The sequence below is a fragment of the Streptomyces sp. NPDC050121 genome, assembly GCF_044460385.1.
In the GTDB taxonomy this organism is placed as follows: Bacteria; Actinomycetota; Actinomycetes; order Streptomycetales; family Streptomycetaceae; genus Streptomyces; species Streptomyces soliscabiei.
In genome coordinates this window covers 1-55,816 of record NZ_JBITJV010000044.1, presented here as the reverse complement: position 1 = coordinate 55,816, position 55,816 = coordinate 1, and the positions used below count along the sequence as shown (strand labels likewise).

Here is a 55,816-nt window from a genome sequence, read left to right as displayed (position 1 = left end):
GGATGACGCCGACGGCCTCGAAGTAGACCTCGCGCACGTCTTCCGGCAGCAGGCCGGGGGCGAGGGTGACGAGCAGGCTGTAGCCGTAGGCGGCACTCGTTCCCAGGGTGATCAGGCTGTTCATGTCGGCGGCGCGGTGGCGCAGGGTCAGCCAGCCCGTCACGTGGATCGGCCATCCGGTGTAGAACATCACCGGCGTGATCAGCGCCAGCTGCAGCCAGTGGTTCAGCATCCAGCCGGGCACCCAGTCCGCGCCGAACAGCTCGTGTGCCATCACGGCGAACAGCACCGGGGCGGTCAGCACGGCGCCCGTCAGCACCCGGCGGGTGAGGTCCTTGATCTCCGCCTGCCGCTCGGCGGCATCCGCCGCCTCCGCCTCTGCCGCCGTCCGCTCCTCACCCGCCGACGGGGGTCCGCCGGCCGCGGCAGGTGGGGTGACCGCGCCGTCGCCGTCGGGGGTGGGCGGCGCGGAGTCTTCCGCCGGTTCGACCAGCAGCGTGCCGTGGATCATGTTCATGCCGCAGGCGAAGCCGAAGGAGCCCGGCCGGTCCGGGTTGAGCCGCACGGTGGTGCGGGTGTGGGCGGGCAGCCCGGCACCGACCTTGAGATCGGGGAAGACGACGCGGGAGGTGCACTCGCCGGCCTCCTGCCGGTCGAAGACCAGCTCCACCGGCGTGCCCTGGCGAACCTTGATCAGGTCGGGGCTGTAGCCGCCCCGCACCGTGACCTCCACCCGCTGCACCCCGCCCTCGACCCGGGCGGTGCCGGCCCTGCGCGGTCCGAAGAAGTACCAGCCCAGCGCGCCGACCAGCAGGGCCGAGGCCAGGACCACAACGACATCGACGGCACCCATGGGCTTCTCGCCTCCCTTGGCGGGTCGCTCTCCAGCCTGCGCCCGTCTACCCCTGCCGGGTAGGGGCTGAACGGCCCCACTGGTCCTGGACCGTCCGGCCCCAGACCGCCCCACCAGGCAGAGGGACGATGGAGTGGAAGAAGGCAAAAAGTCCCCGGGAGCCCATCCAGCGCCCGGTCACCCACAATCCGAAGCAGGTGAGTGGCGATGATGTTCTGGTACGGCCACGGCATGAACGGGTGGGGCTGGTTCGGGATGTCGGTCGGCATGGTCGCGTTCTGGGCGCTGATCATCACAGCCCTCGTGCTGGTCTTCCGCGCCGCCAACCAGCCCCACGAACACACCCACACCCCCGCCGCACCCACACCGCAGCAGATCCTCGATGAGCGGTTCGCCCGCGGGGAGATCGACGAAGAGGAGTACCGGCGCCGCCTGAGCACGCTGCACGGCGGCCCTTTCACCAAAACCTGAAAGTCGGCCGACCTGGCTGCGGCATCTATGCCCTCCGCTGAAGGAGGCCCGTGATGAACGACAAGCGCAACTACGGCATGTACGCCCTCGCCGCCGCGATCGTCGTCGTCGGTGCCCTGATCGTCGGCGCGTCGCTGCAAAGCATGGTCTGGCTCGCCCTCGTGGCCGCCTGCCCGCTGATGATGTTCTTCATGATGCGCGGCATGCACGGCCAGGACATGCACGGCGGCCACGATCAGCACCGCGACGACCGGGACGAGGATCCGCTGCGCAAGCACGACCACCACGCCGGACCCGGTCGGCCCTGACCGGCCCGGTCCGGGCGGGGGGGGTGAGTGCCATGGCGGCCGTGATCGTCTCGCTGGCCGGGGCGCTGATCCTGGTGGGCATCGTCTACGACATCGCCTACGCGGCACGGACACCGGCGTTCTTGCCGCAGCTGCGCCACCGGACACCCCCGCACGGCCATGCCCCCGGCGACGTCCGCGGACCAAAACAGCCCGCCACACGGAGGTGAGCGCGATGACGGCGCTGACCTGGACCCTGATCGCCGTCGGCCTCGTGACCGTCTCGGTCTGCGCCGCGCAGGTGCACCGCCGACGCGTTTCCTCCCCGGGTGTCGCCCTGGCTCTGCCGATCGCCGGTGTGCTCGCCCTGCCTGCGCTCCTGGTCGACGACGCGCCAGCCACGGCCTGGGGCCTGTGGGGCACCACCACCGTCGCCGCCGCGACCACTCCGCTCAGCCAATCGGAACAAGTGCCTCCATATCCGAGCTGGAGAGCGTCGGCGCCCCCTGCCACCGCTGTCGTGCCCGCCACCTGCTGTCCCTGCGGATTCCAGCTGCGCTCCGAGCGACGGGCATGACGGCCGGTAGCCGGCGGCGGTCAACCGTCTGCCGGCTCGCGCCGCGAACCGACCCGGCCGGCACCGCCGGTCGCTGCGTGCGGGCCGCGTGTCATCAAGGCACGGCTCAGCGGGCGAGCACCGTTCGGTGCCCGCCCGCCCGTGGACCTGAGGGCCGGTGGGTCAGACCGTGGCGGGCTGCGGCTCGGGGGAGGGAGCCTTCAGGCGGCCGCTGCGGTGCAGGCCGTACAGGGCGGCCGCGCAGGCGAGGCCGAGCACGGTCAGGGAGATCCACGGCAGTGCGGGCATTCCGGCGGCGCGGGCCGCGTCGAGTGCGGCGCCGGTGAGGAGGTTGCCGAGGGTGATGCCGATGCCGCAGATGGTGTTGTAGAGCCCGTAGTGGGTGGCGACGAGCCGGTCGCCGGAGAGGCGGACGATGGTGTCCATCTCGAACGGGTAGGCGATCATCGTGCCGATGGCCAGCAGCAGTGCGGCGAGCGTCGGGGGCACCGCGGCGAGCAGCCACCGCCCGAGTCCGGCGTCCGCAACCGGCACCGCGGTGGCGAGCAGCAGGGGCACGAACGCCAGACCCATCAGTACCAGGCCCCGCACGAGTGCCTGGCCGGGCTCGTAGCGGGCCTTGCACCAGGCGGTCACCCGTGTCTGGCCGAGGATGGCGCTAAGTCCGGAGACCGCGAAGAGCACCGCCACCGCGGCCGTGCCGAACTCACCGTCGCCGCCGAGCCGTCGCACTTCCAGGGGCAGCGCCAGATAGACCTGGAAGGTCAGGACGTACGAACCGATCATGGCTGCGGAGAAGAGCAGGAACGGCCGGTTGGCCAGGATGCCCCGCCACTGGGCGAACACACTCTCACGGTCGCCGCCGCGTTCCTCCCCCGCGTCCTTGCGCCGGGCCGGTAGGGCCCGGATCTGCACAACGGACAGCAGTGCGAAGATTCCGGCCGCCACCAGGCAGGTGACACGGAAGTCCACCCCGGTCAGCACCATCCCCACCAGCGGGCCGAGCAGGATCCCGGCCTGGTAGAAGACGTTGAACAGCGCGAACGCCTCCACCCGGCGCTCCCCCGCGTCCGCGGCGAGATAGGCGCGTACGGCCGGGTTGAACAGTGCGCCGGCCAGTCCGGTGGCCGCCGAGGCCGCAAGCAGGGCCGGCAGCGAGTCCACCAGGCCGAGCGTGGCGAAACCGACGGTGCGCAGGACGCACCCGGCCACGATCATCGGCTTGTAGCCGAGCCGGTCGGCGAGCGTGCCGCCGATCAGGAACATGCCCTGCTGGCTGAAGTTGCGCACGCCCAGGACGAGCCCGACGATCCAGCCGGCCAGTCCCAGGGTGCCGGAGAGGTGGGCGGCCAGATAGGGCATCAGCATGTAGAAGCCGAGGTTGATGGTGAACTGATTCACCATCAACAACTGGACGCTGCCCTCGTACGAGCGCACCTGCGTGTACAGCCCCTTCACCGGTCCTCCTCCCCCGCGTCGGACTCGGTGCTCGTGATGTCCCCGGGGTCCCCGAGTCCCTCGGCGACCTCCTGCGACGGGTCCTGGAGCGTGAGGGGATCGACCACGGTGGTGCACCGTGTCCAGCGGGAGACCTCCTTCTCGTCCAGGCGGCCGATCGCTTCCGGCTCCGCAGCCGGAGGAGAGTCCAGCAGGCCGTGGGCGGCGCAGTAGTCGTCGTCGTACACCGTCCCCAGGTAGCGCTGCGGGCCGTCGGGGAAGATCGCCACGATGCGGGCGTCGGCGGGCATCGTCCGGGCCAGCCAGCCGGCCACCAGGGCGACCGCCCCCACGCTCCATCCTCCGGTGGCATAGTGCGAGGAGGCGAGCTGACGGCAGGTCCACACCGCCTCGTGCGGGGCCACCCAGTGCACCTCGGAGAAGTTCTCGTAGGCGACGTTGCGGGGGTAGATGCTGGAGCCGAGTCCGCGCATCAGGCGGGGCCGGGCGGGCTGGCCGAAGATCGTCGAACCCGTGGTGTCCACGCCGACGACCGTCAGGTCCGGGTACAGCTGGCGCAGCACCCGGGAGACGCCGGCGGAGTGGCCGCCGGTGCCGACGCTGCACACCAGGACGTCGATGTGGCCCATTTCGGAGGCGAGTTCGAGGGCCAGTGGGGTGTAGGCGGCGACGTTGTCGGGGTTGTTGTACTGGTCCGGGCACCAGGACTCCGGGTGCCGCTCCAGCAGCCGCTGCACGCGCTCACGGCGGGCCTGCTGCCAGCCGCCCGCCGGGTGGGGCTCGGAGACGACGTTGACCTGGGCTCCGTACGCGGTCAGCAGCCGGGTCATGGACAGCTCCAGCCCCGGGTCGGTGACCAGGGTGACCGGATGGCCGTACACCATGCCGGCCAGCGCCAGTCCCAGGCCCAGGGTGCCGCTGGTGGACTCGATGATCCGTCCGCCGGGCCGCAGGTCGCCGCGGGCCCGGGCCCGCTCGACCATGTGGAGCCCCGGACGGTCCTTGATGCCGCCGGGGTTGAAGCCCTCGAGTTTGGCCCAGAAGCCGCGTCCGGCCGGGGCCAGCGGCTCCGAGACCCGCAGCAGGGGCGTGTTCCCCACCAGTTGCGTCAGCGCGGACTGGCCAGAGGGGGAGGCGGTCTTCTGCACAGACGTCAGTGACTGCATGTTTTCGCTCTCGCTCGATGAATACACAGGGCGGGATTCATCACGCGCGCACCACGGCGACCGGCACGGATCGCAGATCCGTGCTCGGTACCGTCCGGCGCGCGGCAGCCTGCGATGCGGCTGCGGGCGAGAGATCTAGATGCGCAACCGGGCCGTACGGGTGAGTTGCGTCCGGCCGTTGCCTGGTCGGCGCCGTCTGCGCGTCCCACGAAGAGCCAAGGGGTGTCCGAGGGCCACGGCCCCCGCGACAAGTGACGTCGGGACGTCCGCGCCCGGCGATGGCTGCTCCGGCGCCTCGGCCGCCGTACGGACGACCGCTTCATGCACGCACTGCTCAGCACCGTGCTGCGGATGTGGAGTTCGCGGCCCGTGCTGGTGTGCCGCGCCCGGCGTCGCCTCCGATGCCGCGACGGCGGCGGGCTCGTTTACGTGCGGCTCCTCGTCCGTTCCGTGCCCGTGTACGACGGCGCACAGGACGATCGCCACCAGCAGGACGCCCCGGATCAGGGAGCCGAGCCGGCGCGGCCATGGTGGGCCGGCCGAGGTACGCCGTGCGTACAACGGCATCCGTAAATATGACGGCACAGGTCCTCCGTGCGGCTGTCACCTTCCCGGCCGTGCCGGGAGGGCAGCATGCATGCATGGGTGGGGGCAGGACGGCGTGAAGTGAATGCGACCTGGATCCCCATGGTGTGGACAGAATCCGGATCTCGCCGCGCGGGTCAGGCGAACCGGTGAAAACCGGAAGGCCGGATGGAGGAATCCTGGCTCTCTAGACCTGCTGCACCACGGATGTTCTCAGGGCCGCGAATGACGAGCCACCAGAGAAACCGAATCCGGGCTTGCCTCGCTCTGCACGTGCATGGCCTGGGGTGGCGGATTCGCGAACGGATGCTGCAAAGCAGGGTGATACCAAGGTCGAACCGTGCGGCGGCTGATCAGATGCACACTGCTGGCCCGGATGTGACGGCCCGTGACCGTCGTGGCGGTCATCCGCTGCCGCCATCCGGTGCGGGGACTGCTCCTCCGCGCCTTTGAGTGCCTCCGCGTCCGGCAGCGCCCCCGGGGAAGTCGCGCTGGTCATCAGGTGACCCTTGACACTCTCGGCGTGCACGCAGTGCGTGATCACGACGCCGAAGAGCAGCACGGCCAAGGCCAGCACGCGCAGCAACGACCCTGACACCATGCCGGTCCAGGGTGTGCGCCGGGGCGACCAAGCCGTAACCATGCCGTGATCCTAACGGCTCCTCAGCGGTGATCGACCAACTCCCAAGAAACACCGAGTCAACGAGCCAGCAAATGGCCTGATTGCTGTGGTGATCGTGCCCGCACACCTCATGGCCATCTGCCTGCCGCTCCTGCGAACAGGCGTGCAACGACCTCATCCAGGCCCTCGGCTGACCAGCGCGGCCACTCCCCACAAGGCACGGCCGCCGGTACGGCGATCCGGCGGCCCTCACGCACCTCGACGGCCGACGCACCGCCGGCCCACCAGGTGGCGAGCGTCGGCTCAGTGCACGTGCGGTCCGCCGGTCAACTGCGGCTTGCCGCGCGGTACGAGCCCCACGGCCACCGCGGCACTGACAGCGGCCGCCACTGCGCACACGGTGAACGCGTCGTTGAAGCCGCCCACCGCGCCGCGCTCGAAGCCGGATGCCGCAACGGTGGAGACGACCGCCACGCCGATCGAACCGCCCACCTCGTGAAAGGTGTTGACGACTCCGGAGGCCAGCCCCGCCTCTCGGTGCTCGACCATGGCGAGCGCGGTGGTCGTAGCGGTGACGAAGACCGCGCCGACACCCAGGGAGGCGATCACGAAGCCCGGCAGAAGACTCCCGTACACGCTGCCGGTACCCGACAGCCGAGTGAGGGGCACCGTTCCGACAGCCGCGATCACCATGCCGGCGACGGCCGTGGCGCGGCTGCCGATCCGGCCGACGAGGCGGGACCCCAGGTGCGCGCCGATGCCGGTGGCGACAGCCACGGGCAGGAAGATCAGGCCGGTCTTCAGCGGACTGAAGCCTCGCAGGTGCTGGAGGTAGACGGACCCGAGGAAGAAGAAGGCGATCAGCAGGGCCGTGGCCATCAGCATCAGGAACGCCCCGGCGAGGACGGGCCGCCGGGTGAACATCCGCAGGTCCATCAGCGGGGCCTGGCCGGCCCGTTCGGCGACCGCGAACAGGACGTAGGCCACCACTGCGCCGGCCAGCGGCACCAGCGTGGCGGGATCCGCCCACCCCGAATCCCCCGCCTCCACCAGCCCGTAGATCAGCGCGCCCGTGCCCCCGGTGACCAGCAGCGCGCCGGGCAGGTCGAGTCGGGCGGGCTGCGGCGCCCGGGCCGCCACAAAGGCGGGGAGGGCGGCCAGGACCAGGAGGCCGACGGGCACATTGACGTAGAAGACCCACTGCCAGCCCGGCCCTTCGGTGAGCGCCCCGCCGACCAGGACACCGGCCGCGGCACCGGACCCGCCGATCGCCGCCCACACACCGAGGGCCTTGTTGCGCTCCGCGCCGTGGAAGGTCGTGGTGACGATCGACAGCGCGGACGGGGACAGCAGGGCGGCGCCGACGCCCTGGGCGATGCGTCCGCCGAGCAGGACCGGGGCGTTTTCAGCCAGTCCGGTGACCATGGATGCGGCAGTGAAGAGGGCGAGTCCGGCGAGCAGGGTGCGGCGCGCGCCGAGGGCGTCGGCGAGGCGGCCTCCGAGCAGCATCAGACCGCCGAAGCAGAGGGTGTACGCGGTGACGACCCAGGTCAGCGTCTCACGGTCGAGGTCCAGGTCGGCGGCCATGTCGGGCAGGGCGACGTTCACCACGGTGACGTCCAGGATCAGCATGAACTGGGCCAGGCAGATCAGCGCCAGGGCGGCCCAGCGGCGCGGGTCGGGAGGCGACGGGGCGGTGTGGTCCGGTGCGTGCGGAGTACCGGCAGTGGAATGGGTCATGGCAGGTCCTTGAGGCGAGGTGGCGCGCGGGCGCGCGCCGGGATGAGTGCGAGAAGCACTTGAACTGTACTGTTCAGTTTATATGAACTCAACTGTTCAGTTCAGGCGAGTGTTAGAGTCCTGGCCATGAGCAGGGAAAGTGCCAAGCACCCCCCAGCCGGCCCCCGTGCGGAGCTCAAGCGGCAGGCCATCGTGCGGGCCGCCCGCGAGCTGTTCCTGCGGGAGGGCTTCGGCGTCGGCATGGACGCCATCGCCGCCGGGGCCGGGGTGTCGAAGGTGACCGTCTACAACCACTTCGGCAGCAAGGAAGCCCTCTTCACCGCGGTCATCACGGGCGCCCTCGACGAACCCCTCACGGGAAATGCGTCGGCCGCGCTCGAACGGCTGGCGGAGGCCGAGGACCTCCGCACGGCCCTCATCGACGCCGGGCGCAGCTGGGTGCACTCAGTGCGCACCAATCGCGAGGTGGCGGCGCTGCGCAACCTCGTGGCCGCCGAGGCGCAGCGCTTTCCCGAGCTGGGCCGGGCCTGGCGGCAGCACGGACCCGAGGGGCACCATCCCGCGGTCGCGAAGGCACTGCGCATCCTGGCGGACCAGGGCCGACTGGTGATCCCCGACCTGGAGGCGGCCATCATCCAGCTCTACGCGCTCCTGGTCTTCCCCCATATGGTCTTCGGCTCCTACGGCACACACATCGACGACGACCTCACCGACCGTCTCATCACCAGCGGCGTCGACATGTTCCTGAGCCACTACAGCCCACGGCCCACGTAACGGATACGCGACCTTCCCTCACGCAGACTGCTTCGCCCCTACCGGGAGCAGCGCACCTTCCACTGCCCGAGAGCGACCACGACTCCGCGGCCGAGCATGTCAAGAAGGCGCCGCACAGCTCCGGAGACGGTGATCACGATGTCGGCCGCCTGCCACCGGTGGCTTTGTAGGTGGCAGCGGACACCGTTTGTTGACGACTTTCGGCAGCACTTGTCGATCAACTGGCCGCCAAATGTCGATGAGAGTTGACACCGCTGGATCAGGTCAGATCGGCCCAGGGGGCTGGCGGGGCTGAGGCGAAGAAGCGAAGGAGACCCAGGAGTCGACTGGCTGGAGGAGCGGTCCAGTGGCGTTCGCCGGGCTGCGGGAGGGGATCCATCACGCGGGCGAGGGCCCAGGTGAGGTGGAACCAGAGCACGCGGGCTTCCCAGGACTGGGTGTCCGCTGGGGATCCTTCTTCAGCCTCCTGCCGGTATCCATCGAGCATGGCCGGGACGCTGGCCAAGGGAATCTTGGCGAACTCGGTGGCCGGGTCTGCCCACTGAGCATCTCCCCAGTCCACGATGCCAGTGAGATCTGCCGCCTTCGAGGAGACGAGCAGGTTCTGTGGAGCGATGTCCCCGTGCACCAGAACCCGGTGCGAGTCAGGGGGGAGATGGGCCGAGAGCCGGTCGAACCAGTCGGTAAGCCAGTGAGCAGCCTCGGAGTCGATCCAGCCGTCGGCCAGAAGACGGCCCACCATCGCCCGCGGATCTTCGGCGTCGTCGTCCGCAGGAACGGCGGAGAGGTTCATTGCCGTGGTCAGAGACAGCCGGTGGAGCTTGGCCACCTCCCGTCCCGCCTGATGAAAGACACGTTCCGTCTCGGCGGCGGGCAGTTCGAGCTGCGCGAGATCGACTCCCGGCGCTCGGACGAGAACCATGTAGGGCACGTCCACCGAGGAGCATGTGTCATCGAACGTGACGACATCCGGAGTGCGCACGCCAGCGCGTCGTGCGGCGGGGATGACTGCGGCTTCCTTGACCAGGTCGGGGAGAAATCGCTTGGTTCGCGGAATACGCAGTACCAGGTCGTCCCCGAGAAAGAAGGCGCGATTGGCAGCCCCTGAGAGGATGGGCCGTACCTGTGCGGCGGTGGTCCCGTGCCGGGCGGCGATGGCGGCCAGTGTCGCGTGACTTGTCTCGTAGTCCTCCATGATCAAGCATGTTGACATGGTCTGCCTCGCGCGTTCTTGCCCATTTCGGTTGTTCTGGAGGGCAAGCCTGCCGCAGTCTCCGGCCGCTGGAACGGCTCAGCGTGCAGGGTATCCACCAGCGTCTTGGGCGGCGGCTCGGGCCTGGGTGAGGACGAGGCGGTAGGATTCGGTGCCGGTCTGGATCAGTTGCCGCCGAAGGTGAGCCGGTCGACGATGGCCGCGCAGAGCCGGGGATCGGTAAAGGTCTTGGTCCAGCCGCTGAAACTCTCGTTCGAGGCGATGGCGACGCTGTTCTTCTCCTCGCGTTCGGTCAGCACCTGGAACAGCAGCTCGGCGCCCCTGCGGTCGAGTTCCATGTAGCTCAGCTCATCGATGCACAAAAGATCGACTCGGCCGTAGCGGGCGATGGTCTTGGTCAGCACCTTCTCGTCCGCGGCCTCGACCAGTTCGTTGACGAGTTTGGTGGCGAGCGTGTAGCGGACCCGGTAGCCGGCCATCGCGGCTTCGGCGCCCAGCGCGATCAGCAGGTGCGACTTGCCGGTGCCGGAGTCGCCGATCAGGCAGAGCGGCAGGCCCTTCTTGACCCACTCCCAGGTCGCCAGGGTGTGGATGACCGCCGGATCGACGTTCGGGTTCGCCTCGACATCGAAGGCCCGCAGTGATTTCTCGCGAGGGAAGGCGGCGGCCTTGATCCGTCGTTCCGAACGGCGGCGGGCCCGGTCGTCGCACTCGGCCATCAGCAGCTCGGCGAGGAAGCCGCGATACGACATCTGGTCACGGGCGGCGGTCTCGGCCGGCTCGGGGAACTGAGCTCGGATGGTGGACAGCCGCAGCATGCGGCATGCCTGGTCGACGGCAGCGTCGGCGGCCTGTTCGGTCAGTCCGCGGTGGCGTTGAACGTCGTCATGGCGTTTCTCCCTCGGCGGGGGATCGGTCCGGCCGCTGCCGCGGTCGCAGCAGTTGGTCGTAGGCCGCGACCGACGGCAGCGGCTGGGTGTCGGGCGGCAGGTGGGCCAGCCGCCGTTCGGTCAGGAACGTCACACTCGCCCGGTCCGGCTCCGGATCTGCCGTGGTGGCCGGTGCTTCGTCGGCCTCGGCGGCCTTGCGGGCCTCCAGCACGACCGCGTCCGCTCAGACGCTCCGGGGCTCCCAGCTTTGCCAGGGGAGCTTCGAGGCGAAGGGCCGTGCCATACGCGCCAGATCCTGCGGGATGACTTCTGAAGGTCCCGCCAAGGAACTCGCCAACGGAAACGGCCCCTGACCTGCCCAGAAAGACAAGTCAGGGGCCGCTGGTGCCTCAGGCGCCCAGGTAGACCGGGGCCTTCTGGGCCTTGCCGTAGACGTAGCCGCTGAGGGTGCCGTCGGCGCCCAGGACGATCAGGGTGACGTCGTCCTGCTGGACGGACGGGCGGCCCTTGGCGTATTCGACGGAGAACGTGCCGTGGCTGGTGGTCAGCTGCGCCCCGTAGACACCCGCGCGCTTGACGAGCTTCACCATGGCGCCGTTGGCAAGCTTGTAGCGGCCGAGACGCGGGTTCGCGGCGGTCTTGGCCCCGGTCCAGGTGACGGTCGTGCCGTCGGGGTTCAGCACGAGCGTGCGGCTGCCGAACAGGGCCGCGCCGGCGCGACCGTGCGCGTCGATGAACCGCACCAGCTTGCCGCTCTGGTAGACGCGGGCCTGGTAGTGGCTGGCGGAGATCTTGAAAATCTGCGCGACCGTACGGGAGTCGAGACGCAGGGTGCGCACGAGTTTGCCGCTCTGCGTGCAGTCGGCGGACAGCACCGGGAAGGCGGTGGACTTCCAGGGGGTGGACCCGCCCTCGCTGCGCTGCCCGAAGACGGGCTTGGCGCTGAGCACTCCGGTGATCCGCAGACCACGGGCCGAGTCGACGGTCCTGCTCTGGTCGACGGTCGAGACGACGTGACCCTTCTCGTCAAGGAGCTTGGCGGACGCGCCACTGTCGGCGCTGTTGACGAGCTTGACCTTCCAGCCACCGAAGGCGGAGGGGATGGTCTTGGTGGCAAGGCAGGCGCTGCTCGTGGAGGACGCGGCCGTAGTGGCGGCGCCGGCGGCAGTGGCCGTGACGACAGAAGCGGTGGCCGTACCCACGAGGGCGACGACGGCGAGGGCGGTACGGAGTGCGGTGGGCATGACGGCTCCTGGCGATTTGGCTTCTGCCGCGCCGGCCTCTCTGACCAGCGAGAACAACGTTATTGGGGCACGCGTTCCGGAATCGTCGGCCCCATGTCACAGGCATGTGACAGACCGTCATTCCCGCCCGGGTGGCCGCTCATTGCTCTGGCAGCAATGGGCCTGGTCCCTGATTCGGCCGGCGCTCTCGCCGTCGTAGCTGACTGTCGTCGGCTGAGGTTCGTGCCACTGCCGTACCAGATGCAGGGGTCGGCAACGGGCAACAGAGGTGTCTCGCGGTCGAGTTCTCGGCAGCCTGACCGGGCGTCGAAGCCCCAGGTCAACGCTCGCTCTCCAGCTGGCTCCGCTGCGTCGAGGCCGGCAGACCGAGATGACCGACTCTCGGTGATCCTGTTCATTCAGCTCAAACTGAGGGTCCGCCCGGTAAGGGAAGCGGTCTCGGAGCAGGCAGGGCAACTCATGGGCAATGCGCGTAAGTTCCTCATAGCGTCCACCGCCGTAGCAGCGCTGCTCGCAGTCTCGGGGTGTTCCGAGGACAAGCCGGCCGCCCAGGCTTCCCCGTCTGAGCTCGCGTAGCGCACAACATCGGCTTTCCGCCGGGTCGCCGGCCCCGAGGAGGGAGCCGGGGCGCGGAAGCGGCGTCTCCGAGGGGTTTTCGCCTCGGAGGCGCCGCTTCCGTATTCGGGGAGGGAGAGCCACGGCAGCTCGGGGTCAGCCGACGGGGGAGACGACCGACCCCGGCTGCCGTGGCTCGTTCGGGGGCGCCGTCAGGTGCGGCTCTTGGCGCGGTAGAGGTGCATGGTCAGCGGGGCGAAGATCACCGTGATGATTGCGCAGGCCAGCAGGACCCAGCCGATGTCGGCGCCGCTCGCATCGCCGTGGACCAGTCCGCGTACGGCGGTGGCCGCGTTGCTGACCGGGTTGACCTTGACGATCGCCTCCATCCAGCCGGGCATCGTCTCGGGCTCCACGAAGATGTTGCTCGTGAAGACCAGGGGGAACATCACCAGCATGCTGGAGCCGGACACCGTCTCGGGCGCCTTGGCGACCACGCCCAGGGCGGCGAAGATCCAGCTGACGCTCACCGCGAATACCAGCAGCAGGAGCATCGCGGCCAGCACGCCGCCCACTCCGCCGTCGGGGCGGAAGCCCAGCGCCAGGCCGACACCCATCGTGGTGGTCATCGCCAGCACATAGCGGACGATGTCGCCGAGAAGGCTGCCCACGATGGTGGCCGGCTGCCAGAAAGGCAGGGTCCGGAAGCGGTCGTAGATGCCCCGGGTGATGTCCATGTTGAGCGCGGTACCTGTGTAGACCGTCGGCATCACGACGGTCTGCACGAGGACGCCCGGCAGGAAGTACTGGAGGTATTCCTTGGTCGAGCCGGCGAACGCGCCGCCGAAGAGATAGGTGAAGGTCAGCAGGAAGATGATGGGCATCAGCGTGACGTCGAACAGCACGGCCACGCCGTAGTGCTTCATCTTCCGCATCGTCCGCCAGGCCGAGACCCGTACGGCGGTCAGCGGGTTGGGGCGGGAGGGGCGGATCTGACTGGTGAGGGCCTTGCGCAGGGCGTCGGTGGGCACACCGGGGGTGGCCGTCGTCTCGGATGTGACGGTCATGCCGCGTCCTCCTGGTCGGTGTTGTCGGCTTCCGCGGGGCGGCCGGTCAGGGCGAGGAAGACCTCGTCGAGGCTGGGCCGGCCGAAGGCGAAGTCCGAGACGGCGATCTCGGAGCGGGCCAGCTCGGCCAGGGCTCGGGCCACCCTCTCGTGGTCGTCGGTCCGTACGGACAGCGAGAACGGGTCGGACTCCTGGAAGACCGGCGAGGCGAGGGCCCGGGTGAGCAACTGGGAGGCGTCGGGGCGCTGTTCGGCGTTGACGAGCCGTACGTGCAGGGCTCCGGTGCCGACCGACGACTTCAGCTCGCCGGTGGTGCCCTCGGCGATGACCCGGCCGTGGTCGATGACGGCGATCCGGTCGGCCAGTTGGTCGGCCTCGTCCAGATACTGCGTGGTGAGCAGGATCGTGGTGCCCAGGGCCACCATGGCCCGCACGCTGTCCCACACCTGGTTGCGGCTGCGCGGGTCGAGTCCGGTGGTCGGCTCGTCCAGGAAGAGCAGGTCGGGGGTGAGGACGAGGCTGGCGGCGATGTCGAGCCGGCGGCGCATGCCTCCGGAGAAGGTCTTGGACTGCCGTCCGGCGGCATCCGTGAGGTCGAAGGCCGCGAGCAGTTCCTCGGCCCGGTCCGCCGCCTGTGCGCGGGAGAAGCCCAGCAGCCTGGCGAGCAGGGTCAGGTTCTCGGTGGCGGTGAGGTCCTCGTCGATCGAGGCGAACTGGCCGGTGAGACTCACCCGGCTGCGCACCGCCTCGGCCTCCTTGACCACGTCGTGCCCGAGCACCCGGGCGGTTCCGCCGTCGGGGGTCAGCAGGGTGGACAGCATCCGGATCGTCGTCGTCTTGCCCGCGCCGTTGGGTCCCAGCACGCCGTACACGACGCCCTGGGGGATGGCCAGGTCGACGCCGTTGACGGCACGGGTCTCACCGAAGACTTTGACGAGGCCCGACGTCTCGATGGCAAGCGTGGATTGCGAACTCAATCTGTGACTCCTTGGTCCTGATGCGCCACGAGGGGCTGTGCGCCATGGCGGACGCACCGGGAGAGCCCCCGAGGACGGGAGGGCGGAAACGAACGGCACCCCGGTTCAGTAATCAAATTTGATTACCCATCCAAGCTAGGGCACGGACGGCCCACTATGCAAGTTTGATTAGTGAGGTGTGCGAAGGCCCGTCAGTGCACCAACGGCTCGATGAGGGACCGCCAGGCTCCCGGCATCCCGAAGGTGCCCTCGTGCTCGCCCGCCATCTCGTACTCCCCGGATGTCACCCGTTCCAGGAGGTCACGAGTCCATTCCACGCTGAGGTCGGCATACCGTGCCCGCATCGTCCACAGCTCGCGAAGATGCGGTGGCAGCGCCTCGGCGTCGACCGCGGACGACTCGCGCAGCACCGCGCGCTGGGTCTCCAGGACGGCAAGCCGCGTGGAGAGCACGGAGACGGCACGGTCACGGGTGAGCGCGGGCAGCAGTGCGAGGCCGGCGCTGAGCATGTCGGCACGGTGCTCGGGCCGTTCCAGCGCGTCGACGAGCAGCCGGAAGAACTCCTTGTCCCCCTCCGGGGTCAGGCTGTAGTCCACCCGCCCCGGCCAGTCCGCGATCTCGCTGGCTTCCAGGAGGCCGGCCTTCGCCAGCTGCCGCAGGGCGTGGTAGATCGAACCGGGTTTGACGTTGGCCCAGTCGTCGATCCCCCAGGACAGCAGCTCGGCGCGGACCCGGTAGCCGTGCGTCCTGCCGAAGCCGCGTACCACCCCGAGGACCAATAACCTCGTCGCCGACATCGTCACCCCGTTCCGTCTGGTGCGGCGTTCCGCCTGCCTGCCGCCCGCCTGCGCGTCAGCATAGTGAGCGGCCCGGGGCGCGGCGAAGGGCTCCCGGACGGGGCTGATCCGACGCAGGGGACACCCCGGCCCCGGGGGTGCGGAGCACGCCCGCACCCCCGGGCTCCCGCCGGTGGAGCGGCACACCGGCGGCTGAACGTCCGGACAGGTCAGGCGCTTGCTTCCAGCTCCACCTTCGGAACGTCCGGCAGCTTGCCCAACTGGACCAGCAGGGGACGCATGTTGATGACGTCCCAGTGCTCCACGACCTTGGCGTCGGCGAAGCGCAGCTCCTCCACCAGGTGCCAGCTGACGCGCTGTCCGGTCGGTTTCACGCCCATGAACTCGTTCTGGTGGGTGGCGGTCACGGTGATGCGCAGGATGACCCGGTCCTCCTCGGCCATGATGCTCTTCACTTCGAGCTGGAGATCGGGGAACGCCTTCAGCCCGGCCTCCATGAGTTTGATCATGTCGGCGGAACTCACCTCGGTGTCCTCGGAGTAGTGCACGATGTCCGGCGACCAGTGCTTGATGATCCCGCTCAGGTCCCACCGGTTCCAGGCGGCGACCATCTCCAGACACAACGCCTTGCGCTCGGCCAATGACATGGCGATTCCTCACAGTCTCGCGGACGATGTCACGCCAGACTGCCCCCGACCCGCACGAGAACGGCTGGTGTATCGCTCCAGTCCTCCTGGAGCGGGGCGGGCGGGTGCGGATCCATCGGCGCTCACCGGGTCCTCTAGCCCGGCACGCCAGCCTTGGCGTCCTGCGATCGCCTCTCCGGAAGACTTCCGGGGGGGTACCGCTTCGCTTGCCGAGGAGGGACCTTGAACATTCTGTTGACCGGTGCCACGGGCAGGGTCGGCCGCCATGTCACGGAGGGCCTGGTGGCCTCGGGGCATCATGTGCGGGCGCTCACCCGGACACCCGGGACCGCCGCGCTGCCGGCCGGCGTCGAGGTCGTCCAGGGCGACCTGGAGCAGCCGAAGACCCTGCCCGCCGCGCTGGAGGGCGTCGACCGGATGTACCTCTTCCCGGTGCCCGAGACCGCCCACGAGGTCGCGGCGCTGGCCCGCAAGGCGGGGGTCCGGCACATCGTCGTCCTGTCGTCCAGCTCGGTGCTCGAGGACGAGAGCAATCCCAGCCACCAGCACCACCGGACGGTCGAGCGGGCCGTCGAGGACAGCGGGGCGGACTGGACCTTCGTACGCCCCGACGAGTTCGCCGGCAACGTCCTGTGGAAGTGGGGGGAATCCATCCGGACGCAGAACGTGGTGCGCGCCCCGTACGCCAGGGCCGCCCGCGCGATCGTCCACGAAGCCGACATCGCCGCAGTGGTGGCGGCCGCGCTGCTGGAGGACGGGCACGCGGGTGCGCAGTACCTGGTGACGGGGCCCCAGGCACTGACGCAGATCGAGCAGGTCCGGGCGGTGGGGGAGGCGATCGGCCGGGAGATCCGCTTCGAGGAGCTGAGCCGTGAGGCCGGGCGCGAGGCGATGAGCGGCTTCATGCCGCCGCCGGTCGTCGAGATGCTGCTCGACTACCTCGCCGAGTCGGCCGTCACCCCCGGCCCGGTGACCGATGTGGTGCGGAAGGTCACGGGCCGGGAGGCACGCACCTTCGCGAGCTGGGCGGCGGACCACGCCGACAGTTTCAGCAGTTCCAGCAGTTCCAGCAGTTCCAGCAGTTCCAGCTGAGGGAGGGGATTCCACCATGTACGGACCCGGGATGGCCGAGATCTACGAGCTGCTCCACGAGTCGCGCGGCAAGGACTACCGGGCGGAGGCCGCCACCGTCGCGGGGCTCGTCCGGGCCCGCAATCCGCAGGCGGCCTCGTTGCTGGACGTCGCCTGCGGCACCGGCGCGCATCTGCGTCACTTCGCCGAACTCTTCGACAAGGTCGAAGGGCTGGAGCTGTCCGACGCCATGCTGACGATGGCCCGCACCGCGGCGCCCGCCGCCGTTCTGCACCGCGGCGACATGCGCGACCTCTCCCTGGGGCGCTCCTACGACGCGATCACCTGCATGTTCGGCTCGATCGCCTATCTGAAGGACACCGCCGAACTCACCTCCACGCTGCGGTCGTTCGCCGAGCATCTGGCGCCGGGCGGTGTCGTCGCGGTCGACCCCTGGTGGTTCCTGGAGACATCCCTCGAACGCCATGTGAGCGGGGACACGGTGACCGTGGGGCGGCGGACGATGACCCGTGTCTCGTACACGGAGCGCGAGGGGCGCACCTCGCACATGGTCGTGCACTACGTGGTGGCCGAACCGGACAGCGGCATACAGCACTTCGCGGAGACGCACGCCCTGACCCTCTTCACCCGGGCCGAGTACGAGGAGGCGTTCACGCGCGCCGGTCTGCGCGTGACCTTCGTCGAGGGGATCCAGTCGGGCCGTGGCCTGTTCCTCGCGGGCCGGGCCGAGGGCGGCCGGCACTGAGCGAACCCGGGTACGCAGAAGGTGCGGTGGTCGCTTCAAGCGGTCACCGCACCTTCGTCGTCGTCAGTCGGGCAGTCGTACGGACAGCGCGTGCCGGAAGACGTTCTTGGGGTCCCAGCGGGCCTTGACCTGCTGCAGGCGCGGGTAGTTCCCCTTGTAGTAGAGGGTGTGCCAGGGCACTCCCGAGGTGTTCCACTGGGGGTCGGTCAGATCGATGTCGGGGTAGTTGATGAAGGTGCCCTCGGTGCGGTCGCCGGGCACCGGGACGCCGCCGGTGGTGGCGAAGACGTCGCGGTAGATCTCCCGGATCCAGGCGAGGTTGGCGTCGTCCTGCGTGGGATCCATCCAGGTCGCGGACATCCACACCTTGATGATGGAGTCGCGCTGGGCGGTGGCGGTGGCCGTCTCCGGCACGGAGTTGACCTTCGCGCCGTAGGAGTAGAGCGAGACCTCGCCCCACACCTGGGAGTCGGCGCTCAGGTAGCGGTAGAGGGTGGCGGACTGGGCGGCGGTCCACGGCTTGCGCAGATACGCGCCCTTCGACTTGGTCCGGTCGAAGCCGCCGGTGTCGAACTTGTTGGCCAGGGTGGCGCGCAGCCACGGCTGCGTGCTCCGCTGGACGGTGGGCTGCACACCCGTGCCCTCGTTGATCGCGGCCACGAAGTCGTTCAACAGTCCTTCGGCGCCGTCGAGTCCGCCGTCGATCTGGATGTCCAACAGGATCTGTCCGGCCGCCCGGCTGTTGAGGTAGAAGACGCTGTGCAGACTGGCGTACGGGGTGTCGGCGGCGCTGTTGTGCTGGTGCCAGACCCCGTGGTTGTCGATGATCCGGGTGAACGCCTTCTCGGTGAGGGCGGACCATTCCCAGGTCACGATGTGCCGCAGGGTGGACTTGGGGGCCTTGGGCAGCAGTGCGGACGGATCGCTGCCGGTGGCGCCGGGCGTGCGGAACCAGTACCGGGTGACGATCCCGAAATTGCCTCCCCCTCCCCCGGTGTGGGCCCACCACAGCTCACGGTTGGGGTCGTTCGCGGCACTGGTGGCCACGACCTTGCGGGCCCGGCCCGAGGCGTCGACGACGACGACCTCGACCGCGTACAGGTGGTCGGCCACCACTCCGTCACGGCGGGAGAGCGGGCCGTAGCCACCGCCGAGGACATGGCCGCCGACGCCCACCTGGGGGCAGACGCCGGCCGGGATGGTCACACCCCAGTCGAGGTACAGGGTGCGGTACGTCTCCCCGAGCGTGGCGCCGGGCTCCACGGCGAACGCCCGCTTGGCGGAGTCGTAGCAGACCTGTCTCATCTCGGACATGTCGATGACGGCCTGGACGGCGGGGTCGTCGACGAAGCCCTCGAAGCAGTGGCCGCCGCTGCGCACGGCGATCCGCCGGCCCGCGTCCAGGGCCCGGTTCACCGCGTCGACGACCTGGTCCGCGGTGTGCACGACGTACACGGTGTCGGGCTTGCCGCGGAACCGCCCGTTGAAGCCCCTGCTGACCAGGTCCTGGTAGCGCCGGTCGGTCCGGTCCACCTGGACGAGTCCGGTCGGGGCGCCGCACGCACCGCCTGCCGCCGCTTCCGGGACGGCCGCCTCGGCGGTCTGGACCCCCGGGAGGGCTGTGGTCACCACAGTGGCCCCGCCGACCGCTGCCGCGCTGCCGAGGAATCCGCGGCGCGTGAATTCGTTCAACACAAACACCTTCCCTTTTCCTGCCATGAATTTTCTCTGAACATTCGACCGGAGCCGGACGTCACGGGCCGTCGGCGGTTACGGCTTGACGGGCTCCAGGATCACCACGGGAATATCCCTGCTGGTTTTCTTCTGGTAACTCTTGTACTGCGGGAAAATCCCCGTCATGAGCTTCCAGAGCTCCGGCTTCTCCTCGGCGTTCGCCGTGCGCGCACGCACGTCGAGATGTTCCTCGCCGATCTGGACATGCGCCTCGGGCGAGGCGACCAGATTGAGATACCAGAGCGGATGCTCCGGCTTTCCGGCGTTCGAGCCGACCACGATGACGTTCTCGCCGTCACGGCCGTAGATCACCGCGGTGCGGCGCAGCTTGCCCGATTTGCGGCCGCGGGTGGTGAGGAGCAGGGTGTCGAGCCCGTACCACTTCTGCCCGTCCTTGCCGCCGCTGCGGTCGTAGCGGCGGATGTGCGCCGCGACCCAGCCCGTCGGGTTGTCGATGGGCGTCTCGTCCTGCTGTTCCAGTTGTTCCGGCTGCTCCGGACCCTGCTCCGAACCCTGCTCCGGCAGGCGCTCCTCCGGCATGACCCCTCCCCGAACTGATCAAATTTGTCTAGATGCACCCTAGTCACGCCGGGCCCGGCGGCGCAATCAAATTTGAATACCGGGTACGTCGGTCGGGGGGGGTCAGCTGGGGCGTCAGTAGGGACGTCCCCCGCCGAAGGCGGTGGCGGGCATGGCGACCGGGGTCCGGCCCACGGCGAAGCGGGGCTCGAAGTCGGTGTCCGCGTTCAGCACCGCCTGGTGCAGTCGCTGCACCTGAGGCCCCGGCTCCAGGCCGAGCCCCGCGACCAGCGCACCGCGCAGCCGGTGGAAGACCTGCAGCGCCTGGGCCCTGCGCCCGCTGAGATGAAGAGCCCACATGTACTGGCCGTGCAGGCCCTCGTGCAGCGGGTTCTCCACCGTGAGGGCCGCCAGCTCGGCCAGCACCTCGCGGTACAGGCCGAGCCGCAGCTCCACGTCGACCAGGTACTCGAAGGCGGCGAGCCGGGACTCCTCCAGTTGCCGGCGCCTGCTCTCCAGCACCCGCCCGGCCGGTACGTCGACCAGCGCGGGGCCCCGCCACAGCAGGAGCGCCTCGTTGAGATCCCGCACCCCGGCCGCGTCGTCGCCGCGCACCAGGGCCTCACGGCCGGAGGTCACCAGGCGCCGGTAGCGGTGGAGGTCGAGCGCTCCCGCCTCGGCGGTCAGCAGATAACCGCCCGCCCGGGTCACCAGGATGTCGCGGGCCACCTCGTCCGTGGTCAGCCCGGTGATCGCGGAGAACATCTTGCGCAGATTCAGGATGTACGTCTGCAGCGTGGTCAGACCGCTGACGGGTGGATCGTCGTCCCACAGATCCCGCACCAGCGAAGGCACGGGCACCACGTGTCCCGTGTGGACGAGCAGCATCGCCAGTACGTTGCGCAGTTTCGGGGCGCTCGGGGCGGTCGTCTCCCCGTTCACCCGCACGTACAACGGCCCCAGCACTCCGAACTCCATCGAGCTTCCCCCTGCTTTCCCGGCGTCGAGGAACCCGCCGTCACGGACGGCGGTGCTCCTTCTCCGGCCACGGCTCACCGAGCTGGCGGTAGGTGCCCTGGTAGTCGGGCCAGTCGCGGTGGTGGTGGATCTTTCCGTCGACGAAGTGGAAGAGATGGATCTGCTCACCGGAGAAGAGCCGCCCGGTGGGCGCCATGCCGACCATCTCGCCGACGTGCCGCCCGTAGAGCACCAGCCGGGCACGCACCCAGTCGCCGTTCTCCTCGATGCCCACCTCTTCCAGGCGGGCCTCCTCCGAGAACGTCTTCTTGACCCATGCGACATTGATCGCGAAAAGCTCAGGGCCGCGCAGCGAGGTGAATTCCAGAGTTCCCGGATTCATGTATTCCGGATGGATGTAGTCGGCCACATCGTCCGTTTTCCCGGTGTTGTACGCCTCCACCAGGCGCCGAACGCTCGCTATCTGCTCGCTCACGTTTTCTCCTCCTGAATCGGTGCGGTACGTGACGGAATCAATTCTTAGGAGACGACACCGTCGGGAACAAGGGCCGACAGGCGTCCCACGGAGTTCTTTGCTTTTTATCCAGCCACAGTCCAGTGGCGCTCCAAGACCCCTCCATCCGTGCCCGAGACAGGGCGGGAAAGGTGGTGAATCCACCGAGAGAGCGGGAGGGTCAGTGGACACGTCCACGTACAAATCCGAGGTGGCGGCCGCCTTCAACAGCGCCGCGGCCTCCTACGACCGGCTCGGCGTGGAGTTCTTCACTCCGATGGGCCGGCGGCTGGTGGAACGGGCGGCCCCCGGGGAGGGCGAGCGGGTCCTCGACGTCGGCTGCGGCCGGGGGGCCTGTGTCTTCCCGGCGGCCGAACGCGTGGGGCCGAACGGCAGCGTGGTGGGCATCGACGTCGCCGAGGCGATGATCGAGGAGGCCGCGAAGGAAGCGGCGCTGCGGAACACCACCACGGTGGATCTGCGGGTGATGGACGGGGAGCACCCCGATTTCGAACCGCGCTCCTTCGATGTGGTCCTGGGCAGCTACAGCGTCATCTTCCTGCCCGACGCGCCCGCGGCCCTCGCCCGTTACGCGCCGCTGCTCTCGCCCGGCGGGCGGCTCGCCTTCACCAGCCCGGTGTTCAGCGACGACACCTTCCCCTTCCTGCCCCCGGTGTTCACCGAGCTCATCCCGCGCGAGCTGCTGCTCGACCTGCCGCCGCAGTGGCAGCCCGAGCGTCTCCAGCAGCGCTTCAACAGCTGGCTCGCGGACCCGGCCGACCTCACCCGCACCCTGGAGAAGGCCGGCTTCCAGGAGGTGTCGGTCGTCGACGAGCCCGTCCACCTGGTGGCCGAGTCGGGTCTGGCATGGGTGGACTGGTCCCACACGCAGGGCATGCGCCTGCTGTGGAACCACCTCTCGGACGACAAGCGCCGGCAGCTGCGGGAGCGGCTGATCACCTCGCTCGACGCGATGCGTGACGGGGACGGGCCGCTCACGATCGACACGCCCGTGCGCTACGTCACGGCGACCGTCCGCGCCTAGCCCGACCGGATTCGTACAGCGACCGGTTCCGTACGGCGACCGTGCGGAACCGGCACCCTGCCCCGGCCCGTACCGCGTCACTCCGCACCCGAACGACGCCGCGCCCCCGTGAACAAAGCGGGGGCGCGGCGTCGGTCGGGTGCGGTCAGGCGGTTGTGGTGCGGGGGTGCGGGTGGTCGTGGGCCGCGGCTGTGCGGGCGATCGGGTGGCCCGCCTCCTCCATTCGGGCCACTGCGGCGTCCAGCGCGGCCCGGTCCGCCTCCGGTGGGCCCGGCCGGGCCGGGAGCAGTGACACCACCGCGCTGGTCCCCCGCCGGACGGCCGGGTGACGGCGGGCCACCTGGGACAGGCCCTGCCCCGGTCCGACCTCCAGCAGCAGATGGTCGCCGGTCGCCAACAGCCCTTCCAGCGCGGGCCAGAAGAGCACGGGCGCCACCGGCTGCAGTGCCCAGAAGGAGGGATCGTCGATGGCGGACTCCGTCAACGGTCCGGGGGTGTAGGCGGAGTGGACCGGCAGGGACGGTGTGCTCTTGTCCACCGCGGCGAAGCGTTCGGCCGCGCCCCGGCAGGCGGGTTCGAGCACCGGACTGTGGAAGGCACTGAGCGACGGCACCCGACGGCAGACGAACCCCGCCTCCCGCAGCGTACGGTCGACCTTGTCCAGCGGGCCGTCGGGGCCGGCCAGCACGGTCTGGCGCGGGGCGTTGACCGCGCCGACCACGACGTCTCCGCTCAGATACGGCGTCACCTCCGCCGTGGACGCGGCGACCGCGAGCATGCCGCCCGGCGGGGCCTCGGCCAGCCGTCGTACCCGGTCGAGCACCAGGCCGGTCGCGTCCCGAAGGCCGAACACCCCGGCCAGTGCCACCGAGGCCAGCTCCCCGATGCTGTGTCCCAGCAGGGCCGCCGGGCGCACCCCCCAGCTCAGCACCAGCCGGCCCAGCGCGTGGTCCACGGCGAAGAGCAGCGGCTGCGAGCGGGTGACGTGGTCCATGTCCGTGGCGGGCCGTTCGGCCAGCCAGTCCTCGCGCAGCGGACCGCCCTCGGGGCCCGCCGCGTCGAAGAACTCGTCCATCGCCGCGGTGAACACCGGCTCGTGTCCGTAGAGTCCCGCCGCCATCCGCTGGTGCTGGGAGCCCTGACCCGGCAGCAGCAGGGCGACGGGCAGAGGCTGTGCGGCGGTCATCCGACGTCTCCCGTAGGTGTCGTGCCCGCCCAGTCGGGCCGTTCCAGCATTTCGACGACCGCGCAGGAGTAGGTGAACCCCGCGCCCACGCTCATCCACACGACCAGGTCCCCGGCGCCCAGGGTCCCCGAGCCGACCAGGTGGTCGAACCCGGCGATCTGGTCACCGGCGCCGAGGTGCCCGATACTGCGGCTCCACTCCCAGGTCGTGCGCTCCTCCGCGATCCCGAAGCGGGCGAGATGCCCTGCCCGCAGCCGCTTGCGGCCCAGGTGCGGAAGGACGAAACGGTCGACGTCGGCGAGCGTGACCCCGGCCGCGGCGAGGGCCTGCTCGACGGCGGCGTCCTGCGCGGCTCCGCTCGCCGCGATCACCTGGGTGACCCGGCGGGTGGCCAGGAAGTCCTTCTTGCAGGCGTCCAGGTCGACGACCGGCCGGTGACTGAACGGGGCACTGCCGAAGGGGTCGTCACCGCGGTGCATCCCCTCCAACTCCGGTGCGGAGACGGTGGCCAGGCCCCGGATCCGGGCGAAGCCCTCCCGCGAGGACAGCACGAGGGCGGTGCCCCCGTCCCCGTAGAAGGTTCCCGAGTCGCTGCGCCAGCGGTCGAAGCCGGGCGGGCGGAAGGCGTCACCGGTCGTCACCAGCACCCGCCGGTCCGCCTCGCCGGCCGTCGGGCCGGCCCGCAGATGATCGACCGCGAGGCCGAGCGCGGCCATACCGCCGTTGGAGACCTGCCCGACCTCGATCGCGGGGCACTGGTTGCCGACGGCGGTGCGCTGGATGTACGAGGCGGGCGCCCACAGGTCGTGCCCCTGATAGAAGAAGCTGGCGTGCAGGATCAGCGACACGTCGTCGAAGCCGGCGCGCCCGAGGGCGGTCCGGGCGGCGCGGGCCGCCATCTCCGGCGCCGGCTCGTCCTGCGCCACGGCCACCGACACCATGCCGGTCGTCATGGCCAGAGCCTCGTCGCACTCCCCGGCCGCGACGGCGTCCGCGACCGGTGTGCGGGGCGGCAGCCAGGCCGCGCACCCCGCGATCCGGATGTCCGGCGCCGGGGCCTGAACGACGGGAGCGCCCCTCGCGCCGAGGCCCGCCTCGGTCATCCGGCGGCCTCCACCGCGGGCGTGCGCTCGGCGAGTGCGGCGTTGACGACGTCGACGAACGCCGCCGGGGTCAGCGCCTCGCCGAGCGTCTCCTCGGGCAGCTCGACCCCGAAGCCGCGCTCCACCCTGCTGATCGCCTCCATGAGGGCCAGCGAGTCGTAGCCGAGCAGGGAGAACTCCTGCTCCGCGGCGGCGCTCGACAGGTCGACGGTCTCCTCCTCGCCTGCGCACTCACGCATGATCCGGAACAGGTCTTCCATGGTGAAAGCGGACATGACGTCTCCAAGGGGCGGCCCCGTGGGCCGCGGTGGGGCCGGCCGCGTGCGGCGCGGCCGGGCGGAGCGGACGGGTTGGGTGGATCGGACGGGTTGGGTGGATCGGACGGGTTGGGTGGATCGGACGGGTTGGGTGGATCGGAGCGGTGGTGGGCGGCTGGGCCTCAGGCCGCCGACGGGCGGCGTACGACCATGGCGCTGTTGAATCCCCCGCGTCCCCGGGCCAGTACGAGCGCGGCGTCCCCGCCGACGGGTCGGGGGGACCCGGTCACGAGGTCGATGTCGTAGCCGGTCGCCGGTCGGTCGACGTGGACCGTCGGCGGGACGACGCCGTCCCGCAGGGCGAACAGGGCCGTGACGAGGTCGAGCGGTGCGGCGCCCGAGTAGAGGCGTCCCGTCATGGTCTTGGGGACGGTGACCGGCACGCCTTCGGGCCCGAAGACCGCGGTCAGGGCCTGCGCCTCGACGCGGTCGGCTTCCGGTTCACCGGCGCCGTCGGCGAGGACGAAGGCGATGTCCCCGGGACGCAGGCCGGCGTCGGCCAGCGCGCCGCGCACGGCCCGCTCCAGGTTGGAGAGCCGGCCCGAGCCGGGGCGCGGGTCGAAGGTGGCGGCGTACCCGCTGATCTCCCCGTAGCTGCGGGCCCCGCGTTCCCGGGCCCGCTCCGCGTCCTCCAGGGTCACCATCGCCCCGCCCTCGCCCGGCACATGGCCGTCGGCGGCGGCGTCGAAGGGCAGGTAGGCGCGGGTCGGGTCCTCGTTCTCGCTGAGGATCCCGGCGGAGATCTGCGCGGCGAGCCCGTACGGACACAGCGAGGCGTCCATGCCGCCCGTCAGCATGAGCGGGGTGCCCTTGCGGATCCGGCGCCGGGCCTGCGCGATCGCGTCGAGGCCGCCCGCCTGGTCGGTGACCACGACTCCGGTGGGTCCGCGCAGATCGTGCCGGATGGAGACCTGGCCCGAGTTGACCGCGTAGAACCAGGCGAAGGACATGTACGCGCTGACGTGCTTCGGGTCCTTGCCCCACAGGTGGCCCAGTTCGCGCTGGCCGAACTCGAACCCGCCGGAGGCGCTGGCGGTGACCACCCCGCGCTCGGCCGCGGGCAGGCTGTCGGCGGTCAGTCCGGAGTCGGCGAGCGCCCAGTCGGAGCCCGCCAGGGCGAACTGCGTGGTGCGGTCGGTCTGGGGGACGAGCCGGCTGGGGATGTGCTCACGCACCGAGAACCCGGTGACCTCGCCGGCCAGCCGGGAGGGATACGAGGAGGCGTCGAAGCGGCTGATGCGGCCGATGCCGCTCTCGCCGCGCAGGGTCGCCGACCAGTACTGCTCCGCTCCGATCCCGTTGGGCGCGAGCACGCCGACTCCGGTGACGACGGCCGTGGTGGTCATGGGCGCCTCCCTTCCGTGGCGGTGAGCACCATCGCGCTCTGAAAGCCACCGAAGCCGCTGCCCACCGTCAGTACGGTGTCGGTGCGCTGGTCACGCGCGGTCAACGGCACGTAGTCGAGGTCGAGTTGGGGGTCCGGCTCGTACAGTCCCGCCGTGGGGGGCACCACGCCGTGCCGGATCACCAGGGCGGAGGCCGCGGCCTCGATGGAGCCGACGGCGCCGAGCGAGTGGCCGATGACCGCCTTGATGGAGCTGACCGGAACCCGGTGGGCGTGCTCGCCCAGGCTGTGCTTGATCGCGGCCGTCTCGTGGATGTCGTTCTGCCGGGTGGCCGTGCCGTGCGCGTTGACGTAGCCGACGGACTCGCGCTCGATCCGGGCGTCGTCGAGCGCGCCGGTGATGGCGGCGGCCATCTCCAGTCCGTCGGGGCGCAGTCCGGTCATGTGGTGGGCGTTGGCGCGCGCGGCGAAGCCGGCGATCTCGGCGTAGACGTCCGCCCCGCGCCGCAGGGCGGACTCCCGCTCCTCGAGGACGAGGACGGCGGCGCCCTCGCCCAGTACGAAGCCGCTGCGGGTCCTGTCGAAGGGCCGCGAGGCGTGCTCCGGGGTGTCGTTGCGCGGCGAGGTCGCCTTGATGGCGTCGAAGCAGGCCACGGTGATCGGCGCGATGGGAGCGTCGCTGCCCCCGGCGATCATGATGTCGGCGCTGCCCTCCCTGATGAGTTCGACGGCGTGCCCCAGGGAGTCGAGGCCGGAGGTGCAGCCCGCCGAGATGAGCGCGACGGGACCCTCCGCGCCGGCCTCCCAGGCCACTTCCGCCGCCATCGAGCTCGGCACGAAGTAGTCGTAGAGGTACGGGCTGCCCGCAGCGTGGTCGACGAGCCACTGCTGCCCTGCGTCGCTGCGCGCGACGTACTCCTCCTCCAGCTTCTGGGTGCATCCCACGGCGGAGCCGAGGCTGACGCCGGTGCGGTGCGCGTTGCCGTCGTCGATGTCGATGCCGCTGTCGGCCAGCGCCTCGCGGGCGGCGACCAGGGCGAACTGGGTGGCGCGGTCCAGTCGCGTGGTGTCGCGGGCCGACAGTCCGAAGCGGGCTCCGTCGAAGTCGCACTCGGCGGCCATCCGGGAGCGGAACGGCGCCGGGTCGAAGGCCGTGATGGTCCTGGTGGCGGAGACGCCGGAGACGATGCGTTCCCAGAACGCCTTCGTGCCGATGCCGCCCGGGGCGATCACGCCCAGTCCGGTGACGACCACCCGACGGGCCGTCATATCTCCTCCGTCGCATCGGCCGTCTCGTCGAGCGCCGGGCCCTGGAGCGCCGAGTCGCCTTCGCGGTGCAGCCGGGCCCGGTACAGTTCCGGCCGGCTCTCGCTCAGGGCGCGCAGCGCACCGGCGTGGGGTTTGAAGTCGGCGTGCGAGACGGCCGCGCGGAACGAGGCGACGTCCTGCCACTCGGCGACGTTGACGTACTGGCCGGGCCGCTCGGTGTGCTGGGAGAGCGTGTGCCGGACGAAGCCCGGCTGCCGTGCCATGAACTCGGACGTCCGCGCGAACTCCTTCTCGAACACCTCGGGTTCGACGTGCACGGTGAAGGTGTTCACGAAGGTCACGGCACCGGTCTCCTTGGCATCTGGCTCGTGATCCGTCATCAATGGCCTCCTCGTTGCCCGGTGTTGTCCGGTCTCTTTTTGACCCGTTCGTGTGACCCGGCGTCGCTTGACATCGTGCGGTCGTTCGTGTCGTTCCACGCTGCGTGTCTGGTCTCGCAGGCGGGTGGAAGGCCACTGGAGCCCGGGCCGGGCCAGGGGTCGAGCGCATTTCGAGCGGCCGCTGACACCCTCGCAGTCGTCCGACACCCCATCGCAGGGACCGCTGAGGAGCCTTCATGTCGCCAGCAGCAGAACGCGTCGCCATCGTCACCGGTGCCACCAGCGGGATCGGTCTCGCCGTGGCCCGCAGCCTGGCCGAAGGCGGTGCGCGGGTCTTCATCTGCGCCCGCGACGGCGACCGTGTCGCCCTCACCGTCAAGGAGTTGCGCGAGGCCGGTCACGACGTCGACGGCGCCGTCTGCGACGTACGCGACACCGATCAGGTGCGCGCCTTCGTCCAGGAGGCCAGGGACCGGTTCGGTCCCGTCGACGCGCTGGTGAACAACGCCGGCCGCAGCGGCGGCGGCCATACCGCGCAGATCCCCGACGAGCTGTGGCTCGACGTGATCGAGACCAACCTCAACAGCGTCTTCCGGATGACCCGTGAGGTGCTGACGACCGGCGGCATGCTGGAGCGCGGTGCCGGACGGATCGTCAACATCGCCTCGACGGGCGGCAAGCAGGGCGTGGCGCTGGGAGCGCCGTACTCGGCGTCCAAGCACGGTGTCGTCGGCTTCACCAAGGCCCTGGGCCTGGAGCTGGCGAAGACGGGCATCACCGTCAACGCCGTCTGCCCGGGCTACGTCGAGACACCGATGGCCGAGCGGGTGCGCCAGGGCTACGCCGGCGCCTGGGACATCACCGAGGACGAGGTGCTGGAGAGGTTCGAGGCGAAGATCCCCCTCGGCCGCTACTCCACGCCTGACGAGGTCGCCGGGCTCGTCGGCTACCTCCTCTCCTCGACGGCCGCGTCGATCACCGCCCAGGCGATGAACGTCTGCGGCGGACTCGGCAACTACTGACAGCGGGCCCGGCCGTGCGCGGCCGCGGGCAGACAGAGGGGATCAGCATGGCGCACGAGGTGCACACGACCGAACACACGATCACGGTGGCCGCCGCCCCGGAGACCGTCTTCGGCCTGGTGGAGCGGGCGGAGGACTGGCCGCACGTCTTTCCGCCGAGCCTGCACGTGGAGTATCTGGAGCGGTCGGGCGACGAGGAACGGCTGCGCATCTGGGCCACCGCCAACGGCGAGGTCAAGTCCTGGACCTCGCGGCGCACCCTGGACCGCGAGGGGCTGCGGATCCGGTTCCGCCAGGAGGTCTCCCAGGATCCGGTCGCCGCGATGGGCGGGGAGTGGATCGTCGAGGCGCTGCCCGACGGCGGCAGCCGGGTACGGCTGCTGCACGATTTCCGGGCCGTCGACGACCTGGAGCGCAACGTCAGCTGGATCCTGGAGGCGATCGAGCGCAACAGCGGGGCCGAGCTGGCCGCGCTGGAGTCCGCCGCACTGCGCATCGGCACCGACGACGCGCCCTGCACCTTCGAGGACGAGGTGCGCATCGACGCCCCGGCCCAGGAGGTACGGGACTTCCTGCGTGACGCGGGGCTGTGGCAGGAGCGGCTGCCGCACGTCGCCCGGGTGCTGTTGAAGGAGGACACGCCCGACGTCCAGCACCTGGAGATGGAAACCCGCACTCCCGACGGTTCGACGCACACCACGGCCTCGGTGCGGATCTGCCTGCCGGACGGGCGGATCACGTACAAGCAGTTGCAGACACCGGCCCTGATGTCCGTGCACACCGGGGAGTGGACGGTACGGGAGACCCCGTCCGGCTGTGTGGCCGTCTCCCGGCACACGGTGGTCGTCAACGCCGCGGCCATCACCAAGGTCCTCGGCTCCTCCGCGACCGCTGCCGACGCCCGCGCCTTCCTGCGGGACGCGCTCGGCGGCAACAGCACGATCACCATGCGGCACGCCAAGGAGTACGCGGAGCGGCGGGCCCGTACCGAGCCGGTGCCGCCCGCCGAGTACGCCTCCATACAGCAGTTCTACGCACGGCAGATGCGGCTCCTCGACGAGGGCGACGGGGATGCCTGGGCGAACACCTTCACCGAGGACGGGGCCTTCGACCAGAGCTCGTTCACCGAGCCGGTGCGCGGCCGGGCGGCGATCGCCGCGGCCGTGCGTGAGCGGCCGGCGGCGCCTGTCGGCACGTTGCGCCGGCACTGGCTGGGCCTGCCGGCGGCCTGGCGGTTCCCGGACGGTTCGGTGCGCACGGGCTACGACGCCCTGGTCGTCTCGACAGCGAAGGGCGCCGCACCCGTGATCCGGCTGAGCACGTCGTGCCAGGACGTCCTCGTCGCCGATGGAGACAGCTGGCTGGTGAGCCACCGATACGTCGGCCACGACGGGCAGTGAAGCCCGCCGCCCCGGACAGTGCCGGCTCCAGGGGGCCCGCCGGCCTCCTGGCGCCGGCGCCACCACTCGCGAAAAGGGAGATCGATGAAGGTCCTGTTCACCACGTTCGCCGCGAAGTCCCATATGCATGCCCAGGTTCCGCTCGCCTGGGCTCTCCAGACCGCCGGCCACGAGGTCCGTATCGCCAGCCAGCCGGATCTGGCGGAGGACATCACCCGTACCGGACTGACCGCCGTCTGCGTCGGTGAGCCGCTGCTCCTGGAGGAGCAGATGCAGCGGGTCAACGAGGGCCTGGGCGACGACGCCGAGATCATGGAGAGCCAGGCGGAAGCCGGGATGGACATGACCGAGACCCGCCCCGAGATGCTGACCTGGGACCACGTCCTCGGGGTGTTCACCTCGATGACGGCGATGGCCTTCCAGAACTCCTGCCCGGAGCGCATGATCGACGACCTGGTCGCGTTCAGCCGCGAGTGGCAGCCCGACCTGGTCATCTGGGACACGCTGTCCTTCGCGGGCCCGGTGGCCGCGCAGGTCACCGGCGCCGCCCACGCCCGGCTGCTGTTCGGGCTCGATCTGCTGGGGCGGATGCGCGAGACCTTCCTCGACCTCCAGGCGGAGCGGCTGCCGGAGCAGCGGGACGATCCGCTGCGCGAGTGGCTGACCTGGACGCTGGGCCGCTACGGCGCGGAGTTCGAGGAGGAGGTCGCGGTCGGTCAGTGGACCATCGACCCGGTGCCTCCGTCGATGCGGTTCCCGGTGAAGCAGCCGTTCGTCCCGCTGCGCTACATCCCCTACAACGGGCAGGCCGTCATTCCGGAGTGGCTGCACGAGCCGCCGAAGAAGCGCCGTGTCTGTCTGACGCTGGGTGTGGCCCACCGTGAGGTGCTGGACGGCGACCGTGCCTCGATCGGCGAACTGGTCGAGGCGCTGGCGGAGCTCGACGTCGAGGTGGTCGCCACGCTCAACGCCAAGCAGCTCGCCGGTCTTGAGCTGCCGGACAATGTCAGGGCCGTCGACTTCGTGCCGCTCAACGCGCTTCTGCCGACCTGCTCCGCGGTCATCCACCACGGCGGCTCCGGCACCTTCCAGACCGCGCTGGCGCACGGGGTCCCGCAGCTGATCGTGCCCGACATGGTCTGGGACACCATCCACAAGGCGAAGCAGCTGGAGAAGTTCGGCGCGGGACTGTACCTGCACGACGTCGACCACTACACCGCCCAGGACCTGCGCGAGCACGTGCTGCGTCTGCTTCAGGAGCCGTCGTTCGCGGAGAACTGCGCGCGGATCCGCCGGGAGATGGTGGGGACGCCGAGCCCCAACGACATCGTTCCGCTGCTGGAGAAGCTCGCCGCGGAACACCGCGGGGCCCGCGATTCCCGCAGCGCCGTCCGAGGGGAGCGGTAGATGGCCTCCGCCGTGACGTTCCGCGAACTCGCCGTCAGTGGCGCGTACGCCTTCACCCCGCCCGTCTTCGAGGACGACCGCGGTCTGTTCACCTCGCCCTACCAGGAGCCGGCGTTCGTGGAGGCCCTGGGGCATCCGCTCTTCCCCGTCGCACAGAGCAACCACAGCAAGTCGCGGCGCGGCACCGTCCGGGGCATCCACTACACCGTGACCCCGCCGGGCGTGGCCAAGTACGTGTACTGCGCCCGGGGCCGCGCCATCGACATCGTGGTGGACATCCGGGTCGGCTCGCCCACCTTCGGCCGCTGGGACTCCTCCGTGCTGGACCCGGAAGGCTTCAGCGCCATGTACTTCCCGGTCGGTGTCGGGCACGCCTTCATCGCCCTGGAGGACGACACGGTGATGTCGTACATGCTCTCCGGGAGTTACGAGGCACAGCACGAGCTGTCCCTCTCCCCGCTCGACCCCGCGCTCGGCCTGCCGATCCCCCAGGACGTGGAGCCCCTGCTGTCCGCGCGGGACACGGCCGCGCCGCTGCTCGCGCAGGTGCAGGCGGAGGGCGGCCTGCCGGAGTACGACAAGTGCCGTCGGATCGAGGCCGCACTGTGGCGGCCCTGAGCGGTGGGCGGCCGGCGGCCGCGGGGTCCCGGATCGCGGTGCTCGGGGCCACCGGCTGTGTCGGCCGCTGTGTGAGCGCCGCGCTGGCGCGCGAGGGGCACCAGGTGCTCGCCGTCGCCCGGCGCGGCGGGCCCGCGGTCGCGGACCACGTCTTCGCCGGCCTGGACGTGGCGGCGGTCCCGCCCGCCGAGCTCGCGCGGCTGTTCACCCGGCACCGGGTGCGCGCGGTGGTCAATGTGACGGGCGGCTGGGGCACGACCGAGGAGGAGATGAGTTACGCGCACATCACCCTGGTCGACCGGCTGTTGCGGGCGCTGACGCAGATGGAGGAGCGGCCGCGGCTGGTGCATGTGGGCTCCATCCACGAGTACGGGCCGGTGTCCGAGCCCCTCTCCATCGGCGAGGACCTCGAGCCCCGGCCGACCACGATGTACGCCAGGACCAAGCTGGCCGGCTCCGAGCTGGTGCTCGACTCCACCCGGGCCGGCCGGGTGGACGGGCTGGTGCTGCGTGCGGTGAACGTGTGCGGGCCCCGCACCACCCGGGCCAGTTTCCTCGGGGCGGTCGTCGACAGGCTGCGGGCCGCGGACGCGAGCGCCCCGGTGACGCTGCGGGTCGCGGACGCGCGGCGGGACTTCGTCGATGTGCGCGACCTCGCCGAGGCCGTGGTCCTCGCCGTGGCGTCATCGGCCACCGGACAGGTCGTCAACATCGGTCGCGGGGAGGCCTCCGCCATGCGTGAGCTGGTGGATCTGCTGGTCGCCGCCTCGGGGCTGCCTCCGGAGGCGCTGCGGGTCGAGGACGGGCCGATCGCCAGCAAGGGCGGCGGCTGGACCCTGGCGGACATCCGGCTGGCGGGCGAACTGCTCGGCTGGAAGCCGCGGATCCCGCTCGCCGAGGCGATGCGGGCGACGTGGGAGACGCCCGCCGACTGAACCACCCCGAACGGCCGCGTACGCCCCCATCGATGACGAGGAGTTCAGATGGCCGATGTGACGGCCCGTATCGCCAGGTCGGCCGCGGCCGTGGAGAGCCCGCTGACCGATCTCGCCGGATTCGACGACTGGTTCGCCGAGTACGGGGAGCAGATCTACACGACGGCCGAGCGGATACCGCTGGCGGCCCTCGACCAGTGGTACCAGACACCGGTGACCGGTGATCTGTGGCATCGCAGCGGCAAGTTCTTCACGGTGCACGGTCTGCGGGTGCACGATCCGGGCAACGCGGTGCCGTGGTGGGACCAGCCCATCATCGACCAGCCCGAGGTCGGCATCCTGGGCATCCTGATCAAGGAGTTCGACGGTGTGCCGCACTTCCTGATGCAGGCCAAGGCGGAGCCGGGCAACCCCGGCGGTCTGCAGCTCTCCCCCACCGTCCAGGCTACCCGCAGCAACTACACCGGCGTCCACAAGGGCAAGCCCGTGCCGTATCTGGACTACTTCCGGGACACGTCACGGCACCGGGTGATCACGGACGTCCGGCAGTCGGAGCAGGGCGCCTGGTTCTACCGCAAGCGCAACCGCAACATGGTGGTGGAGACGACCACCGAGGTGGAGGTCCTCGAAGGCTTCCGCTGGTTCACCCTGGGGCAGTTGTACCGGCTGCTGTCGCGCGACGACATCGTCAACATGGACGCGAGGACCGTGCTGGCGTGTCTGCCGCACGCCTCCTGGCCGGACGGCGCGCTGCACCGGATGACCGACGTGCTGAGCTGGATCACCGGCGCCCGCTCGCTGGCCAACGTGCGCACCGAGCGGATCGCCCTCAACGCGCTGGACGAGTGGCGGCACAGCGAGATGGGTTACTCGCACGAGAGCGGCGGCTTCTTCGACGTGATCGGGGTGTCCGTGACGGCCGCGGGGCGCGAGGTCGGCACCTGGCGCCAGCCGATGATCGAGCCGCGCGGCACCGGCGTCATCGCCTTCCTGTCACGGGAGATCAACGGGGTGCCGCACGTGCTGGTGCACGCCCGCACCGAGCCGGGCTACCACGACGTCGTGGAGCTGGCGCCGACCGTGCAGTGCGTCCCGGCGAGCTACAACTGGCTGCCGCCCACCGCCCGGCCCCGTCATCTCGACGAGGTGCTGGCCGCCGGGCCCGACCGGATCCGCTTCGAGGCCGTGCTCTCCGAGGAGGGCGGCCGTTTCTTCCATGCCCGCAACCGCTATCTGATCGTGGACAGCGACGTCCCCGAGGACCCCGGCCACCCCGACTACCGCTGGCTGACCATGGACCAGCTGACGCAGTTGCTCCGGCACAGCCACTACCTCAACGTGCAGGCCCGGAGCCTGGTGGCGTGTCTGCGCGGCCTGGAGGCGTCCCGCACCGCCGGCTGACCGCCGGCGGGGGACGCGCGTACCGAGAAGGCCCGGCGGGATCCCTCCGCCGGGCCTTCGGTGTGGGGCGGTGTGTGCCGGGCCGGGGCCGCCGCACGGGCTCAGAGGCTGTCCAGCACGTCACGCACCGCGCTGATCACCTTGTCCTGGACGTCCGGCGCGAGGGCCGGGTACATGGGCAGCGAGAAGATCTGACCCGCCAGTTCCTCGGTGACGGGCAGCGAGCCCACGGGCCGGCCGAGGTGGGCGAACCCGGACATCGTGTGCACCGGCCAGGGATAGCTGATGTTGAGCTCGATGTCGTACGTCTTGAGGGCCTTGATGATGTCGTCGCGCCGGGGGTGGCGCACCGTGTAGACGTAGTACACGTGCTCGTTGCCGGGGACGGTGTGCGGCAGCACCAGGCCGGTGTCGCCGAGCCCCTCCTCGTAGCGGCGGGCGACGGCCTGCCGCCCCTGGACGTAGGTGTCGAGCCGGCGCAGCTTGCGCCGCAGGATCTCGGCCTGTACCTCGTCGAGCCGGGCGTTGTGGCCGGGGGTGCCGACGACGTAGTAGCGCTCCTCCATGCCGTAGTAGCGCAGTCGGCGCAGCGCGCGGTGGGCGTCGTCCCGGGAGGTCAGCACGGCGCCGCCGTCGCCGTACGCGCCGAGCACCTTCGTCGGGTAGAAGGAGAAGGCGGCGGCGTCGCCCGTGGTACCGGCGAGCCGGCCGTCGCGGCGGGCGCCGTGGGCCTGTGCGCAGTCCTCGACGAGGAACAGGTCGTGCTCGGCGGCGAGCCGCTCCAGCGGCGCCAGGTCGACGCACTGCCCGTAGAGGTGGACGGGGAGCAGACACCGGGTCCGCGGGGTGAGGACGGACGCCACCTGCTCGGTGTCCATGAGGTAGCTGTCCGGGTGGATGTCGACGAACACCGGGGTGGCGCCCACCGAGTCGATCGCGACCACGGTGGGGGCCGCGGTGTTGGACACGGTGACGACCTCGTCGCCGGGGCCGATGCCGAGCGCCTGGAGGGCCAGCTTGATCGCGTTGGTGCCGTTGTCGACGCCGACGCAGTGCCCTACGCCGTGGTATCCGGCGAACTCCTGCTCGAAGCCGCGAACACTGTCACCGAGGACGAGCTGACCCGAGCTGAAGACCGTCTCCACGGCGTCCAGAATATCGGCGCGTTCGTTCTCGTATTCCTGCCGGTAGTCCCATACGAGAGTCGTCATTAATTCGTTTCCCTCCCATTGCTGATGCCATGCCGCAGGGCGTCACCATCCCCCCGCAGCACATCACATTGCCGGTTCGGTCCACAACCCTTGATTTTCCTCTATTCCCACTCGAGTTTCCCTGGACCAAGGGCTCTTGTTGTTGCTGTCGAGTGAATCCGGTCGTTAGCATGAGCAGAAATCGAGGACAGGGGCATACCCATGAAAGGGATTATTCTCGCCGGCGGTTCGGGAACAAGGCTCCATCCAATAACCGTCTCCGTTTCGAAACAGCTTCTCCCGGTCGGCGACAAACCGATGATCTACTATCCGCTTTCGGTGCTGATGCTCGCGGACATCAAGGAGATCCTGCTCATCTGCACCGAGCACGACCTGGAACAGTTCCGCAGGCTCCTGGGTGACGGCTCCCAGCTCGGCGTCCGGATCGACTACGCGGTGCAGAACCGGCCGGCCGGGCTGGCCGAGGCCTTCATCATCGGCGCCGACCACGTGGGCGACGACGACGTGGCCCTGGTCCTGGGAGACAACATCTTCCATGGCTACCACTTCTACGACATGCTCCAGAGCAACGTCCGGGACGTACAGGGCTGTGTGCTGTTCGGTTATCCCGTGGAGGACCCGGAGCGCTACGGAGTGGGCGAGACCGACGCGTCGGGACGCCTCGTCTCCCTGGAGGAGAAGCCGATCCGGCCGCGCTCCGACCTCGCCATCACCGGGCTCTACCTGTACGACAACGAAGTGCTGGACATCGCCAAGAACCTCCGCCCCTCGGCGCGCGGAGAACTGGAGATCACCGACGTCAACCGGAATTACCTGGCGCGCGGCCGAGCCCGCCTGGTCGACCTCGGCCGCGGTTTCGCCTGGCTGGACGCCGGAACTCCGGAATCCCTGCTCCAGGCCGCCCAGTATGTGCGGACTCTCGAAGAACGGCAGGGCGTGCGTATCGCCTGCGTCGAGGAGGTCGCACTGCGCATGGGATTCATCGACGCGGACAGCTGCTACCGGCTCGGCGAGAAGATGTCGCAGTCGGGTTACGGCCGCTACGTGATGTCGGTGGCCCGCGAAATGTCGTCCTGACGCTCCCGTCTCCCGTCTCTCAGCCCGATTCGCGTACACCGACGAAAAGGCCACGACCGGTGGGGCCGTCCTCCAGGAATTCCACGGAGCAGCCCGCGTCGGTGAACGCGGAGACGTACTCCTCCTTGGTGAACAGGGTCAGTACGTCGATCTCGGTGAACTGCTGGATACCGGCGGCGTCCCCCACGGTGAAGCGGACCTCCATGCGGGTGGCCCGGCCCTTGCGGGTGGTGTGCGAGATCCGCGCGATGGTGCGGTGCTCCTCACGGGCCAGGTCACCCGCGACATAGCCCTCGATGAAGTTCTCGGGGAACCACCAGGGTTCGACGACCAGGACGCCGCCGGGCTCCAGATGGCCGGCCATCGACTTGATGGCGGCCCGCATGTCGGCCACGGTCTCCAGATAGCCGATGGCGCAGAACATGCAGCTCACCGCCGCGTAGGTGCGGCCGAGGGAGAAGTCGCGCATGTCGCCCGCGTGCACCGTGGTGTCGGGCAGCCGCTGCTCGGCGAGCCGGCGCATCGGCTCCGCAATCTCCAGCCCCTCGGCGACCTCGAACAGCGTGCTGAACACGCTGAGATGGGCGCCCGTGCCACAGGCGACGTCGAGCAGTGAGTCGGCTCCCGGGCGGCGTTCGGCGATGAGCCGGGAGACGTCCGCCGCCTCCTCCCCCCAGTCCTTGCCCCGGCTCCGGTAGATGGCCTCGTACACGTCCGCGAGTTCCCGGCCGTACATGTGTCTCTCCTCCCGTTGTCGCCCCGCAGGGCGCCTCGTCCGCTGGGCCGTTGCGCTCCTCACTCGTCGAGCAGCGCCACCGCCCTCGTCCAGCCGGCGCCCGCGCCGGCGATCCGCACCGGGAAGCACGCGACCCGGAATCCGTGCGAGACCGGCAACCGGTCGAGTCCGGCGAGCCGTTCGACCTGGCAGTACTCGCGGTCCCGGCCGATCATGTGGGCGGGCCACAGCACCGAGCGGTCACCGGTTCGCCGGTAGCGGGTGATGATGTCGCCGAACGGCGCGTCCAGGCTGAACGCGTCCGTGCCGATCACCCGGACTCCCTGGTCCAACAGCAGGTGCACGGCCGAGCCGTCGAGCCCGGTGAAGTCCGTGAAGTACTTCTGCGTCCCCGACCACGCGTCGGCGCCGGTCCTGAGCAGCACGATGTCCATGGGCGAGAGGGTGTGGCCGACACGGTCCAGCTCCCGCTGCACCACGTCGGCGCCGACCGCGCCGGTGCCCTGGTCGCTCAGGTCGAGCACCACCGCCGGCCGGAAGAACCAGTCGAGCGGCATCTCGTCGATGTGCCGCGGCGGACCTTCCCGGTAGGAGGCGCGGGTGCCGTAGTGCGAGGGCGCATCGACGTGCGTTCCGGTGTGGGTCGTCAGCTGGAGGCGGTCGAGCGAGAGGAACTCGCCCTCCGGAAGCTCCGCCGGATCGAACTCGATCCCGAAGTGGTCACGCATCTCCTCGCTCATGTGCGTGGCGGCTTCCTTGGGGCCGAGGACGTCGTGCACCACGGGATCGGGTTCGAAACCCGCCCCGTCCACGGGTGAGGACAGGTCGATGATGCGCACACGAGCCTCCCGGCGATGGATTCCTGCAAGCCAGCCCATGCTCACCAGCGCGGCTAGAGAAGCGTTGGAGCCTGGCTGAACGGCCGCCCGCGCGCTCGCCCGCGCCGCGCTCGACCGATCCTGGAGGGGCCGCTGCCACCGTCGTGACCTCACCGGGAACTCGGGAACGCACCCGCCCCGGCACAGGGAACGGCGGAAGGGACACGGCATGGCAGCACAGGCCCCGACGGCCCCGGCGGACGTCTACGCCGAGGTACAGCACTTCTACGCACGGCAGATGCGGCACCTGGACTCGGGCGAGGCCGAGATCTGGGCCGGCACCTTCACCGAGGACGGCTCCTTCGCGCCGCCCTCGCTCCCGGAGCCGGTACGCGGCCGCCCGGCCCTCACCGCGGGTGCCCGGCAGGCCGCCGCGGGTCTCGCGGCCGCCGGCGAGACGCACCGCCACTGGGTCGGCATGCTCACCGTCACCCCCGCGGACGACGGCTCGCTGACCGCCGAGAGCCAGGTCTCCATCATCGCCGTCCCGCAGGGCGGCCCCGCCCGGCTGCACCTGGTGTGCACCTGCCGGGACATCCTGGTGCGCGAGGCCGGCGAGCTCCTGGTCAGGGAAAGGGTGGTGACCCGTGACGACCGGCCGTAGCGGGAGTCGACCGCGAATCGAGCGGCCCGGCCTACGGTCCCGTCCATGAGCGCGACACAGGACTCGACAGCGCCCCGGGGCGTGATCGTCACCGGCGGCGGAACCGGGATCGGGCGGGCCACGGCCCGCGCCTTCGCCGACCGCGGCGACCGTGTACTCGTAGTGGGCCGTACGCCCGCCACCCTGGCCGGGACCGCCGAGGGGTACCCCGGCATCAGCGTCCTCGCCGCCGACCTCACCGATCCGGACACTCCTCAGGCTGTCACCGACACGGCGCTGAACGCGTTCGGCCGTATCGACGTGCTGGTCAACAACGCGGCCACCGGCGGATTCGCCGCTCTCGCGGAGACCAAGCGGGAAGCCGCCCGCGACCAGCTCGACAGCAATCTCCTGGCTCCGCTGCTGCTCACCCGGCAGACCCTGGACGCCCTCGCGGCCGACGGCGGCGGAACCGTGCTGAACATCGGCTCGGCGGGCGCGCTGGGCCGCCGGGCCTGGCCGGAGAACGGGGTCTACGGCGCCGCCAAGGCCGGGCTCGACTTCCTCACCCGGACCTGGGCGGTGGAACTGGCGCCCCGCGCCATCCGTGTCCTCGGCCTGGCGCCGGGCGTGATCGACACCGGTATCGGTGAACGGTCCGGCATGTCACAGGAGGCCTACGCGGGCTTCCTCCAGCAGATCGCCACGCGCGTCCCGGCCGGCCGGGTCGGCCGCCCCGAGGACATCGCCTGGTGGGCCGTCCAGCTCACCGACCCGCGCGCCGCCTACGCGACCGGAGTGGTGCTCGCGGTCGACGGCGGTCTGTCCCTCACCTGAACCACGCCCCGAAGGAGACTGCCGTGACACACACGGAGACCGACGAGACGATCACCGACGAGACCCCCAGGGCCACCGAGGAGGTCCAGCAGACCGACAGCGAGCTCGGCCGTCATCTCCTGACCGCCCGCGGCTTCCACTGGATCTACGGAACAAGCGGCGACCCGTACGCCCTGACGCTGCGCGCGGAGAGCGACGACCCGGTGGTGCTGGCCCGCCGCATACGGGAATCGGAGACACCGCTGTGGCAGAGCGCCGCCGGAGCCTGGGTCACCGGCCGGCACGGCGTCGCCGCCGAGGTGCTGGCCGATCCGCGGCTGAGCCTGCGGCACGCCGATCTGCCGGGCCTCCAGCGGCACGTCTTCTCGGACGCCTGGAGCAATCCGCTGCTGTGCCACATCGTCCCGCTGGACCGGGCCTTCCTGCACGCGTCGGGCGCCGACCACCTGCGCTGGGAGCGGTCGGCGGCCCCGGTGCTGGGCGAGGCCGCGGCGGACGGCCACCGCAAGAGCGCCGAACGCGTGCACCAGGAGAGGGCCGACGGACTCGGCGCCTCCTTCGAGCTCATGGCGGACTACTCCCGCCCGGTGGCCACCGAGGCCGCCGCGGCGCTGCTCGGCGTCCCGGACGCGCAGCGCGACCGGTTCGCCCGCGCGTGTCTGGCCCTGGGCGTCGCGCTCGACGCGGCGCTCTGCCCGCAGCCGCTCGTCGTCACCCGCCGGCTCACCGAGGCCATCGAGGACGTACGCGCCCTCGTCGGCGACCTCGTCGCGGCGCGGCAGACCGAGCCGGGCGACGATCTGCTCAGCACGGTGCTGCGCGCCGGCTCCGCCGACTCCTGCGCCGTGGACGCGCTCGCGGTCGGGGTACTGACCGCCGCAGTGGGCGTCGAATTCACCGCCGGGCTCATCAACAACGCCCTGGAGGCGCTGCTCGCCCATCCCCGGCAATGGGCGCTGCTCGGCGAGAGCCCCGAACTGGCAGCCGGCGCGGTGGAGGAGACGCTGCGTCACGCGCCGCCGGTGCGGCTGGAGAGCCGGATCGCCGCCGAGGACCTCACGCTCGCCGGCCAGGACATCCCCGCCGGCGCCCAGGTCGTCGTGCATGTCGGCGCGGCGAACCGGGATCCCGAGGTGTTCCTGGCCCCGGACCACTTCGACCTCACGCGGCCGGTGGGACAGGGGCAGTTGTCGCTGTCCGGCCCGCACACCTCCCTCTTCGGGGCGTTCGCCCGGCTCCACGCGGAGACCGCCGTACGCACGCTGCGGGAGCGCCACCCCCGGCTGGCGCCGGCCGACGGCGTCCAGCGGCGGATGCGTTCCCCCGTCCTGGGCGGAGTACTGCGGTTCCCCCTGACCACCTCCGCGTGACGGTACGTCGCGTCCGGCGTACCGCTGCCGGAGTTTCCACAGAGCCGCAGAGAAAGGACCGACCATGCGGGTTCTGCTGACGTCCTTCGCGATGGACGCGCACTTCAACGGGTCCGTACCGCTCGCCTGGGCGCTGCGGGCCGCCGGGCACGACGTACGGGTGGCGAGCCAGCCCGCGCTGACGGACAGCATCACGGCGGCCGGACTGACCGCCGTCCCGGTGGGAGCCGACCCCGCCCTCGACGAGATGGTCAAGGCAGTGGGCGACTCGGTGCTGTCCCACCACGCCAACCAGACGCTGAACCCCGACACCCCCGGTCAACTCACCCCCGCCTTCCTCAAGGGCTGGGACACGATGATGACCCCCACCTTCTACGCCCTGATCAACGACGATCCGATGGTCGACGAACTCATCGCGTTCGCCCGCGACTGGGAGCCGGACCTCATCCTCTGGGAGCCGTTCACGTTCGCGGGCGCGGTGGCCGCGAAGGTGACCGGCGCGGCCCACGCGCGACTGCTGTCCTTTCCCGACATGTTCATGTCGATGCGGCGGGCCTTCCTCGCGCAGCTCGGTCCGGGTCCGACGGGCGGGGACGGGGAGCAGGGGCAGGCGCACGCCGAGGACTCCCTCGGCCAGTGGCTGCAGTGGACACTCGGCCGTTACGGTGTGCCCTTCGACGAGGAGGCGGTGACGGGTCAGTGGTCGGTGGACCAGGTGCCGCGCAGCTTCCGGCCGCCGTCGGACGGGCCGACCGTGGGCATGCGCTACATCCCGTACAACGGGCCGGCGCCCGCCGTCGTACCCGACTGGCTCCGGGTCCCGCCGACGCGTCCCCGCGTGTGCGTCACCCTGGGGCTCACGGCCCGGACCTCGGAGTTCCCCAACGCGGTCCCGGTCGACCTGGTCCTCAAGGCGATCGAGGGGCTCGACATCGACGTGGTGGCCACGCTCGACGCGGAGGAGCGGGCGCTGCTGACCCATGTCCCGGACAATGTGCGCCTGGTGGACCATGTACCGCTGCACGCGCTGCTGCCGACCTGCGCGGCCATCGTGCACCATGGTGGCGCCGGGACCTGGTCGACGGCGCTCGTCGAGGGGGTCCCGCAGATCGCCATGGGCTGGATCTGGGACGCCATCGAGCGGGCGCGCCGCCAGCAGGAGCTGGGCGCCGGTCTCCATCTCCCCTCCCACGAGGTGACGGTGGAAGGGCTGCGGAGCAGGCTGGTGCGGCTCCTCGACGAGCCCTCGTTCACCTCGGCGGCCGCCCGGCTGCGGATCGAGGCCCGGTCCGAACCGACTCCGGCGGAGGTCGTCCCCGTACTGGAGCGGCTGACCGCCCAGCACCGCGCCCACGGGCGTCGACGTCTCGGAGGTACGTCCACACCATGCGTGTCCTGATCACCGGCGGTGCCGGTTTCATCGGATCCCACTATGTGCGCTCCCTGCTGGCCGGCAGCCTGCCCGGACCCCGGCCGGACCGGGTGACGGTCGTCGACGTGCTCACCTACGCGGGGAGCACGGACAACCTGCCTCTGCAGGACCCGCGGCTGGACTTCCGGCGCGTCGACATCTGCGACCTCGACGCGCTCCTGGAGGTGTTCCCCGGTCACGACGCGGTGGTGCACTTCGCGGCCGAGAGCCATGTCGACCGTTCCCTGACCGGGGCCGCGGAGTTCGTACGCACCAATGTGCTGGGCACCCAGACGCTGCTGGAGGCGAGCCTGCGCTGTGGGGTCGCCACCTTCGTGCACATCTCGACGGACGAGGTCTACGGGTCCATCGCCGAGGGCACCTGGACGGAGGAGGAGCCACTGCTGCCCAACTCGCCCTACGCGGCGTCGAAGGCGGGCAGCGACCTCCTCGCCCGGTCCTACTGGCGCACGCACGGGCTCGACGTACGCACCACCCGGTGTGCCAACAACTACGGCCCGCGCCAGCATCCGGAGAAGCTCATCCCCCTGTTCGTCACCGAGCTGCTGGCCGGACGGACCGTGCCGCTGTACGGGGACGGCAACAACGTCCGGGAGTGGCTGCACGTGGACGACCACTGCCGTGCCGTCCACGCCGTGCTGACCGGCGGCCGGGCCGGCGAGATCTACAACATCGGCGGCGGTACGCATCTGACGAACCGTGAGATGACGGCCAAGCTGCTGGAGTTGTGCGGTGCGGACTGGTCCCGGGTCCGTTGGATGCCCGACCGCAAGGGCCACGACCTGCGGTACGCGGTGGACGACTCGAAGATCCGTACGGAACTCGGCTACCGGCCTCTGCGGTCGCTGGACGACGGACTGCGCGAGGTCGTCGACTGGCACCGCGACCAACTGGTACGGCGACCGGAAGCGGCCGAGCGGGTCTGAGCCGGACTCCCGTCGGGGGCGGACCGCACCACAGCCCCGGGCCGCCCGCCCCCGGCGACACAACGACCGAGGACACAACGACCGAGGACACAACGACAGCAAGAAGAGCCGGCCCCGACGGGACCGGCTCTCGTCGTCGGAGCCGGTGTCGTCGGGGCCGGACGGAACAGCGCGCGTCGGGGGAAGCGCGCGCCGTCCGACGAAGGGCCGTGGCATGCGAAGCCGCGCCCCGCGGGCGCGGCCGGCTCCCCGGCCTGCCCGCGTCCGGCGCAGCCTCAGCGGCTGACGACCCGCGCGGCCTTGCGTACCTGCTCGACCAGGAGCGCCTGACGCAGCAGTGCCTCTCCCAGCGCTGCCCGCCCGGTGCCCGACAGGGCCGCCGCCGCGAACGCGTCGAGCGCGTTGCCCACTTGATGGTCGGCGGAGAGCGTCACCTCGGTGATCCTGTCCTGCTGTTCGAGGCGGACCACCGGGCGGTGCTCCCGGGGCGGCGTGAAGGCGCGCGGCACGCTGATCCGGCCCCGGCTGCCCCACAGGGCGTACACGGACCGGTAGGAGTGCTGGAATCCGAAGTCGAGCTGGGCGCTCACCCCGGTCGCCGTGGAGAGCAGCACGCTTCCCGCGACGTCGACGCCGGTGGCCTCGTCGACGCGCAGACAGGCGCCGAGCACGTCGAGTTCCCCGGCGAGGTGGAGCTGGGCCGCGCGCAGCGGATAGACGCCGACGTCCAGCAGGGCGCCGCCGCCGAGCAGCGCGTCGTGCCGGAAGGACGCCGGATCGGGCGGCGGTACCCCGAAGGAGCTGGAGAAGACCCTCAGTTCGCCGACCTCGACGGCCATGTCCCGTACCGCGGCGTGCTGGGAGTGGTGCAGGAACATGAAGTTCTCGGTGAGCGCCAGATCGAAGCGGGCTGCCATCGCCACCAGTTCGGCGCTCTGCGCGTACGTGGTGCTGAGCGGCTTCTCCACCAGGACGTGCTTCCCGGCGGTCAGCGCCTCGGCGACCCATTCGTGGTGCATGCCCGGCGGCAGCGGCACATAGACCGCGTCGATGTCGTCCCGGTCCAGCAGCGCCCGGTAGCCGGTCACCGCCGCGCATCCGAACCGGGCCGCGAGCCGTTCGCTCCTCGCCCCGTCCCGGCTCGCCACAGCCACCAGCCGCACCGACTGATGCTCCACGAGCGCAGGCAGGATCCGGCGCACCGCGATATCAGCACAGCCCAGAACCCCCATGCGGAGTACCGGTCGTGGAGTGTCCTCGGGCATCTGCCACCTCACCTGTCGGATACGTCGCCGACACAAGCTAGCCAGAGCAGGTCGAAAGCCCCTGGAAGCCCACTGGAGCAGGCCCTTTCCGCGGGGACTCCATGGCTCCTCGACCGAGCGGCGCGAGCATGGTCGGCGAGGCAATCCTTACAGGAGGGACGGCTATGACGTCGGACACCAAGGCCCTGGTCCTGGAGCAGGTTCGCGAGTACCACCGGCAGCAGCAGCCGGAGAACTTCGTGCCGGGAGTGACACCGATCCTCTCCTCGGGGGCGGTCCTGGACGAGGAGGACCGGGTCTCTCTGGTGGAGGCGGCCCTGGATCTGCGGATCGCGGCCGGGTCGCACTCCCGGCGTTTCGAGAGCAGGTTCGCCCGCCACATCGGCGTGCGCAAGGCGCACCTGGTGAACTCAGGGTCCTCGGCGAACCTGCTGGCGCTCTCGGCGCTGACCTCCCCCCGGCTCGGCGAACAGCGGCTGCGCCCGGGCGACGAGGTGATCACGGTGGCCGGCGGATTCCCCACGACGGTCAACCCGATCTTCCAGAACGGTCTCACGCCCGTCTTCGTGGACCTCGAACTCGGCACGTACAACACGACGGCGGAACGCGTGCGGGCAGCGATCTCGGACCGCACCCGGGCCATCATGATCGCGCACACCCTCGGCAACCCCTACGAGGTGGCGGAGATCCAGCAACTGGCCATAGATCACGAGCTGTTCCTGATCGAGGACAACTGCGACGCCGTGGGCTCGACCTATCAGGGGCGTATGACGGGCACCTTCGGGGACCTGGCCACCGTCAGCTTCTATCCCGCCCACCACATCACGACGGGCGAGGGCGGTTGCGTACTGACCAAGAACCTCGAACTGGCCCGGATCGTCGAGTCGTTCCGCGACTGGGGGCGGGACTGCTGGTGCGAGCCCGGCGAGGACAACACCTGCCTCAAGCGGTTCGACTACCAGCTCGGTGACCTCCCCAAGGGCTACGACCACAAGTACATCTTCTCGCACATCGGTTACAACCTGAAGGCGACCGACCTCCAAGGAGCCCTGGCGCTCAGCCAGTTGGAGAAGCTTCCGGAGTTCGGCCGGGCCCGGCGGCGCAACTGGCAGCGGCTGCGCGACGGGCTCGCGGACGTCCCGGGTCTGCTGCTGCCCACCGCGACGCCGGGCAGTGACCCGAGCTGGTTCGGCTTCGTCATCACGGTGCTGCCCGACGCCACCTACACCCGCCGCGACCTGATCGCCTTCCTGGAGGAGCGGCGCATCGGCACCCGACGCCTGTTCGGCGGCAACCTCACCCGGCACCCGGCGTATCTCGGCACCCGGCACCGGGTGGCGGGAGATCTCCGCAACTCCGACATCATCACCGAGCAGAGCTTCTGGATCGGGGTCTACCCGGGCATCACCGAGGAGATGACCGACTACATGCGGGACTCCATCGTCGAGTTCGTCGCCAAGAACGGCTGAGCCGCCCGGGGGCGGTCAGCCGATCATCCGGTCGAACATCACGTCCTCCCCGCACCCGGGCACGTCCAGCCACGGCTCCGCCGCGAGCACCGCCTGTTGCAGACGCTGCAGGCGCGGGGACGGCGAGAGCCCCAGTTCCTCCGCCAGCCGGCGGCGCAGCCTCTGGTAGACGTCGAGGGCCTGCCAGGAGCGCCCCGCCCGGTACAGCGCCGTCATGCACTGGGCGTGCAGGCCCTCGTGCAGCGGATGACGGCCGGTGAGCTCGATCAGCTCGGCCAGCAGTTCCGCATGGCGTCCCAGCCTCAGATCTGCCTCCAGACACCGCTCCAGCACGCCGAGCCTGCTCTCCTCCAGACGGGCCACCTCGATGCTCAGTACGGGCCCTATCCGCACGTCGACCAGCGCGGATCCGCGCCACAGCGCCAGCGCCTCACGGAAGTACGCCGATGCCTTCTCCTGCCGGTCCTCGGCGGCGGCAACGCTTCCCGCGGCGACCAGCCGCTCGTAGCGCGGTACGTCGACGGCGTCCGCGGGCGCCTGCCAGCAGTAGCCGCCGTACTGGGTGACGAGGACGTCCTTGGCCGACACCCCGGCGTCGGAACCGTAGGCCGCGGTGAGCTGACGGCGTAGCTGAAGGATGTACGTGTGCAGGGTCGCCAACGCGCTCTGCGGCGGCTCGGTGCCCCAGATCTCCTCCATCAGGGTCGAGACGGGCAGGACCCGATTGGCGTGGATCGCGAGCAGCGCGAGGATCTGGCGGGGTTTCGCGGCGGTCGGCACGATCGAACGGCCCCGCACTTCGGCCGTCAGCGGTCCCAGCAACCATATGTCCATGTTTCTCCCCCATGTGGTCGGCGGAGCACCGCAAAGAGCTCCATGCCCATGGAGTCTCGCTGGCCCCTTCGGCCGCCAACCAGTGCCGTGGACCCGGGCAGGCATATGAGAAACGTATGCGCAAGATATGTAAACCTCATATGGTCCCTGTGCTGGACACACTGGTACCCCCGCGGCCCGGCCCGAAAGGATGGCGGCGCTGCGCAGGGCCTGACCGGGTCCGACGCACCCCACGGAGCAGGCAGTCCACAGCGACAAGGAGCACACATGCTACGGATCACGCCCCTGGCGGACGGCGACGCGGACATGGCCAGGTCCATCGACGATCTCGTGATCACCGAGTTCGGCGACGACTCCGCACAGATCCCCGACGGCCGTATCTGTATCTGCTGGACCTCCTCCACCGGCACCCCGTCCGCCATGGACGGCGGTCGTACGTCTCGATGAGCCGTCCGGTCCCGGGCGACGGGCTCCCCCGGCTGGGGTTCGCACCGCATCTGCGCGTCGAATCGGTGCCGGGGGAGCCCGTCTTCCTGATGACGGAGGACCGGGTGACCACGCTGGGCGGAGCACAGGTCGCCCTGCTGGCGCCACTGCTCGACGGCAGCCGTGATCTGCCCCGTATCGTCGCCGACGCGGCGCCCGGGCTGTCGAGCGACAGCACCGAACGGCTCGTGACCAGGCTGCTGGACGCGGGCCTGCTCCATGCCTATCCACCCGACGGGCCCGACGGCCCCGAGCGTGCCTACTGGGCGCTCACCGGCCTTCAGTCGGAGCCCGCCGGCGGCCGGGACGCACTCCTGGCCCCGGTCGACCTCACCGAGGACGCGGGAGGCGCGCTGCACGAGGCCGTGTCGGCGGCGGGGCTGCGCACCGCGCCCGCCGGCGAGCCGGCCGACCTGACCCTGGCGCTGTGCCACGACTATCTCGATCCGCGGTTGAGCGCCCTGGACGCGGAGCACCGCGCCGCGGGACGCACCTGGCTGCCCGTACGGGCCAGCGGCACCCACCTGTGGATCGGGCCCTTCTTCTCCCCCGGCGACGGCCCCTGCTGGAGCTGTCTCGCGGACCGGCTCCGGCTGCGCCGACGCGGCGAGGCGTACGTCCAGCACCGGCTCGGGCACAGCGGGCCGGCCGCGCACCGTCCGTCGTATCTGCCCGCCGGGCGGGCGGCGGCCATGCAACTGGCCCTGCTCGAGGCCGGAAAGTGGCTCGCCGGGCACCGGGACAGCGATCAGGGCAGCCTGTGGCGGCTGGACACCCGCACGCTGGAGAGCAGCCGCCATCCCGTGCGACGCCGCCCGCAGTGCTCCCGCTGCGGCGATCCGCTGCTGGTACGCGACCGCGTCTCGGCACCGGTCGTGATGTCCCCCCAACCGGTCCGGGACACCACCGGCGGGGGCCACCGGACGTTCGGCCCGGACCGGATGCTGGAGCGCTACGGCCACCTCGTGGACCCCGTCACCGGTCTCGTCGGCGAGATCCGCCGCGAGCCGCGCGGACCGGAGTTCCTCAACTGCTTCCACGCGGGCGCGCAGCCGCCCTGGGACCCCGAGCGGCCGCCGCCCCCGCTCCACACCCCGCTGCGCAGCCCCGGCTCAGGCAAGGGAATCACCGAACTCCACGCCAAGGTGAGCGCGTTGGCCGAGGCCCTGGAGCGGTACAGCGGCTACTTCCAGGGCGACGAGCCACGCCGGCGCGGCAGTTACCGCGAGCTGGCGCCCCTGGCCGTCCACCCGGACAGCGTCCAGCTCTTCGACCGGCGGCAGTTCGAGGACCGGGTGGCCTGGAACCGCACGCACGGACCCTTCCACCAGGTGACCGAGCCCTTCGACGAGGACGCCCCACTCGACTGGACGCCCGTCTGGTCGCTGACCGAGCAACGGCAGCGGCTGGCGCCCACGAGTCTGCTCTACTACAACGCGCCGGACGCGGACACCGGTTTGTGCAGGGCCACCTCCAACGGCGCCGCCGCCGGAACCAGTCTGGAGGACGCCGTCGTCCACGGCTGCCTGGAACTGGTGGAGCGCGACGCGGTCGCACTGTGGTGGTACAACCGCACGCGGCAGCCCGGCGTGGCCCTGGACCAGCGGGATCCGTGGATCGCCCGGATGCGGGCCGTCCTCAGGGAGCTCGGCAGGACGGTGTGGGCCCTCGATCTCACATCCGATCTCGGCATTCCCGTGGTCGCCGCCGTGTCGGCCCGGATCGGAAGGACGGCCGAGGACATCGTGCTGGGCTTCGGCGCGCATTTCGACCCCCGGGTCGCGCTGCGTCGAGCGCTCACCGAACTCAACCAGATGCTGCCGCCGTTGACAGCGGAGACGACCGACGGGACCTCCGCCTACCAGGGCACCGACCCGGAGGCCCTGGACTGGTTCCGGCACGCCACCACCGCCAACCAGCCCTATCTGCTGCCCGCGGCACGCCGGTCCACCCGGCCGCCCGCGGCCTTGCGGCCGCCCGCCGACGCCGCGGAACAGGTCCACGCCCTGGTCGCGCTGTTGCGCCGCCACGGCCTCGACGTACTCGTCCTCGACCAGACCCGCCCCGACGTGGAACTGCCCGTCGCCAAGGTGATGATCCCCGGTCTGCGCCCGCACTGGGCGGGATTCGGCCCCGGCCGGCTGTTCGACGTACCCGTCGCGCTCGGCCGGCTCACCCGGCCGACGGACTACGCGGACCTCAATCCCCTGCCGCTGCATCTGTAAGGGAATGAGACCTTCCCCTTCCTTCCGCGGAACGAAGCAACCTTTCTGCACCCAGAACGATCTTCTTCCACAAGGGGATTGAGAACGGCAGCCACGCCGTGGAGCTTCTTAGTCGAATGACTCGTAGCGGCTAGAATCGACTACGCGTTCCCAACCTCGCGCTTTGCCGTGAGCGGGTTGAGCGCGGCACAACCTGACTCATTGACTCGTTCGGTTCGCCCGAGGGGGAAGAGAAGAGATGCAAGGTTCTGCCCAGCACAGTGGTGCGCGCGCCGAACTAGAGGACGCGAGAAGCAGATACCTCGCCGTCGGCACCTCCAGCGCCATCACCATCGCGGTCCTCGTGGCCTTTTTCGGCGTTGCCTTCGTCTATCTGCTGGAGGAGCATCTCTCACCGGTCAGGTTCACCGCGGGCATCGTGACCCTGTTGCTCGTCTACTGCGTCCAACTGACCCACTCCTTCGGATACCTGTCTCCCCGGCTGACCCGCCTGAGGTACTGGACCTTCGGACTCCAGGTCCTCCTCACCTACCTGCCGTTCCTCACCTTCGCCGATGCCTGGCTCGCCACGCCGGGCGTCCTCGCCGGCTCCGCCCTGCTCGTGCTGCCCCGCCGCTGGATGTGGCCGACGTTCGCGGCGATCGTGGGATCGTCCAGCCTGCTGATACTGGAAAGCGGGGTGGGCCGTGGCTCGCTCGGGTACGGGACCGTCGCCACCACGCTGACCGGCCTGGTGGTGTTCGGGCTCTCCGAGCTGACCCGCCTCGTCCAGGAAGCCCACCGCACCCGCGGCGAGCTCACCCGGATGGCCGTGGAGGCCGAACGGCTGCGCTTCTCGCGCGATCTGCACGATCTGCTGGGCATGAGCCTGACCACCATCGCCTTCAAGTGCGAAGTGGCGCGGCGGCTGCCGCCTTCCAAGCACGCCCGTCTGCAACAGGAACTGACGGAGATCCTGGAAGCCACCCAGCGGGCGTTCATCGACGTCCGGGCCGTCTCACAGACCTACCGTGCCATGTCACTGGCCACAGAGGTCGACACCGTCTTCGCCACCCTCAGGAACATGGGCGTGCACGCCCAATTCCGGGGCAGCGCCGGGCCACTGCCGCCCGACATCGAAACGACCCTGGCGACGGTGCTGCGCGAGGGGGTCACCAACATGCTGCGGCACAGCAGGGTCGGCACCTGCGTCGTCCGAATCCACCGCGAACAGGACGCCGTCAGACTGACGGTGACCAACGACGGACTCGAAGGCCACCCGGCCGCCGCGTTCAGCAACGCCCGGCCCGGAAGCGGCCTCAACAACCTTCGCGATCGCATCGAAGCGGTGGAAGGCCGGCTCACCGCGGAGATCACGGACGGGAAGTGGTTCTCCCTCACGGCGGTCGTCCCGCTGCCGGCGAAGAACCCCGCGCCCAAGCACTGGCTCGTCCGGCCCGTGCATCCCTCCGGCAGAGGGATGCACGATTCCGCTTCAGTGGCCTGAACACTGAGCGCAGAGCACAGAGCACAGAGCACTGAGCACAGGCCCGGTCCCCGGCGCGACCCGTCGGAACTCGTCAGATCCAGCCGCCCTCACGGGCGATCCGTACCGCGTCCATACGGTTGCGGGCGCCCAGCTTGACCACGGCGCTGCTCAGGTAGTTCCGCACCGTTCCCGTGGAGAGGAACAGACGGCCGGCGATGGCCGCGGTGCCCTCGCCCGCGGCGGCGAGCCGGAGGACTTCCAGCTCGCGCGGCGCCAGCGGCTGAGTCACGTCCTCGAGTGCCGCGACGGCCAGTTGGGGGTCGACGACCCGCTTCCCTGCGGCCACCGCCCTTATGGCGCCGATGAGCTGGGACGGGTTGGCGTCCTTGCACAGGAATCCGGTGGCGCGGGTGGCCAGCGCCCGGCGCAAGGTGCTGGGATTGCCGAGCCCCGTGAGCATGAGGATCCTGCAGTCGGGTACGGCGGTGGAGAGCGCGGCGGCGGCGGTGATGCCGTCCATCCCGGGAAGACCTATGTCGAGGACGGCCACATCCGGTCGCAGTGCGCGCGCCTTCGGAACGATCTGATCGCCGCGATCGACTTCGGCCACCACCTCGAAGTCCGCCTCCAACGCCAGGAGTTCGGCCAATGCCCTGCGCAGCATCGCCATGTCCTCGGCGATCAGAATCTTCAGCATGGCCCCCCCTCACATCGGCGGTCTCCAAGACCCCCTGCGCTCCATACTCTCACCCAAAAAGCCAGATCACAGCTTGGAATCGCCCAACGCCCCACCCGCCAACCAGGGCGATTGCAAAGTCAGTTGTCCTTGGAATGACGCCCGTCAGCCGCATCCGAGGAGGGCCGGCGGCCCCTCGGAAGAGCCTGACTCGGCGTTCCCGTGGCTGCTTCCCCTGTTCGTGCAGCGGGGTGCGGGGCCGTGCTGTGGCGGATGTGGAGGGTGACGGGGACCAGGGTCAAGGGAGGGGCGGGGGGTGAGGGGGTGTCGATGTGGTTGAGGAGGGTGTGGAGGGAGATGGTGCCAATGTCCTTGAAGTCCGTGCGGATCGTTGTCAGCGGGGGCAGGAAGTGGGCCGCTTCCGGGATGTCGTCGTAGCCGACGACGCTGACGTCCTCCGGCACCCGGCGGCCCGCCTCGTGCAGAGCGCGTAGGACGCCCAGGGCCATCTGGTCGTTCGACACGAAGACCGCGGTGAGGGTCGCGTCCTTCGCCAGCTTCCGGCCCAGGTCGTAGCCGGAGTCCGCGCTCCAGTCGCCGAAGAGGGGGGCGGGGATCTCGGCTCCGGCCGCCTGGAGGGTGGCGCGCCAGCTCTCCGCTCGGCGGTCCGCCGAGGTCCAGCCCGTCGGGCCCGCGAGATGGTGGACCGTGGGGTGGCCGAGGGAGAGCAGGTACTGCGTCGCCTTGCGGGCGCCGGTGCGGGCGTCCGAGGTGACCATGGGGGTGCCGTCGCCGAGATCGTTGTCCATGACGACCAGGGGGGTGTCCAGATGGGCCTCGGCGAGAGCCCGGGCCACCCAGAGCTGGGGGGCGATCGCGATCACGCCGTCCGCGCCCTCCGCGGAGAGACGGTCCGCCGCGCGTACCACGGTGTCCTTGTCGGCGGTGTCCAGAGCGATCGAGCTCACCAGGTAGCCCGCCTCCTGCGCCGCCGCGTTGATCGCGGTCAGGGTCGAGGCGGGACCGTAGCGGGCCGCGTCGAAGGAGATCACGCCGAGCATGCGGGTGCGGCCGCTGGCCAGCGAGCGCGCGCTGCTGCTGGGGCGGTAGCCGAGGGTGCGCATGGCCGCCTGGACCGCCTCCCGGGTCTCCGGGCGGACGGCCGGGTTGTCGTTGAGCACCCGGGAGACCGTCTGCTTGGAGACGCCGGCCAGTTTCGCGACGTCGTCCATCACGGGGCGGGCGCCGGCGAAGTTGCGTCGGCTGCGTCCCTTGGTCGCCTGGCCCTTGGTCGCCGGGCCGTCGGTCGCCGGGCCGTCGGCGGCGGTTGGGGTCATGACGGGGCTCTTCTTCCTTCCGGCCTGTCCTGGGCTGGGCTGGTCAGCCACAGGATAGGCCGAGGGGAGAGGGGGCGGTCGTCAGTGCTGCTTCGGGCCGAGGTCGGGGGTGTCGGTGAGGTGAGCCTCGGGGGTGGTGGTGCCGTGGAGCTCGAGGAGGACCAGCTCGTTGGCGCCGGGGCGGAGGACGGGGGCGGGGACGTAGAGGGTGCGCTGGGGGCCGCGGTTCCAGTAGCGGCCGAGGTGGAAGCCGTTGATCCAGGCCTGGCCCTTGGTCCAGCCGGGGAGGGAGAGGAAGGTGTCGGCGGGGGTCTTCACCTCGAACTCGCCGTGGTGGAAGGTGGGTTGGGCTGCTGCTGCTGCGGCCGTCGCCGTTGGAGTGGCGGTTGTGGTTGTGGGGGGTTGTGTGAGGGGTAGGGGGTGGCAGTCCCAGTTCTGGAGGGGGGTGCCTGCGTAGGTGACCGGGCCCAGCAGGCCCTTGGGGGTGCCTATGCGGGGGCCGTAGTTGACCCGGCCCATGTTCTCCACGAGGACGTCGAGGACGGCGCCGGGGCGGGGGACGTGGACGGGGAGCGTCTCGTCGTAGCGCTCGCGTTCCAGGACGCCTACGGGGGCGCCGTCCAGGAAGACCTGGGCTCGGTCGCCCACTCCCCCGGTGAAGTGGAGGAGACCGGCGCCCTCGTCCGGGACGGTGGTGCGGTACAGGACGTATCCGGCTCGCTGCCCCAGGTCGTCGGCGGTGAGGGGGTCGGTGGACCGTACGGGGGGTGTGAGATGTGAGAAGAGGGGGGTCATGTTCGTCAACTGGACTGTGGTGAGCGGGAGTTTGGGGGCGGGGGCCGGTACCGGCTCGGCGGGGAGTTTCGTGTGGCGGGCGAGCACCTCGCGGAAGGCATGGTACTTCGGGCCCGGGTCGCCGCTTTCGGTGAGCGGGGCGTCGTAGTCGTAGGAGGTGACGGTGGGGGCGTAGGCGTGGTGGTGGTTGGCGCCGTTGGTGTAACCGAAGTTGGTGCCGCCGTGGAACATGTAAATGTTGACGGAGGCGCCTGCGGAGAGGAGTCGGTCCAGGTCGGCGGCGGCCTGGTCGGCGTCCCGGCCGTGGTGCGGGCCGCCCCAGTGGTCGAACCAGCCGATCCAGAACTCCGCGCACATGAGGGGGCCTTGGGGCTGTGCCTCGCGGAGACGGGCCAGGGACTCGTCGACGCGGCTGCCGAAGGTGCCGGTGGCCAGGACGCCGGGGAGGGTGCCGTTCTTGAGGTGGTCGCCGTCGGTCTGGTCGCAGGTGAAGAGGAGTTCCTCGATGCCGCGGGAGCGGAAGGCCTGCTCGATGTGCTTGAGGTAGGCGGGGTCGTCACCGTAGGCGCCGTACTCGTTCTCCACCTGTACGGCGATGACGGGGCCGCCGGATGCCGCCATGTACGGCAGGAGTGGGGGGAGGAGGAGGTCGAGGTAGCGGTCGATCACGGCGGTGAAGCGGGGGTCGCTGGTGCGCAGGCGGATGCCTGTGTCTGTGGCGGGGGTGGTGTCGGGGGTGGGGGTGGTGTCGGGGGTGGGGGTGGTGTCGGGGGTGGGGGTGGTGGTGAGCCAGTGGGGGAGGCCGCCGCCGTCCCACTCGGCGCAGATGAAGGGGCCCGGGCGGAGGAGGACGTGCAGGCCCTCCGCGGCGGCCAGGCGGAGGAAGCGGGGGAGGTCGAGGAGGCCGTCCAGGGCCAGGGTGTCGGGGTCTGGCTGGTGGAGGTTCCAGGGGATGTACGTCTCGACCGTGTTCAGGCCCATGAGGCGGGCCTTGTGGAGTCGGTCGGCCCATTGGTCGGGGTGGACGCGGAAGTAGTGCAGGGCGCCGGAGAGGATGCGGAACGGTTCGCCGTGGAGGAGGAAGCCGTCGGATGTGGTGGTGAGGGCGGGCATGCGGGTCCCTTCGGTCGGGGCGAGCGGGCTGGGGTGGGGTGAGGTGGGGTGCGGGTGGGGTGCGGGTGGGCGCCGGCGCGGTGGGTGGGGTCGGGGGGGGGGGGGGGGGGGGGGGGGGGGGGGGGGGGGGGGGGGGGGGGGGGGGGGGGGGGGGGGGGGGGGGGGGGGGGGGGGGGGGGGGGGGGG

The 55,816-nt window shown here is 70.5% G+C and carries 53 protein-coding genes and 1 pseudogene (1 of these 54 cut by a window edge); 24 read left to right on the top strand and 30 right to left on the bottom strand.

The window, feature by feature from the left end:
* Positions 1–853: the start of a heavy metal translocating P-type ATPase gene (locus ACIBTS_RS41575; protein WP_399326067.1), read on the bottom strand. It extends 1,943 nt beyond the left edge of the window; 853 of the gene's 2,796 nt are visible here — the first part of the coding sequence; the start codon lies at positions 851–853; its stop codon lies off the left edge, out of view.
* Positions 854–1,060: 207 nt separating this feature from the next.
* Here ACIBTS_RS41575 and ACIBTS_RS41570 point away from each other — a divergent pair, with 207 nt between their 5' ends.
* The 4 genes from ACIBTS_RS41570 to ACIBTS_RS41555 are packed head-to-tail and all read left to right on the top strand — an operon-like array spanning position 1,061 to position 2,188.
* Entirely contained in the window at positions 1,061–1,324 is a 264-nt protein-coding gene (locus ACIBTS_RS41570; protein ID WP_399326064.1) for an SHOCT domain-containing protein, read from the top strand.
* A 53-nt stretch (positions 1,325–1,377) separates the two neighbouring features.
* Positions 1,378–1,632: a DUF2933 domain-containing protein gene (locus tag ACIBTS_RS41565; protein WP_319670925.1), complete on the top strand. Its 255-nt coding sequence runs from the start codon at positions 1,378–1,380 to the stop codon at positions 1,630–1,632.
* 32 nt (positions 1,633–1,664) lie between these two features.
* The gene (locus ACIBTS_RS41560; protein ID WP_399326062.1) at positions 1,665–1,841 is read left to right on the top strand and encodes a hypothetical protein; all 177 of its coding nucleotides are present in this window, start codon (positions 1,665–1,667) and stop codon (positions 1,839–1,841) included.
* A 5-nt stretch (positions 1,842–1,846) separates the two neighbouring features.
* Positions 1,847–2,188 carry a hypothetical protein gene (locus tag ACIBTS_RS41555; RefSeq protein WP_399326060.1) on the top strand — a complete coding sequence of 114 codons (342 nt, stop codon included), beginning with the start codon at positions 1,847–1,849 and terminating at the stop codon, positions 2,186–2,188.
* Positions 2,189–2,350: 162 nt separating this feature from the next.
* Here the strand turns inward: ACIBTS_RS41555 and ACIBTS_RS41550 are convergent, their stop codons facing one another.
* The 3 genes from ACIBTS_RS41550 to ACIBTS_RS41540 form a co-directional block, all read right to left on the bottom strand.
* The gene (locus ACIBTS_RS41550; RefSeq protein WP_399326058.1) at positions 2,351–3,646 is read right to left on the bottom strand and encodes an MFS transporter; all 1,296 of its coding nucleotides are present in this window, start codon (positions 3,644–3,646) and stop codon (positions 2,351–2,353) included.
* Complete coding sequence (locus ACIBTS_RS41545; RefSeq protein ID WP_399326056.1) at positions 3,643–4,812, bottom strand: PLP-dependent cysteine synthase family protein; 1,170 nt, start codon at positions 4,810–4,812, stop codon at positions 3,643–3,645. The genes ACIBTS_RS41550 and ACIBTS_RS41545 overlap by 4 nt, the downstream gene beginning before the upstream one ends.
* Before the next feature lie 1,510 nt (positions 4,813–6,322).
* Positions 6,323–7,759 (bottom strand): MFS transporter, encoded by a 1,437-nt coding sequence (locus ACIBTS_RS41540; protein ID WP_399326054.1) that lies wholly within the window; start codon positions 7,757–7,759, stop codon positions 6,323–6,325.
* A 126-nt stretch (positions 7,760–7,885) separates the two neighbouring features.
* Here ACIBTS_RS41540 and ACIBTS_RS41535 point away from each other — a divergent pair, with 126 nt between their 5' ends.
* Positions 7,886–8,533 (top strand): TetR/AcrR family transcriptional regulator, encoded by a 648-nt coding sequence (locus ACIBTS_RS41535; protein ID WP_399326052.1) that lies wholly within the window; start codon positions 7,886–7,888, stop codon positions 8,531–8,533.
* Positions 8,534–8,792: 259 nt separating this feature from the next.
* Here the strand turns inward: ACIBTS_RS41535 and ACIBTS_RS41530 are convergent, their stop codons facing one another.
* The 8 genes and pseudogenes from ACIBTS_RS41530 to ACIBTS_RS41495 all read right to left on the bottom strand — a co-directional run bounded on the left by ACIBTS_RS41530 (position 8,793) and on the right by ACIBTS_RS41495 (position 15,923).
* Positions 8,793–9,728, bottom strand: coding sequence for a phosphotransferase family protein (locus ACIBTS_RS41530; protein WP_399326050.1), 936 nt, complete (start codon positions 9,726–9,728; stop codon positions 8,793–8,795).
* A 96-nt stretch (positions 9,729–9,824) separates the two neighbouring features.
* A pseudogene (gene istB / locus ACIBTS_RS41525) lies at positions 9,825–10,609 on the bottom strand (IS21-like element helper ATPase IstB).
* A gap of 22 nt (positions 10,610–10,631) precedes the next feature.
* Entirely contained in the window at positions 10,632–10,847 is a 216-nt protein-coding gene (locus ACIBTS_RS41520; protein ID WP_399326048.1) for a hypothetical protein, read from the bottom strand.
* A gap of 178 nt (positions 10,848–11,025) precedes the next feature.
* The gene (locus ACIBTS_RS41515; RefSeq protein ID WP_399326046.1) at positions 11,026–11,880 is read right to left on the bottom strand and encodes a hypothetical protein; all 855 of its coding nucleotides are present in this window, start codon (positions 11,878–11,880) and stop codon (positions 11,026–11,028) included.
* A gap of 767 nt (positions 11,881–12,647) precedes the next feature.
* Positions 12,648–13,502 (bottom strand): ABC transporter permease, encoded by an 855-nt coding sequence (locus ACIBTS_RS41510; RefSeq protein ID WP_399326044.1) that lies wholly within the window; start codon positions 13,500–13,502, stop codon positions 12,648–12,650.
* Positions 13,499–14,479: an ATP-binding cassette domain-containing protein gene (locus ACIBTS_RS41505; RefSeq protein ID WP_319347520.1), complete on the bottom strand. Its 981-nt coding sequence runs from the start codon at positions 14,477–14,479 to the stop codon at positions 13,499–13,501. The genes ACIBTS_RS41510 and ACIBTS_RS41505 overlap by 4 nt, the downstream gene beginning before the upstream one ends.
* A gap of 191 nt (positions 14,480–14,670) precedes the next feature.
* On the bottom strand, positions 14,671–15,276 hold the full coding sequence (locus ACIBTS_RS41500) for a PadR family transcriptional regulator (protein WP_319670934.1): 606 nt from the start codon (positions 15,274–15,276) through the stop codon (positions 14,671–14,673).
* Positions 15,277–15,485: 209 nt separating this feature from the next.
* A complete protein-coding gene (locus ACIBTS_RS41495; RefSeq protein ID WP_079659590.1) occupies positions 15,486–15,923 on the bottom strand; it encodes an ester cyclase in 438 nt (145 codons plus the stop codon).
* A gap of 222 nt (positions 15,924–16,145) precedes the next feature.
* Between ACIBTS_RS41495 and ACIBTS_RS41490 the strand changes: the two genes are divergently transcribed.
* A complete protein-coding gene (locus ACIBTS_RS41490; protein ID WP_399326042.1) occupies positions 16,146–17,015 on the top strand; it encodes an NAD(P)H-binding protein in 870 nt (289 codons plus the stop codon).
* 16 nt (positions 17,016–17,031) lie between these two features.
* Entirely contained in the window at positions 17,032–17,760 is a 729-nt protein-coding gene (locus tag ACIBTS_RS41485; protein ID WP_399326040.1) for a class I SAM-dependent DNA methyltransferase, read from the top strand.
* A gap of 63 nt (positions 17,761–17,823) precedes the next feature.
* On the opposite strand, the gene ACIBTS_RS41480 is transcribed toward ACIBTS_RS41485, so the two are convergent.
* The 4 genes from ACIBTS_RS41480 to ACIBTS_RS41465 form a co-directional block, all read right to left on the bottom strand.
* Positions 17,824–19,452, bottom strand: a complete 1,629-nt coding sequence (locus tag ACIBTS_RS41480) for an FAD-binding oxidoreductase (protein ID WP_399326038.1) — start codon at positions 19,450–19,452, stop codon at positions 17,824–17,826.
* 78 nt (positions 19,453–19,530) lie between these two features.
* Entirely contained in the window at positions 19,531–20,034 is a 504-nt protein-coding gene (locus ACIBTS_RS41475) for a nitroreductase family deazaflavin-dependent oxidoreductase (RefSeq protein ID WP_399326036.1), read from the bottom strand.
* A 114-nt stretch (positions 20,035–20,148) separates the two neighbouring features.
* A complete protein-coding gene (locus ACIBTS_RS41470) occupies positions 20,149–20,991 on the bottom strand; it encodes an AfsR/SARP family transcriptional regulator (RefSeq protein ID WP_319670939.1) in 843 nt (280 codons plus the stop codon).
* 40 nt (positions 20,992–21,031) lie between these two features.
* A complete protein-coding gene (locus tag ACIBTS_RS41465; protein WP_099935957.1) occupies positions 21,032–21,466 on the bottom strand; it encodes an ester cyclase in 435 nt (144 codons plus the stop codon).
* A gap of 202 nt (positions 21,467–21,668) precedes the next feature.
* Here ACIBTS_RS41465 and ACIBTS_RS41460 point away from each other — a divergent pair, with 202 nt between their 5' ends.
* The gene (locus ACIBTS_RS41460) at positions 21,669–22,529 is read left to right on the top strand and encodes a class I SAM-dependent methyltransferase (RefSeq protein WP_319670940.1); all 861 of its coding nucleotides are present in this window, start codon (positions 21,669–21,671) and stop codon (positions 22,527–22,529) included.
* Positions 22,530–22,674: 145 nt separating this feature from the next.
* Here the strand turns inward: ACIBTS_RS41460 and ACIBTS_RS41455 are convergent, their stop codons facing one another.
* The 6 genes from ACIBTS_RS41455 to ACIBTS_RS41430 form a co-directional block, all read right to left on the bottom strand.
* Positions 22,675–23,715 (bottom strand): acyltransferase domain-containing protein, encoded by a 1,041-nt coding sequence (locus ACIBTS_RS41455; protein ID WP_399326033.1) that lies wholly within the window; start codon positions 23,713–23,715, stop codon positions 22,675–22,677.
* Entirely contained in the window at positions 23,712–24,818 is a 1,107-nt protein-coding gene (locus ACIBTS_RS41450) for a ketoacyl-ACP synthase III family protein (protein WP_399326031.1), read from the bottom strand. Before ACIBTS_RS41450 ends, ACIBTS_RS41455 begins: the two co-directional genes overlap by 4 nt.
* Positions 24,815–25,093, bottom strand: coding sequence for an acyl carrier protein (locus ACIBTS_RS41445; RefSeq protein ID WP_319670943.1), 279 nt, complete (start codon positions 25,091–25,093; stop codon positions 24,815–24,817). Before ACIBTS_RS41445 ends, ACIBTS_RS41450 begins: the two co-directional genes overlap by 4 nt.
* 164 nt (positions 25,094–25,257) lie before the next feature.
* Positions 25,258–26,481 (bottom strand): ketosynthase chain-length factor, encoded by a 1,224-nt coding sequence (locus ACIBTS_RS41440; RefSeq protein WP_399326029.1) that lies wholly within the window; start codon positions 26,479–26,481, stop codon positions 25,258–25,260.
* A complete protein-coding gene (locus tag ACIBTS_RS41435; protein WP_399326027.1) occupies positions 26,478–27,749 on the bottom strand; it encodes a beta-ketoacyl-[acyl-carrier-protein] synthase family protein in 1,272 nt (423 codons plus the stop codon). The genes ACIBTS_RS41440 and ACIBTS_RS41435 overlap by 4 nt, the downstream gene beginning before the upstream one ends.
* On the bottom strand, positions 27,746–28,129 hold the full coding sequence (locus ACIBTS_RS41430; protein ID WP_399326025.1) for an antibiotic biosynthesis monooxygenase family protein: 384 nt from the start codon (positions 28,127–28,129) through the stop codon (positions 27,746–27,748). The genes ACIBTS_RS41435 and ACIBTS_RS41430 overlap by 4 nt, the downstream gene beginning before the upstream one ends.
* Positions 28,130–28,365: 236 nt before the next feature.
* Between ACIBTS_RS41430 and ACIBTS_RS41425 the strand changes: the two genes are divergently transcribed.
* From ACIBTS_RS41425 to ACIBTS_RS41400, 6 genes are all read left to right on the top strand, one after another.
* Entirely contained in the window at positions 28,366–29,151 is a 786-nt protein-coding gene (locus ACIBTS_RS41425; protein ID WP_319670947.1) for an SDR family NAD(P)-dependent oxidoreductase, read from the top strand.
* A gap of 47 nt (positions 29,152–29,198) precedes the next feature.
* Positions 29,199–30,551, top strand: coding sequence for an SRPBCC family protein (locus ACIBTS_RS41420; protein ID WP_399326023.1), 1,353 nt, complete (start codon positions 29,199–29,201; stop codon positions 30,549–30,551).
* A gap of 84 nt (positions 30,552–30,635) precedes the next feature.
* Positions 30,636–31,958: an activator-dependent family glycosyltransferase gene (locus ACIBTS_RS41415; protein WP_319670949.1), complete on the top strand. Its 1,323-nt coding sequence runs from the start codon at positions 30,636–30,638 to the stop codon at positions 31,956–31,958.
* On the top strand, positions 31,959–32,576 hold the full coding sequence (locus ACIBTS_RS41410; RefSeq protein ID WP_079659613.1) for a dTDP-4-dehydrorhamnose 3,5-epimerase family protein: 618 nt from the start codon (positions 31,959–31,961) through the stop codon (positions 32,574–32,576). It begins immediately after the preceding gene.
* The gene (locus ACIBTS_RS41405) at positions 32,540–33,511 is read left to right on the top strand and encodes an NAD-dependent epimerase/dehydratase family protein (RefSeq protein ID WP_399326021.1); all 972 of its coding nucleotides are present in this window, start codon (positions 32,540–32,542) and stop codon (positions 33,509–33,511) included. The genes ACIBTS_RS41410 and ACIBTS_RS41405 overlap by 37 nt, the downstream gene beginning before the upstream one ends.
* 48 nt (positions 33,512–33,559) lie before the next feature.
* On the top strand, positions 33,560–34,912 hold the full coding sequence (locus ACIBTS_RS41400) for an NDP-hexose 2,3-dehydratase family protein (protein ID WP_399326019.1): 1,353 nt from the start codon (positions 33,560–33,562) through the stop codon (positions 34,910–34,912).
* Between the two features lie 101 nt (positions 34,913–35,013).
* Here the strand turns inward: ACIBTS_RS41400 and ACIBTS_RS41395 are convergent, their stop codons facing one another.
* Entirely contained in the window at positions 35,014–36,123 is a 1,110-nt protein-coding gene (locus tag ACIBTS_RS41395) for a DegT/DnrJ/EryC1/StrS family aminotransferase (protein ID WP_399326017.1), read from the bottom strand.
* 201 nt (positions 36,124–36,324) lie between these two features.
* Between ACIBTS_RS41395 and rfbA the strand changes: the two genes are divergently transcribed.
* Positions 36,325–37,200, top strand: coding sequence for a glucose-1-phosphate thymidylyltransferase RfbA (rfbA, locus tag ACIBTS_RS41390; protein WP_319670953.1), 876 nt, complete (start codon positions 36,325–36,327; stop codon positions 37,198–37,200).
* A 19-nt stretch (positions 37,201–37,219) separates the two neighbouring features.
* Here rfbA and ACIBTS_RS41385 read toward each other — a convergent pair whose 3' ends face one another.
* Together ACIBTS_RS41385 and ACIBTS_RS41380 are read right to left on the bottom strand one after the other, a co-directional pair.
* Positions 37,220–37,936, bottom strand: coding sequence for a class I SAM-dependent methyltransferase (locus tag ACIBTS_RS41385; RefSeq protein WP_319670954.1), 717 nt, complete (start codon positions 37,934–37,936; stop codon positions 37,220–37,222).
* 59 nt (positions 37,937–37,995) lie between these two features.
* On the bottom strand, positions 37,996–38,775 hold the full coding sequence (locus ACIBTS_RS41380; RefSeq protein ID WP_399326015.1) for a cyclase family protein: 780 nt from the start codon (positions 38,773–38,775) through the stop codon (positions 37,996–37,998).
* A 208-nt stretch (positions 38,776–38,983) separates the two neighbouring features.
* Here ACIBTS_RS41380 and ACIBTS_RS41375 point away from each other — a divergent pair, with 208 nt between their 5' ends.
* The 5 genes from ACIBTS_RS41375 (at position 38,984) to rfbB (ending at position 43,962) form a co-directional block, all read left to right on the top strand.
* Entirely contained in the window at positions 38,984–39,418 is a 435-nt protein-coding gene (locus tag ACIBTS_RS41375) for a nuclear transport factor 2 family protein (protein WP_399326013.1), read from the top strand.
* A gap of 45 nt (positions 39,419–39,463) precedes the next feature.
* Positions 39,464–40,234 (top strand): SDR family NAD(P)-dependent oxidoreductase, encoded by a 771-nt coding sequence (locus ACIBTS_RS41370; RefSeq protein ID WP_399326011.1) that lies wholly within the window; start codon positions 39,464–39,466, stop codon positions 40,232–40,234.
* 23 nt (positions 40,235–40,257) lie between these two features.
* On the top strand, positions 40,258–41,604 hold the full coding sequence (locus ACIBTS_RS41365) for a P450-derived glycosyltransferase activator (protein WP_399326009.1): 1,347 nt from the start codon (positions 40,258–40,260) through the stop codon (positions 41,602–41,604).
* Between the two features lie 64 nt (positions 41,605–41,668).
* Positions 41,669–43,003 (top strand): activator-dependent family glycosyltransferase, encoded by a 1,335-nt coding sequence (locus ACIBTS_RS41360; RefSeq protein ID WP_399326007.1) that lies wholly within the window; start codon positions 41,669–41,671, stop codon positions 43,001–43,003.
* Positions 42,991–43,962 carry a dTDP-glucose 4,6-dehydratase gene (gene rfbB, locus ACIBTS_RS41355; protein ID WP_399326005.1) on the top strand — a complete coding sequence of 324 codons (972 nt, stop codon included), beginning with the start codon at positions 42,991–42,993 and terminating at the stop codon, positions 43,960–43,962. Before ACIBTS_RS41360 ends, rfbB begins: the two co-directional genes overlap by 13 nt.
* A 275-nt stretch (positions 43,963–44,237) precedes the next feature.
* On the opposite strand, the gene ACIBTS_RS41350 is transcribed toward rfbB, so the two are convergent.
* Positions 44,238–45,227 carry a Gfo/Idh/MocA family protein gene (locus ACIBTS_RS41350; RefSeq protein WP_399326003.1) on the bottom strand — a complete coding sequence of 330 codons (990 nt, stop codon included), beginning with the start codon at positions 45,225–45,227 and terminating at the stop codon, positions 44,238–44,240.
* A gap of 164 nt (positions 45,228–45,391) precedes the next feature.
* On the opposite strand from ACIBTS_RS41350, the gene rfbH reads away from it, so the two are divergent.
* Entirely contained in the window at positions 45,392–46,696 is a 1,305-nt protein-coding gene (gene rfbH / locus ACIBTS_RS41345) for a lipopolysaccharide biosynthesis protein RfbH (protein ID WP_399326001.1), read from the top strand.
* 15 nt (positions 46,697–46,711) lie between these two features.
* Here rfbH and ACIBTS_RS41340 read toward each other — a convergent pair whose 3' ends face one another.
* The gene (locus ACIBTS_RS41340) at positions 46,712–47,530 is read right to left on the bottom strand and encodes a BTAD domain-containing putative transcriptional regulator (RefSeq protein ID WP_399325999.1); all 819 of its coding nucleotides are present in this window, start codon (positions 47,528–47,530) and stop codon (positions 46,712–46,714) included.
* Between the two features lie 267 nt (positions 47,531–47,797).
* Between ACIBTS_RS41340 and ACIBTS_RS41335 the strand changes: the two genes are divergently transcribed.
* From ACIBTS_RS41335 to ACIBTS_RS41325, 3 genes are all read left to right on the top strand, one after another.
* Positions 47,798–47,977 carry a hypothetical protein gene (locus ACIBTS_RS41335; protein WP_399325997.1) on the top strand — a complete coding sequence of 60 codons (180 nt, stop codon included), beginning with the start codon at positions 47,798–47,800 and terminating at the stop codon, positions 47,975–47,977.
* On the top strand, positions 47,974–50,241 hold the full coding sequence (locus tag ACIBTS_RS41330) for a TOMM precursor leader peptide-binding protein (RefSeq protein WP_399325995.1): 2,268 nt from the start codon (positions 47,974–47,976) through the stop codon (positions 50,239–50,241). Before ACIBTS_RS41335 ends, ACIBTS_RS41330 begins: the two co-directional genes overlap by 4 nt.
* Before the next feature lie 238 nt (positions 50,242–50,479).
* Positions 50,480–51,727: a sensor histidine kinase gene (locus ACIBTS_RS41325; RefSeq protein ID WP_399325993.1), complete on the top strand. Its 1,248-nt coding sequence runs from the start codon at positions 50,480–50,482 to the stop codon at positions 51,725–51,727.
* Between the two features lie 73 nt (positions 51,728–51,800).
* Here ACIBTS_RS41325 and ACIBTS_RS41320 read toward each other — a convergent pair whose 3' ends face one another.
* From ACIBTS_RS41320 to ACIBTS_RS41310, 3 genes are all read right to left on the bottom strand, one after another.
* Entirely contained in the window at positions 51,801–52,406 is a 606-nt protein-coding gene (locus ACIBTS_RS41320; RefSeq protein WP_319670967.1) for a response regulator transcription factor, read from the bottom strand.
* A gap of 119 nt (positions 52,407–52,525) precedes the next feature.
* Entirely contained in the window at positions 52,526–53,722 is a 1,197-nt protein-coding gene (locus ACIBTS_RS41315) for a LacI family DNA-binding transcriptional regulator (protein WP_399325991.1), read from the bottom strand.
* An 81-nt stretch (positions 53,723–53,803) separates the two neighbouring features.
* Positions 53,804–55,630, bottom strand: coding sequence for a glycoside hydrolase family 35 protein (locus tag ACIBTS_RS41310; RefSeq protein WP_399325989.1), 1,827 nt, complete (start codon positions 55,628–55,630; stop codon positions 53,804–53,806).
* Positions 55,631–55,816 lie beyond the last annotated feature (186 nt).

Bases quoted from the DNA above. Each gene is read 5' to 3' on its own strand.
- ACIBTS_RS41570 (WP_399326064.1), top strand. From the start codon at position 1,061: ATGATGTTCTGGTACGGCCACGGCATGAACGGGTGGGGCTGGTTCGGG.
- ACIBTS_RS41565 (WP_319670925.1), top strand. From the start codon at position 1,378: ATGAACGACAAGCGCAACTACGGCATGTACGCCCTCGCCGCCGCGATC.
- ACIBTS_RS41560 (WP_399326062.1), top strand. From the start codon at position 1,665: ATGGCGGCCGTGATCGTCTCGCTGGCCGGGGCGCTGATCCTGGTGGGC.
- ACIBTS_RS41555 (WP_399326060.1), top strand. From the start codon at position 1,847: ATGACGGCGCTGACCTGGACCCTGATCGCCGTCGGCCTCGTGACCGTC.
- ACIBTS_RS41545 (WP_399326056.1), bottom strand. From the start codon at position 4,812: ATGCAGTCACTGACGTCTGTGCAGAAGACCGCCTCCCCCTCTGGCCAG.
- ACIBTS_RS41540 (WP_399326054.1), bottom strand. From the start codon at position 7,759: ATGACCCATTCCACTGCCGGTACTCCGCACGCACCGGACCACACCGCC.
- ACIBTS_RS41535 (WP_399326052.1), top strand. From the start codon at position 7,886: ATGAGCAGGGAAAGTGCCAAGCACCCCCCAGCCGGCCCCCGTGCGGAG.
- ACIBTS_RS41530 (WP_399326050.1), bottom strand. From the start codon at position 9,728: ATGGAGGACTACGAGACAAGTCACGCGACACTGGCCGCCATCGCCGCC.
- ACIBTS_RS41515 (WP_399326046.1), bottom strand. From the start codon at position 11,880: ATGCCCACCGCACTCCGTACCGCCCTCGCCGTCGTCGCCCTCGTGGGT.
- ACIBTS_RS41510 (WP_399326044.1), bottom strand. From the start codon at position 13,502: ATGACCGTCACATCCGAGACGACGGCCACCCCCGGTGTGCCCACCGAC.
- ACIBTS_RS41500 (WP_319670934.1), bottom strand. From the start codon at position 15,276: ATGTCGGCGACGAGGTTATTGGTCCTCGGGGTGGTACGCGGCTTCGGC.
- ACIBTS_RS41495 (WP_079659590.1), bottom strand. From the start codon at position 15,923: ATGTCATTGGCCGAGCGCAAGGCGTTGTGTCTGGAGATGGTCGCCGCC.
- ACIBTS_RS41485 (WP_399326040.1), top strand. From the start codon at position 17,032: ATGTACGGACCCGGGATGGCCGAGATCTACGAGCTGCTCCACGAGTCG.
- ACIBTS_RS41475 (WP_399326036.1), bottom strand. From the start codon at position 20,034: ATGCCGGAGGAGCGCCTGCCGGAGCAGGGTTCGGAGCAGGGTCCGGAG.
- ACIBTS_RS41470 (WP_319670939.1), bottom strand. From the start codon at position 20,991: ATGGAGTTCGGAGTGCTGGGGCCGTTGTACGTGCGGGTGAACGGGGAG.
- ACIBTS_RS41455 (WP_399326033.1), bottom strand. From the start codon at position 23,715: ATGACCGCCGCACAGCCTCTGCCCGTCGCCCTGCTGCTGCCGGGTCAG.
- ACIBTS_RS41450 (WP_399326031.1), bottom strand. From the start codon at position 24,818: ATGACCGAGGCGGGCCTCGGCGCGAGGGGCGCTCCCGTCGTTCAGGCC.
- ACIBTS_RS41445 (WP_319670943.1), bottom strand. From the start codon at position 25,093: ATGTCCGCTTTCACCATGGAAGACCTGTTCCGGATCATGCGTGAGTGC.
- ACIBTS_RS41440 (WP_399326029.1), bottom strand. From the start codon at position 26,481: ATGACCACCACGGCCGTCGTCACCGGAGTCGGCGTGCTCGCGCCCAAC.
- ACIBTS_RS41435 (WP_399326027.1), bottom strand. From the start codon at position 27,749: ATGACGGCCCGTCGGGTGGTCGTCACCGGACTGGGCGTGATCGCCCCG.
- ACIBTS_RS41430 (WP_399326025.1), bottom strand. From the start codon at position 28,129: ATGACGGATCACGAGCCAGATGCCAAGGAGACCGGTGCCGTGACCTTC.
- ACIBTS_RS41425 (WP_319670947.1), top strand. From the start codon at position 28,366: ATGTCGCCAGCAGCAGAACGCGTCGCCATCGTCACCGGTGCCACCAGC.
- ACIBTS_RS41420 (WP_399326023.1), top strand. From the start codon at position 29,199: ATGGCGCACGAGGTGCACACGACCGAACACACGATCACGGTGGCCGCC.
- ACIBTS_RS41415 (WP_319670949.1), top strand. From the start codon at position 30,636: ATGAAGGTCCTGTTCACCACGTTCGCCGCGAAGTCCCATATGCATGCC.
- ACIBTS_RS41410 (WP_079659613.1), top strand. From the start codon at position 31,959: ATGGCCTCCGCCGTGACGTTCCGCGAACTCGCCGTCAGTGGCGCGTAC.
- ACIBTS_RS41400 (WP_399326019.1), top strand. From the start codon at position 33,560: ATGGCCGATGTGACGGCCCGTATCGCCAGGTCGGCCGCGGCCGTGGAG.
- ACIBTS_RS41395 (WP_399326017.1), bottom strand. From the start codon at position 36,123: ATGACGACTCTCGTATGGGACTACCGGCAGGAATACGAGAACGAACGC.
- rfbA (WP_319670953.1), top strand. From the start codon at position 36,325: ATGAAAGGGATTATTCTCGCCGGCGGTTCGGGAACAAGGCTCCATCCA.
- ACIBTS_RS41385 (WP_319670954.1), bottom strand. From the start codon at position 37,936: ATGTACGGCCGGGAACTCGCGGACGTGTACGAGGCCATCTACCGGAGC.
- ACIBTS_RS41375 (WP_399326013.1), top strand. From the start codon at position 38,984: ATGGCAGCACAGGCCCCGACGGCCCCGGCGGACGTCTACGCCGAGGTA.
- ACIBTS_RS41370 (WP_399326011.1), top strand. From the start codon at position 39,464: ATGAGCGCGACACAGGACTCGACAGCGCCCCGGGGCGTGATCGTCACC.
- ACIBTS_RS41360 (WP_399326007.1), top strand. From the start codon at position 41,669: ATGCGGGTTCTGCTGACGTCCTTCGCGATGGACGCGCACTTCAACGGG.
- rfbB (WP_399326005.1), top strand. From the start codon at position 42,991: ATGCGTGTCCTGATCACCGGCGGTGCCGGTTTCATCGGATCCCACTAT.
- ACIBTS_RS41350 (WP_399326003.1), bottom strand. From the start codon at position 45,227: ATGCCCGAGGACACTCCACGACCGGTACTCCGCATGGGGGTTCTGGGC.
- rfbH (WP_399326001.1), top strand. From the start codon at position 45,392: ATGACGTCGGACACCAAGGCCCTGGTCCTGGAGCAGGTTCGCGAGTAC.
- ACIBTS_RS41340 (WP_399325999.1), bottom strand. From the start codon at position 47,530: ATGGACATATGGTTGCTGGGACCGCTGACGGCCGAAGTGCGGGGCCGT.
- ACIBTS_RS41335 (WP_399325997.1), top strand. From the start codon at position 47,798: ATGCTACGGATCACGCCCCTGGCGGACGGCGACGCGGACATGGCCAGG.
- ACIBTS_RS41330 (WP_399325995.1), top strand. From the start codon at position 47,974: ATGAGCCGTCCGGTCCCGGGCGACGGGCTCCCCCGGCTGGGGTTCGCA.
- ACIBTS_RS41325 (WP_399325993.1), top strand. From the start codon at position 50,480: ATGCAAGGTTCTGCCCAGCACAGTGGTGCGCGCGCCGAACTAGAGGAC.
- ACIBTS_RS41320 (WP_319670967.1), bottom strand. From the start codon at position 52,406: ATGCTGAAGATTCTGATCGCCGAGGACATGGCGATGCTGCGCAGGGCA.
- ACIBTS_RS41315 (WP_399325991.1), bottom strand. From the start codon at position 53,722: ATGACCCCAACCGCCGCCGACGGCCCGGCGACCGACGGCCCGGCGACC.
- ACIBTS_RS41310 (WP_399325989.1), bottom strand. From the start codon at position 55,630: ATGCCCGCCCTCACCACCACATCCGACGGCTTCCTCCTCCACGGCGAA.